The organism is Aeromonas sp. 602658 (assembly GCF_049173005.1).
GTDB classification, from domain to species: domain Bacteria; phylum Pseudomonadota; class Gammaproteobacteria; order Enterobacterales; family Aeromonadaceae; genus Aeromonas; species Aeromonas veronii_A.
In genome coordinates, this window is sequence record NZ_JAAKRF010000018.1 from 1 (window position 1) to 56403 (window position 56403).

Here is a 56403-nt window from a genome sequence, read left to right on the forward strand (position 1 = left end):
TGCCAGTTTAAAAGTCAGCGAGTAATCGCGCTGTGTCCGTTTCACACCTTGTCCCATCGGGTTCTCCATTTATTGGGAGGAAAGGTGTAAACCATATTCAGGACGGGACATGGCGATCAAAAAAGCCCGTCACCAAGGTGACGGGCTTTTCATGGCATAGAACCAGAGCGCAAGGTGATACGATTAAAGCACCTTGGCGATCGCCTCGCACAGGGGATCGATATTGGCGCGGGTAATTCCGGCCACGCTGATCCGGCCTGAGCCGACGATGTAGATGGCAAATTCGCTCTTGAGGCGCTCCACCTGATCCTTGGTGAGACCGGAGAAGGAGAACATGCCGTTCTGCTCGCGGATAAAGCTGAAATCCTGGCTCACGCCGAGGGCAGCCAGCTTCTCTACCAGCAGCTCGCGCATCTCGCGAATACGCACCCGCATGGCGGCCACTTCTTCGACCCACTCGGCATAGAGAGCCGGATCGCTCACCACGGCGGTGACCACAGCGGCGCCGTGTGACGGCGGGTTGGAGTAGTTGGCACGGATCACGGTCTTGACCTGAGTGAAGGCCACATCGGCAATCTCCTTGGTCGCGCTCACCAGCGTGAAGGCGCCGACCCGCTCGTTATAGAGGCCGAAGTTCTTGGAGAAGGAGCTCGCCACCAGCAGCTCGTCATGGCACTCGGCGAAGATACGCAGGCCTTCGGCATCCTCTTCGATACCACGGGCAAAACCCTGATAGGCGAAGTCAAACAGCGGCAACCAGCCGGCAGCAGCACTCTGCTTGGCCAGCGCGCGCCACTGATCGCTAGTGGGGTCGATACCGGTCGGGTTGTGGCAGCAACCGTGCAGCAGCACCAGCTCACCCGGCTGCACTTCGGCCAGCGAGGCCTGCATAGCGGCAAAGTCGAGTCCCTTGGTGGCGGCGTCGTAGTACTTGTACCACTTGACGGTCAGGCCCGCGGCCTGGAATACGCTTACGTGGTTGGCCCAGGTGGGATCGGAGATCCAGATGGTCTTGGCCAGACCGTTGCGCACCACGAATTCGGCCGCGATACGCAGGGCACCGGTACCGCCCGGCGCTTGCGCGGTCTTGGCGCGACCGCTGGCAACCAGCGCAGAGTGCTGCCCGAACAGCAGTTGCTGCACGATGCGGCCATATTCGATATTGCCTTCAATACCGAGGTAGTTCTTGGTCTTCTCGTCGGTCAGCAGCTTCTGCTCGGCTTTCTTGACACAGTGAAGAATGGGGGTGGCACCGGACTCGTCCTTGTAGATCCCTACGCCCAGATTGATCTTGTGGCTGCGAGAGTCAGCACGGAAGGCTTCGGTCAGGCCCAGGATCGGATCCGCTGGGGCGGCAACAACCTTTTCAAACATGGTATTCCCTGTATTCCGTTGAGTTCGTTGGGTGGCAAAGCGGCTTGATAAACAAAAGCGCTCATCTGGCGAGCGCTTCGTCAACTCTTTATATCACCGCGTTCAATGGGGGAAAACCGCTTTTTGGCTTGCTTTCAGGCCAATTTCAACCAACGGCATGCCATGCTGGCGCCAGCGCACACACCTCGGCCGACAAGCCACCATTGGACTCAACCAAACCGCTACAAACTGCTAACAATGGCTTGGGGATCCGGCTCGGCTCCCAGTGCCTAGCCTCAGTCAAAGGTTGGGCATACGCGCTGAGAATGGGGGCCAGATCACGGGGCAACCACCAGCTGGCCGGACGCCCCAGCCGCTGGGCCAGCGCCTGCAGCCGATCCACCCCGGCAGGATCGAGGGAGGTGAGATGACTCCACAGCACATTGGGGGGCAAGGCGGCCACTACCTGCTGCAAGGCGAGAGGAGCCGATGGTGGGGCCCACACCAGCAAGGTGCCAATATCAAGGGACATCTCGGCAAAGGCGCCGACGCTATCGGTGGTGATCACCCGCTCGATACTCCCCTCCCCCCACAGGATCTTGCCAAGACCCGCCAGTGTGCGCTCGGGTAGGGCCACCTCCCCCAGCGCCTGCAACCAGGGGGCAGCATCGATCAGGGTGCCGCCACTGAAAAAGAGGCTGAACGGCTGGGCGGCGCGCAAGCGCAACAGCTGATCGGCACAGAGCCGGATCCCCTTGTCCTCGAAATCGATCTGCTCGTTGGGGGTGAAGTTCACCTCGCTCTTGCGATAGAGCGCCGCCAGCACCCGCTCGTTGACCTGCTCCCCCAATTGCCAGCCCTGAGCATGCAACCACTCCTCTGGCTCGGGGGGAGCGGTGGCGATCTCGGCCAGCATCAGCTCGCGGGTGAGGTAGCGCCGCCCGGCCGGGGTGAGCTCATAGCTGTGGTTGCCATGGGCGAGCAGCAGCTGGTTATCCTTGAGCAGGCCCACCAGCGGTTGCCACTGGCGGCCACGGATCACCACAGGTGAGTGGCTCAACAACTGCTGCGCCAGTGCCCGCCATTCGGGGTGACTAAAGTCGATCAATTACAATCCATCCCTGTCAGTGCTCAATCGGATAAACAGCCTGAAAAGGTACCGTTACAGGCCGATGACGCCAAGCCTCCCGCGCCAATTACGTGACCTCGCTCCCTGCAATGTTCCCCAAACAGAAGAGCCCACCGTGGGGTGGGCTCTTCCTTGGATAACACTCGATACTTATTCGACGTTGAGGCGCAACTCGGCATCGTGCCAACCCAGTGGCAGGGTCAGCAGCTGATCGATCAGCTCCCGGCGATCGGATTTCTCCAGATAGGCGAGATAGAGCGGACGGCTCAGCGGCTGGCCCCCCTCCACCAGATGGAGCGCCCCCTTCTCGAGGAAGGGGCTGACCATCCGCCGTGGCAGGTAGGCAGCACCACCGTTGGCCAGCACGAACTGCAACGCCATGCTGGCGGAGCTGGAGTGCAGCACCGGGGTCTTTTGCAGGCTCTGCAAGCGGCTGGGTTGCGGCTCGAAGCTGGTGCCCCAGTCGAGGTGGATGTGCGGCATCTGCATCAGGTTGTCGGCATTGGCGGCCGGATCCCGGCTCACCAGCTCGAACACCAGCTCACCGATGGGATGCAGGGCAATCTCGTCGATCTTGGTGGGCTCGGAGAGCAGGGCCAGATCGAGGGAGCGCTCCAGCAACTGGCGGCAGAGGTGCTCGCGGGAAGCCGTTTCCAGCCGCACCGCCAAACCGGGCGCCAGCGCATAGATGTGATTGAGCCAGTCGTTGAAATCAAGCTCCCAGAACACCGCGGGCGCGCCGATAGCCAACTGCTGGCTGAATCCTGGCGAGAGCGCAACATCCTGCTTGGCGCGACCAAGGGTGTGCAAGATGGCGTCTGCGTAGGGCAGCAGACGCTCACCGGAGGCGGTCAGGCGGATGTTGTTGCGATGACGGGCAAACAGACTGACACCCAGTTGCTGCTCTAGCTGGCGGATCCGGAAACTCACCGCCGACTGGGTCAGGTAGAGATTTTCAGCAGCCCGGCCAAAGTGCCGGGTCTTGCTCACCTCGATAAAGGTCCGAAGCAGCTCGGTATCCATTAATCGATGGACTCGTCACTGCCACCACCGCTGCCACCACCGACATCAAAGCTGCCGCCACCGCTGCTCTCTTCGCTGGCGCCGCCAACGACGGTGCAGAGGCGATGAACGCGCTTGGGACCGATCACCTTGAGGTATTTGAACCACACCTTGGCATGGGGGTTGGCACCGGCCGCGCCGGATTTGACCTGCTCGACGAAGGCGGACTCGACATCGTCACGGGGTGCAAGGTTGCCCTGGTAGAGTGCCAGCATGGCGGTACCATACTTTTCCAGACTGTCCGCTTCGGCCACAGTGAATTCGCCACTGCGACGCAGGCCACGGGGAAAATGTTTGAAGTCGTTGAAACGCTTGTCTGATTCGAAGCTCATAGTGCTCTTTTTTCTGGTTAGTTTGACCTTTGCGGGCAAGTATCATCAGGCCATCGCCGAGTGCAAAATCAATTTTCTCACTATGTTAATAAATATCTTTTATCGAAGTCACTTTGCCCCATCGCTGACGCCGATTTTGTGGCATAACACACAAAAAACGTTGATAAATAATAAACTTATGTAAACGTGCAGCCAATTTGCACGTCACTTTTTGGACTGTGCAGGCAAAAATAAAGCGCCATACGGCGCTTTATTTATCACATCAGGTGAACCAGCTGAACCTTTGGTTCAAACATGCTTACTCAATCATGGCCGGTTGGGCCAGGTTGTCGGCACGCCACAGACGGTAGCGCACTTCATACTCCTGCGGCACGTAGATCACGAACGGCAGTTTTGAGTTGTAGTTCACGAAGAAGCCCTGACCGTAGATCTGGACGAAGGTCTCTTTCTGCTGGTTATCCGGGCACATCATCAGGGTGCTGATGGGGTCGGAGACTTTGCCCAGTTTCAGGTAGTTGTAGCCCCAGCCTTTGACGCTGTGCTGTTCCAGGTTGCCTGCAAAACGCGGTACGTTGCAATCAACCATCATCTTTTTGCCGACCTGCAGCTCGACCATCATGTCGGCTTCTTTCTCGACTTCAGGCAGGCGGATCACCACACGTTCCTGATTCACGTCAGCGGCTGGGAACATGCTGATATCAAATTTTTTCGGCTCGGCGGCGAAGGCATGGCCACCCAGCAACAAGGCGCCCAGCAGGCTAAAACGCAATACGGTTTTCATCTGTACCTCATGGGGTTGGTTCAACGCCGCTAGACTAACCGCTCTGCCGATTTCATGCCAGCGATCTGCTACGTAAAAACTGCGTAAAATGATGCAGATCCGGCACACCATGACGTGATCTGGCTATTTTCTGACAGGGCGCACACTCCCGTTGCGGGAACCTGAAACAAAAAGCGAGGCCAATTGGCCTCGCTTTGCATTCAAATGGCGCCAGAGTGCTATTTGGCCGCCTCTTGATGGGCCTTGATGACGGCCACCGCCTTGTCGGGGAAGTCACTGAACACCCCGTCCACATCGGCCTGATAGAGGAAGATGTTAAGGAGATCGGTGAAGTCCTTGGCATAGGCCGGGATCTGCCCCTCATCCTGACGGAAGGTATAGGGGTGAACTTTCAGGCCCGCAGCGTGGGCTTCTTTTACCATGCCGGTGAAGACCGGTTTGCCCAAAGTGCCCGGTTCGGTGACGATCATCGGCTTCCACGGGCCAATCCCTTCGGCATAGCTGGCGATGGTTTTCATCGCCCCCGGCTTGAACATCCAGTCATAGTTGTAGGGGGTCGCCTTGCCCTTGGCATCGTAAACCATGGTCTCGTTCCAGTCGGTCTCGGCCATCAGCTGCACCAGTTTCAGATCCATACCCATGGCGGGCATCAGTTCGCTGTTGATGCGCTTGAGTTCATCGGCATCGAAGCACTGCAGATAGACCTTGTCATCCTTCCCGGTGTAGCCGTACTCCTTGAGCACCTTCAGCACTGCTTTGGAGATATCCTTGCCTTCGTGACGGAACAGCCAGGGCGCTTTGATCTCCGGATAGATCCCGATGTTCTTGCCGGTGCTCTTGTTGAGCCCCTGGATCATCTCGATCTCCTCCTGGAAGGTGTGGATCTTGAAGTCTGACTTCCAGAGCGGGAAGCGGGCCGGATAGACCGGCACCTGCTTGCCATCCACCAGCTGGAATGGCTCGGTCATACGCAGGGAACGCACCTCATCCAGGGTGAAATCCACTACATAGTAACGACCGTCCGGACGGGCACGACCAGGGAAGCGCGCTGCCACATCGGTGATGCCATCGAGGAAGTGATCGTGCATCACCACCAGCTGGTCATCCTTGGTCATCACCAGATCCTGCTCCAGATAGTCGGCCCCCATGCCATAGGCCAATGCCTTGGACTCTAAAGTATGCTCGGGCAGGTAGCCGGAAGCGCCACGGTGGGCGATCACCACCTTGCCTTCATCGGCAGCCAACACGGGTAATGAGAGGGATGCCCCAAGGCTCAAGGCGATGAGGGAAACGGCGAGTTTTTTCATATGTGATGCTCTTTATTATTGTGTAGGTAATTGTTCTATCAGAGGTTTGTTGCATATTTACGGTGAAAAGCGGTGGGCAGCAGCGTACTGCCCACCGTCACACATCAGCTCGCCTTGCGCAGAGCCTGATGGTATTGGTCGAGCCAGATCTGCAGCATCTGCTGCTCTGACTCGTTCAGGCGCAGCCCAAGCTTGCTGCGACGCCAGAGGATATCGTCCAGTGAACAGGCCCACTCCCGCTCGATGAGATAGCGCACTTCCGACTCGTAGAGGCCGCCACCGAAGTGAATGCCGCGATCCTCTTTTAGCCAGAGACGGGCATGGGCGCCATAGGCCTCGGCAATGCGCAGGGCGCTGCGATCATCGAGCCAGTCAAACTCCAGCGCAAAGGCGCGGGCCAGCTCGCGTACCGAGCAGTCAAACTCGCCGCCGGGCAGACGGCTGGTCGCCGTCCAGTCATCCCCCATCTGGCTGAACCAGGGCTTGAGCTTGTTGCAGGCGGCCTGCGCCAGCTTGCGATAGGTGGTGAGTTTGCCGCCAAACACCGACAAGAGCGGCGCACCATCCGATTCGCCAGAGAGCTCGAGGGTGTAGTCGCGGGTCACCGCCTGCGGCGAGTCTGACTCGTCATCACAGAGCGGGCGCACCCCGGCGTAAGTCCAGATCACATCTTTCGGCGCAATCTGGCGAGTGAAGTGGGCGTTGACCACCTTGCACAGGTAGGTAATTTCGGCCTCGCTGATCTTCGCTTCCCGCGGGCTGCCGTGGTGCTCCACATCGGTGGTGCCGATGAGTGAGTAGTCCTGCTGATAAGGGATGACGAAGACGATGCGGTTGTCTTCGTTTTGCAGGATATAGGCCTCTTCGCGCTCATGGATGCGCGGCACTATCATGTGGCTGCCTTTAATAAGGCGAATGCCGCGGGGGGATTTCTCGTGCAGGCTCTCGTCGTAGAAGGTCTTGACCCAGGGGCCCGCCGCATTGACCAGACCACGGCAGGTGACGGTGAACTGCTCGCCCCCTTCCCGCTCCAAAGTGAGCGTCCAGTGTTTGGAACCGCGCACCGCCTTGATGCAACGGGTGCGGGTCTGCACGTCGGCCCCCTTGTCACGGGCCATCATGGCATTGAGTACCACCAGCCGGGCGTCATCGACCCAGGCGTCCGAGTATTCAAACCCCTTGTTGATCCCCGCGGTCAAGCCATCTTGCGGCAGAAAGCGCACACCGCAGCTCCCCTTGAGCTTGTCGCGCTTGGCCAGATTGTCATAGAGGAACAGACCGGCGCGGATCATCCAGGCCGGACGCAGGTGCGGGCGGTGCGGCAGGCGAAAACGCATGGGACGAGCAATGTGAGGCGCCATACCGAGCAGCACCTCACGCTCCGCCAACGCCTCTTTCACCAGCCGGAATTCGTAATGTTCGAGATAGCGCAAACCGCCGTGGATCAGCTTGCTGGAGTTGGACGAGGTGGCAGAGGCGAGATCTTGCGCCTCAAACAGGGCAACCTTCAGACCCCGTCCTGCCGCATCGGCTGCGATGCCGACCCCGTTGATGCCGCCACCGACGACGACCAGATCATAATGTTCGCTCATGTTCACCTACTTTCATTTTTATGATTGCTATAACAGCAATGTTTGATTTCGCTCATTTTAGAACATGAAAATACAACAAACGAACATTTTATGGTGAAAGTGTGATCGCCACAGCCCGCCAGAGGTGGCAAAAAGGACAGGTCAGCTGAGCAAATGGCGTCGGGCCGAAATCAGCGGGTTACTAGCCAAAAAAACCAGATTGAATAGTGGTTTTGGCAATACCCATAAAGGGGTGAGATGAGTGCAGGAATGGGAGACAAAAAAAGAAAGGAGGCCGCCCTGACGGGCGACCGGCACAGCCTTGGTGTGTTTCGCCGTCAGCAGATGTGGCAGGCGATCTGGTGTTGCGCCATCAATCGCGTCAGCTTTTCCGGTGGCTCCTGATCGGTAAAGAGGGCGTGGATCTGGCTGAGATTGCCCAGATTGACCATGGCATTGCGACCGAACTTGGTGTGGTCGGCGGCCAGGAACACCTGACGGGAGTGAGCGATGATGGCCTGGGCAATCTTCACCTCGTGATAGTCGAAATCGAGCAGGGAGCCGTCGTTGTCGATCCCCGAAATCCCGATGACACCATAGTCCATGCGAAACTGACCGATAAAGTCGCGGGTCGCCTCCCCCACGATGCCGCCATCGCGGTTGCGGATCTCGCCACCGGCGATGATGACGGTGAAGTCATCCTTGGCCGTCAGAATGCTGGCCACGTTGAGGTTGTTGGTGACGATGCGCAGCTCGCGGTGATCGAGCAGAGCGCGGGCAATGGCTTCGGTGGTGGTGCCTATGTCGATAAAGAGCGATGAGCCGTCGGGAATATTGGCCGCGACCTCGCGGGCGATGCGCTCTTTCTCCTTGAGTTGCATCACTTTACGGGCGCTGTAGGCGGTATTGACGGTACTCGAATGCAGGGAGGCACCGCCATGATGGCGCCGGATCTTGTTCTGTTCGGCGAGATCGTTCAGATCCCGGCGAATGGTCTGGGGGCTGACGTCAAAGTGGGTCACCAGATCGTCGGTCGAGACAAATCCCTGCCGCGTCAGGACGTCCAGGATCTCCAGATGTCGTTGGGTTTGCTTCACGCTTGCACTCCGATGATGAGACAAAAAAAGGCCCCGGCAGATGCGGGGCCTTTTGGCAGTTTACCTGATCCCCTTTGGGATCAATAAGCTGAGGATCACGTTTTATGCCTTATGGGCAGCCGCTTTCTTGGCCGCAACGGCAATGTTCTCATGCTTGAGGGTCATCGCCAGCAGGATGATGGAGAGCACGCAGGAGACAGTCAGCACCATGAAGCCGCCATCCCAACCGAAATGGTCAACGGTATAACCCAGCATGGCGTTGGCTGCCACGGCGCCGCCCAGATAACCGAACAGACCGGTGAAACCTGCCGCAGTACCAGCAGCTTTCTTCGGTGCCAGCTCAAGAGCATAGAGGCCGATCAGCATGACAGGGCCGTAGATCAGGAAGCCGATAGCCACCAGCGCCATCATGTCGATGGTCGGGTTGCCGGCCGGGTTGAACCAGTAAACCAGCACAGCCAGGGTCACCAGCACCATGAACAGGATACCGGCCGGTGCACGGCGGCCCTGGAACATCTTGTCAGAGATCCAGCCACACAGCAGGGTGCCAGGAATACCGGCCCACTCGTAGAGGAAGTAAGCCCAGGAGGAGTTGTCGACGGTGAAGTGCTTGGCCTCTTTCAGGTAGGTTGGCGCCCAGTCCAGCACACCGTAACGAATGAGGTAAACGAAAGCGTTGGCGATCGCGATGTACCACAGCAGTTTGTTGTGCAGCACGTACTTGACGAAGATCTCCTTGGCGGAGAACTCCTGCTCGTGGCTCTCGTTGTAATCCTTCGGATAGTCGTTCTTGTACTCCTCGATAGGAGGCAGACCGACCGATTGCGGGGTATCACGCATCACGAAGAAGGCGATCACCGCGATGGCGGCCGCCGCTGCCGCAGGCACATAGAAGGCACTGCGCCAGTCGTTGAACCAGCCCATCCCGAGGATAAACAGCGGGCCAATCATGCCGCCGCCCACGTTGTGCGCCACGTTCCAGACCGCAACCACTTCACCGCGCTCTTTCTGTGACCACCAGTGCACCATGGTGCGACCGCAGGGCGGCCAGCCCATGCCCTGTGCCCAACCGTTCAGGAACAACAGCACAAACATGATGGCAATGCTGGAGGTGGCCCAGTGCATGGTACCCATCATGAACATGATGGCAGCCGAGAGCAGCAGACCAGCGGAGAGGAAGTAACGGGCGTTGGAACGGTCAGAGACGTTCCCCATCAGAAACTTGGACAAACCGTAAGCGATGGAGACCCCGGAGAGCGCGAAACCGAGATCACCACGGGAGAAGCCCTGCTCGATCAGATAGGGCATCGCCAGACTGAAGTTTTTCCGTACCAGATAGTAGCCGGCGTAACCGAAGAAGATCCCGAAAAACACCTGCCAACGCATGCGTTTGTAGAAGGGGTCGACCTTGTCAGCCGGGAGCCTGTCGATATGCGCCGCAGGCCTGAAGAGACTAAGCATGTTCTGCTTCCTTATTGTTGTTATGGGCGGTTGAGGATGCCCTGACCATTCCAACGAATCATGTGAGTCCACTGATTCGTAAGCGAGCCTATTGTGCTCATATGCGCTCATTTAATCTGTGATGCATGCTCAAATATTGCAGTTTTATTACAAATAAAAGCTCCAAATGAGAAGTCACTCAGCAAGCGCCAGCCCTTGTGTAGCAAGGGTTGCAGGCTACCCCCTAAGTGGTAACTAGCGGTTATCAAGATGCTTTACGTCACATTTTCTTAGCAATGAGTGGGATCTTGTCCACATTTCCTATGGAGGGGGGATGGTGAAATTATTGGGAAGGGTTATTTTCTGTCACGACCGATAACGAGCGCAAACGAGCATAACGTTTGCGCAACACGCAAAAACAACAAGGAAACGTTTTCGGCAGCAACGGATAGACACAAAAAGATAAAACGGAACATCAAACCTCTACGGGTGGATATAAGGAACAAAAGTATGAGCATACAAAGACCCAATACCCTGCTTGGTGAGTGCATCGCCGAGTTTATCGGAACCGGCCTGCTGATATTTTTCGGCGTCGGATGTGTGGCGGCACTGGTGCTGGCAGGCGCCAACTTCGGGCAGTGGGAAATCTCCATTACCTGGGGTCTGGGTGTGGCCATCGCCATCTATGTGACCGGCGGCATTTCAGGTGCTCACCTGAACCCGGCTGTAACCCTGGCGCTGATGACCTTCTGCGGTTTCGACAAGCGCAAGGTGGTGCCCTACATCATCGCCCAGATGGCCGGTGCCTTCTGCTTCGCCGCCCTTGTCTACTTCCTTTATGGTAACCTTTTCACCCAGTGGGAAGTGACCCATAACGTGGTGCGCGGCAGCGTCGAGAGCCTCGGCACCGCCGGGATCTTCTCCACCTACCCCAATGCCCTACTGACCAATATGCAAGCTTTTGCCGTCGAGCTGGTGATCACCGCTGTCCTGATGCTGGGCATCATGGCGCTGGGTGACAACAACAACGGCGCCCCCAAGGGTTTCGCTGCCGCCCTGCTGATCGGTATCCTGATCGCGGTGATCGGTGCCTCCCTTGGCCCGTTAACCGGTTTTGCCATGAACCCGGCCCGTGACTTTGGTCCGAAACTGTTCGCGTTCTTTGCTGGCTGGGGTGATGTTGCCCTGACCGGTGGTCGTGACAACCCCTACTTCTGGGTTCCGATCCTTGGCCCCATCGTTGGCGCCCAGATTGGTACCGCTCTGTATGTCAAAGTGCTGGCTCCCTGCGTCCCGGGCAACCGTGTCGTCACCACCGAGCAAGCTACCCAAACCGCCAAAGAAGAGGCTGCCGCATAAGAGCGGCCCCCTCCAACGTATAAAAACGTGGAAAATAGAAACGTGGAGAACATCATGTCTGCTGAAAAGAAATATGTCGTCGCTCTGGACCAGGGAACCACCTCTTCCCGCGCCATCGTGTTTGATCAGGATGCCAATATTGTCGGTACCTCCCAGCGCGAATTCACCCAGCACTACCCGAAAGCGGGCTGGGTAGAGCACGACCCGATGGAGATCTGGGCGACCCAATCCTCCGTCTTTACCGAAGTGCTGGCCAAGACTGGCCTGCGCAGCGAAGAGATCGCCGCCATCGGTATCACCAACCAGCGTGAAACCACAGTGGTATGGGAAAAGGCCACCGGCAAGCCCATCTACAACGCCATCGTCTGGCAGTGCCGCCGCACCGCCGCCATCTGCGAAGAGCTCAAAGCTCGCGGTCTGGAAGAGTATGTTCGCGAGAACACCGGCCTGGTGCTGGATGCCTACTTCTCCGGTACCAAGGTGAAGTGGATCCTCGACAACGTGGAAGGTGCCCGCGAGAAGGCGATGAACGGCGAGCTGCTGTTTGGCACCATCGACACCTGGCTGGTCTGGAAGATGACCAATGGCGAAGTGCACGTCACCGACCCGACCAACGCCTCCCGTACCATGCTCTACAACATCCGCGAGCTGAAGTGGGATCAGAAGATGCTGGACGAGCTGGGCATCCCCATGTCCATGCTGCCGGAAGTGAAACCCTCTTCCGAAGTGTACGGCTACACCACCCGTGGTGGCGGCTCCCGCATCCCCATCGCCGGTATCGCCGGTGACCAGCAGTCTGCCCTGTTTGGCCAGCTCTGCTTTGAAAAAGGGATGGCCAAGAACACCTACGGCACCGGCTGCTTCATGCTGATGAACACCGGCACCGAGCCGGTTCGCTCCAGCAACGGCCTGCTGACTACCGTTGCCATCGGCCCGAAAGGGGAAGTGAACTACGCGCTGGAAGGTGCGGTGTTTATGGGCGGCGCCACCATCCAGTGGCTGCGTGACGAGCTGAAGATCATTCACGATGCCCGCGATACCGACTACTTCGCCTCCAAGGTGGGTGACACCAACGGCGTCTATCTGGTACCGGCCTTCGTCGGCCTAGGCGCGCCCTACTGGGATCCCTATGCTCGCGGCACCATGGTCGGCCTGACCCGTGGCGCCAACCGCAACCACATCATCCGTGCCGCGCTGGAATCCATCGCCTATCAGAGCCGCGATGTGCTGGATGCCATGCAGCAAGACTCCGGCATCAAGCTGGCTGCGCTGAAAGTAGACGGCGGCGCCGTGGCCAACGACTTCCTGATGCAGTTCCAGGCTGACATGATGCACACCCCTGTGGTGCGTCCGACCCGCATCGAGACCACCGCCATGGGCGCCGCCTTCCTAGCGGGTCTGGCAGTCGGCTTCTGGAAGAGCTCCGACGAGCTGGAAGACAAGTTCAGCGTGGACCGCGAGTTCATCCCGCAGATGGACAGAGACGATCGCGCCAAGCGCTACAACGGCTGGAAAAAAGCGGTTGAGCGTTCACGCCGTTGGGCTGAAGAGGATTGATCGGGCTCCCGACATTCCGTTGAGATAAACACCAAGGAGGCCGACCATCACGTCGGCCTCTTTTTGTCTACCCCTTGCCGGCCCTCCCCTCCCGTTGCTCCCCCTGTTTTTATCTGGTGAATCTTGTTCTCACCAACCGTCACAACACAATTGAGTTCTCTATCTATAATCATCATCTGGGTCGCATATGCGGCCTTTCTTTATGGAGGAGAGAAATATGGAGAGGGCGATACACCGTTTTACACTGCACTCACTCTGGTCAGGGCTCGGGATCCGCACCCGGATCCTCTCCGGCGTAGCGATACTGATGGTTATCGCCATCAGTTGCATCACCCTGATCCTCGAGCAGATATCCCACACGCAGGCACAGCAGCGGGTCGAACGCTATGAGCTGCCAAGCAGTGTGGACCGCATTGCCAACCAGCTGACCGCCCAGCTGACCCAGCACCTGACCGAGGCGCAAGCGCTCGCCAGCAACAGCTTCGTCATCGACTGGCTGACCGCTGGCATGCCAGAAGCTGAGTGGCCCGAGATGGAGCGCTACTTTCAGGCTCTGCAACGACGTCTCGGCGGTAACGTCTTTATTGCCCCTCGCCAGACCAACACCTTGCTCAACTTCAGTGACGGCCCCACCGCCCAGAAAGCGCTGAGCGAGTCAGACCCGAAAGATGAGTGGTTTTACGGTTTTCTCCAGCGCAATCAACCTTACGAACTGAACCTCGACATCTCCGATTTCAACCAGCGAGCCTCCCTCTATATCAACACCGCCGTCACCCACGAGGGCAATACCCTGGCGGTGGCCGGTACCTCCATCGACATGAGCACCCTGAGCAAGCTCATCAGCAGCTATCGGATCGGCAAGAGCGGTCAGGTCTATCTGGCGGACATGGAAGGCAATATCGAGATCCACCCCGCACTGGAGCAAAAAGATGCCGCTCACCATCAACAATCCTTTCTCGATACCGTCAAACGGCTTATCCCCAAGGCTGGGGAACAGGTGGCAGTTGAGGCACTGACGCTGGAGGGAGAAACCTACCTTCTTGCTGTACGCTACATCCCCACCCTCAACCGGCTGCTGATTGGCGAGATCAACAGCGCCGAGTTGGAAGAGGGATTACATGAGTCACGCCAGCTCATCATCATGGTGTCGCTCGCCATCGGCACTCTGGCGATGCTGGCCTCCGCCTGGTTGGCTCACTCCATCAGTCGCCCGATTCGTCAGGCTGCCGATGGCATGCACCACATCACCGCCGATCGGGATCTGGCGACCCGCCTCGACTTCTCCGACGAGTCGGAGCTGGGCCAGATGGCCCAGAGCTTCAACCGGCTGATCCAGAGTCTTAACCAGAGCTTCTCCCGCTTCCAACAATCGGGGAGTGCCCTCTCCGCCCAATCCTCGCAAACCCTTCATCAGGCGCAGGCACTGGCGGGAGAAGCGTGCCAGCAGGCAAGGAGCATCCAAGAACTGACCAATGTAGTCGCTGCCATCGGCAGCAATGCCGAGCAGATCGCCAGCCGTTCCGAGGGGGTCAGCGACGTGACCCGGCGCATCGCTGACCACATGCTCAGTGTCGAACAGGATGTGATCCAGAGTGCCGATCGTCTCGATACTTTGCGCAGCAGCATCGGCACCTCGTCCGCGCTGCTTGAAGAGGTGGTCAAGGACAGCAACAACATCACCCAGATCATGAACCTCATCCGCGATGTCTCGAACCAGACCAACCTGCTGGCCCTCAATGCCGCTATCGAGGCTGCCCGGGCAGGGGATATGGGGCGGGGCTTTGCGGTGGTGGCCGACGAGGTGCGCCAACTGGCGGTGCGCACCCAGACCGCCACCAAGGATGTGCAGGATCTTATCTTGCGTCTGCAGGAGGGTACTCGGCAGGCCAGCAGCTCGATGGCAGGCTCCCACACCCTGAGCGAAGAGGGCTATAGCCGGATGCATCAAGCCAGAGAGGTGCTGGTCGATGCCACCAGCCAAATTAACCAGACAGCAAGGGAACTCAACGAAATCAGCGCGCTGGCACAAGCTCAGGATCAACAGATGGGGCAAGCCAGAGCTGCGCTTGACGAGCTGGCCATGGTGGCCGAGCATCAGCGTGAACACGCAGAGGAGAGCAATGCCGCCAGCCGCGAACTGTTCGAACTGGCCAAAGCCATCGACGAGCAGATCCGCCAATACCGGATTGGCTAGACCCGGCGCTTCCCCCTCTCCCTCTCAATAACCAAGACGCCACCGCAGGGTGGCGTTTTCATTTTGCAAATCATTTTGCCTGCGCTCTCGAAACGGGAATGACGACAAGACTTGCAAGCCATTGATAATTAACATTAAAAAATGTGGAACGGCCATTGCTTAGTGATATCAGACTCAACAGAGGGATATCGCCATGAAACCCACCACCAATCAAGCGCCCGTAGCCCACGTCGCCACTCAAAAAGAGACCCTGACCCCCCGCGAAGGCACCTTCCTGATGATGGTGGCCCAACTGGTGGTGCTCACCTGCATCGTACTGGCCGCCACCGTCGGCGGCCTCTCCTGGCAGTGGACCCTGCTGCTGGCCATTCCGCCGGTGATCGGCGGCGCCCTGCTCAGCCGGGTATGGGGCAAACTGCCCCGCTAACTGTGCTTCAGCTCACACACCTTCCCGAACCGGCGGCCGACCCTCAAGTCGGCCGTCTGTTTATCTGCCACCAGGCTAATGCTGATTGGCCGCAACGAAGGCGCGGCTTGTTCTTCGCCAAGCAAACCGCAGCAACGAACCGTTCAAACAAACCGCACAAACCAACCTGCGCTAAAGGGTATGGCTGCCAAGCTGCTCTTTAAGAAAATCGAGCCAGACCCGTAGCCGGATATCCCGCTGGGCATCGGAGTAGAAGACTGCATTGATGGGGCGCGAGGCGCCGCTGTTACTGCGCGCCAACACCTCCACCAGCGCGCCGCTCTCCCGATCCGGCCCGGTCATGAAATCCGACAGACAGACGATCCCCTGCCCCGCCAGCGCCAGCTGACGCAAGGTTTCGCCGCTGCTGGCTCGCAGGCTGGGGGTAATGGCAAAGCGATCCCCCTGCTCGGCACTGAGCAGCGGCCAGTGGTTGAGGTGATCGGGATGCAAAAAGCCGAGCAGCTCGTGACCGCTCAGCAGATCCGCCGGTTGGCGCGGGGTGCCGCGCTCGCTCAAATAGCCAGGGGAAGCCAGCAGCCGCAACCGCGAACGGCCCAGTGGCAGTGCGCGCAGTGAGGAGTCGGTCAGCTCGCCGATGCGGATGGCCATGTCCACCCGCCGCTCCATCAGATTGATAAAGCCCTCCGAACTGTGCAGCTGCAACTCGATGGCAGGGTAGCGGCGGCGAAACTCGCCGATGATCGGCACCAGCCGGTGCAGAATAAAGGGGGTAGCGGCATCTACCCGCAAGATCCCCTCTGGTTGCTCCCGGCGCATCAGCAGATGCCCCTCCGCCTCGCTCATCTCGGTCAGGATCTTCACCGCCCGCTGATAGAACCAACTCCCCTCCTCGGTCAGACTGACCCGGCGGGTGGTGCGATTGAGCAAAACGGTTGAGAGCTTCTCCTCCAGCCGCTTGATGCCACGGCTCACCACCGAGTTGTCCATGCCGAGGTTCTCCGCCGCCTGGCGAAAACTGCCCGCCTCCACCACCGCCACAAACAGGGTCAGTTCATCAGAATGGGTCTTCATTGCTGTTATCCGGACAAGAGTAATGGGCCTTTATAGGCGCAGCCGCTGTGGATTGGCAAGCGTGCGGTGAGGCCAGTTCTTTTTTCTACAGAAAAAGAACGTGACCGCGAGCCCACATCATGCCCGCGATTTGTCAGTACAATGCAGCCTGAAAAGCACCGTATGACACCACTTATTTCACAAGGATGAATACCATGACATTTGAAGAGCGGCTGGCCGCCGCCCATCAGGAGCTGGCTAACAAAGGGGTATGGCAGTCCAACTACAATCCCCCCTTGTTCTGGTTGTTGCGCCAACTGGGTTGGTCTGTCAAACCGCCACATTACGAGAGCTGGCTTACCAACTTTCTGGTATTTGGCATCGGCCTTGGACTGATCTGGAGCATACTGTTGTGGTTTTTCAGCTGGCAACCCATGGGAATGGATCTGCTATTTGCTCTACGTCAAACCGCATTTTTTGCGGGATTTATCGGCCTCATTATGGCCAGTGTCCTCAGGTTACGGCATAAGCAACTTAAACTGACCCCGTGGGAACAACTTGCTGAGCCCAGCGATGCTGATGATGAGGGAGACGAACTGAATGAAAGCCCATGAAAAACTGGACTATGTGGAGTTTGCTGCGCGAGATCTTGCCGCTACCAAGGCATTCTTTCAGGCCGTATTTGGCTGGCAATTTGTCGATTACGGCCCCGACTACTGCGCCTTTGCCGATGAGGAGCTGGATGGCGGCTTCTATCGGGCGGATCAGTGCAACCTGACAGATCAGGGCGGCGCCCTGCTGGTCTTCTACAGCGCAGATATTGAAGCGACCCAAGCCAAGGTGAGCCAACACGGAGGCATCATCAACCGCCCTCTTTTCGATTTTCCCGGTGGCCGTCGTTTCCACTTCGTTGAGCCCAGCGGCAATGAGTTTGCCGTCTGGGCTGAACCGGCTTGTGCGTGATGGGTTAGTGGGAGAAGCATCCACACGATGCGCCCCAACAATATCCATAATCAGCCGTGATCTCTTACAAATATCTAAAAATACTAATTAATAACTTGTTTTGTGATCTTGCCGATGCAATTCTTTGGAAACAATGAAGTATCATCGACATTCAATGCTAATGTTTGTTATTAGCATGATGCTGCTCTTGTATATATGTTTTTCATATCCATACATTGAATACCAACCATACAATATTTAAATACCGTTTTATCTGGAAGGGATTATGTCAAAAGCAATTCAAGGATTTGAATACGCAATAAAGGATGCTGAAGAGTTATTAGCCCATTTTGATAGTGTAAATGCAAACCCACCTCCACCAAACAGCGAAGTACTAAAACGAGCAGGACTTGTAATGGCACTCACTGCATGGGAAACCTATGTAGAAGATCGTGTTGTCGAAGAAATGCATAAAAAGCTTGCGATTGTTCAAGGTAGCTATCTTGGTGATTTTATATTAAAAAAACTTCATGCAGATTTGAAAACATTCCACAACCCTAGCTCCGATAAAACAAAACGAATTTTTCAAGACTATTTAGGGTTTGATGTCACTGAAGGGTGGCGGTGGTCAAATTACGAGCCAGATAAAGCCAGATCAACATTGAATCAATGGATTAAGAAGCGTGGGGATGCAGCCCATCGATCAAAACCTATAAACTCAGGAATTCCATCAGCTCATTTGATTAAACGTGACGAACTTGAAAAAGTAATCAGATTTATAAAAGACTTGGTGAAGGCCACCGACAACTATGTCAATGAAAAGATAGATCAGCACCATGCTTCTGTTTTTGAGAGACAGCATCAGATATCAAGCTAAACAACTGAAAAAAAGTGCTGTATCTTGGCGATTCCATAATAACTACGCAAGTCTATACAGCTCTAACTATCACTTGACACCGACTTTGTCGGTGTCATTTATCGGATCCCATTGCTGCTCTCCCCTCAATACTGTTTTGCGACCAGCGCCCTGTTTCCAGCAAGTCACGACAAGCATACTGACCCTTCGTTTTTGCCAAGGAGGTTCAGATGTCATCACCCGTGATTGTGATTGCCCAGCTTGAAGCCAAACCCGAATTCGCCGCCCAGTTTCGCGCCGCCCTTGAGCCGCTGATTGCGGCCACGCTGCAAGAGGCGGGCTGCCAGCGCTATCAGTTGCACCAAGACTTGGACAATCCCCACAGCTGGATGCTCTACGAAGTGTGGGAGAGCGAAGCGGCCCTCACCGCCCATCAGGGCCAACCCCACTTTACCGAATTTGTCGCCAAGGCCGAGCCCTGGTTTGCCAGCAGCACCATTCGCCGCTATCAGCCACTGGGCGCCTGACTGGCCCTAGAGCCTGTTTCTGTTCAGCCCATCAAGGGCCAACCACCACCCCATTGAGGAATAAGATGATCAATATGCCACCCATGGGTCTGGGCACCTTCCGCCTGAAGGGCGAGCCGCTGCTTGCCACCCTGACCAACGGTCTGGAGCTGGGCTATCGCCATATCGATACCGCCCAGATCTATGACAACGAAGCCGAAGTCGGCGCCGTGCTGACCCGCAGCACTGTTGCCCGCCACGAGATCTACCTGACCACCAAGGTGTGGACCAGCGAGTTTGGCCCGGGCAAGGTGCTCCCGAGCCTGGAGGTAAGCCTGGAAAAACTGGGCACTGACTATCTGGATCTGGCGCTGATCCACTGGCCCTCCCCCAAGGATGAGGTGCCGATGGCAGTCTATCTGGAGCAGTTGACCGAGGCCAAGGCCCGGGGCCTGACCCGGGAGATCGGGGTCTCCAACTTCACCGTGGCCCAGCTCAAACAGGCTATCGAGATTTTGGGGCCTGGGGCCATCGCCCACCAGCAGATCGAGGTTCATCCCCTGCTGCAAAACCGCAAGGTGGTCGAGTTCTGCAAAGCTAACGGTATCGCCGTCACCGCCTATATGCCGCTCGCCTATGGCAAGGTGCTGAGCGAGCCGCTGCTGATGGAGATTGGCAAACGCCACGGGGTATCGGCTGCACAGGTGTCGCTGGCCTGGCTGCTGGCGCAGGACATGACAGTGATCCCGAGCTCCACCAAGCGGGAGAATCAGGCTGCCAATCTGGCCGCTCTCGATATCGCCTTGAGCAGCGAGGAGATGGCCGCCATCGCCACGCTGGATCGGGGTGAGCGCTGCGCCAACCCGGACTTTGCACCAGATTGGGATTAAACGGGAAGGGAGACATGGGCTCTCTTGCTTCGACGGCGGATACCGGCAACTCTCACGAGCCTATTGCAACTGCGAACTATCCCCTCTCCCGACGGGAGAAGGGTGCAAATAACGCTCAACGACATTTTTCAGCAAAATCGGGAGGTATCATGCCTCCCGCTTTTTTTGCCCTTTCATCTCACTCGTTGCTCATTCCCCCACGCACAGCAGGTTCAGCCAACCCTGTCTCCTTCCATTACCCCCGCCCCCGTTTCCTCTTTATACCCTACTCGCTCAACACGCTTTGTCTCTGCTTTCCAGTCACTTCGATCTCATCTCTCTTCCCCCCTCTTTGCGGCCACTCTTGTCTCTCCCATTCCCCTCCTACTCATCGCCATTGCTGCTGATTTGGCAAAAGTAATTTGATGTCACCGTCATTTTTGCCAACAAAACCCATCGGCATACTGGCGCCATTCTCCCGTCGGGAGTCCCTAACCAAGGAGTTGTTATGCCACTGGCGTTATTTGCCCTTACCCTGAGTGCCTTTGCGATAGGCACCACCGAATTTGTGATCGTGGGGCTTATCCCCACCATTGCCGAGCAGCTCAATGTCTCGCTTCCCTCGGCGGGCCTTCTGGTCAGCCTCTATGCCCTTGGCGTAGCCATCGGCGCCCCCGTGCTCACAGCGCTGACCGGCAAGGTGCCGCGCAAGTGGCTGCTGGTAGGGCTGATGGCGCTCTTTACCGCCGGCAACCTGCTGGCCTGGCAGGCCCCCGGTTACGAGAGCCTGATTGTGGCCCGCATCCTGACCGGATTGGCGCACGGGGTCTTCTTTTCGGTAGGCAGCACCATCGCCACGGGTCTTGTGGCCAAAGAGAAGGCAGCGAGCGCCATCGCCATCATGTTCAGCGGCCTTACCGTGGCGCTGGTGACAGGCGTACCGCTCGGCACCTGGATTGGTCAGGTCTTTGGCTGGCGTGAAACCTTTCTGGTGGTAAGCCTGCTGGGCCTCATCGCCATGGTGGGTAGCCTGCTGCTGATCCCGGGCAACCTGCCCAAGGGAGCAGCCTCGACCATCCGCGAGCAACTCTCGGTACTGACCAAGAAGCCGCTGCTGCTGGTCTACGCCAAGACCGCCCTCGGTTATGGCGGCGCCTTCACCGCTTTCACCTTCCTCGCCCCCATCCTGCAGCAGGTGAGCGGCTTTAGCGCCGGTGCGGTGAGCCTGATCCTGCTGGTGTACGGGGTATCGGTCGCCATCGGCAATATCTGGGGTGGCAAGCTGGCCGACAAGATGGGTCCCCTGCCGGCGCTCAAGCTGCTGTTTGCCGGTCTGGCGCTGGTGCTGCTGGCCCTCACCTTCACCTCCCCCCATCCGGTGCTGGCCGTGCTGACCGTGCTGGTGTGGGGCGCCTTTGCCTTCGGCAACGTGCCGGGTCTGCAGGTGCTGGTGGTCAAACAGGCCGAGCTGCACACCCCCAAGGCGGTGGATGTGGCCTCCGGCCTCAATATCGCCGCCTTCAACGTTGGCATCGCGCTGGGCTCCGTCGTCGGTGGCCTGGTGGTGGAGCACCTCGGCCTGATGCACACCCCCTGGATCGGCGCCCTTATCGTACTGCTGGCCTACGGACTGACCCATGTCAGCGAGCGCCGCGAAGCCGTCCGGCTCGCCGCCTGTCAGGCATAAGCTGCGCCAGCAGGCGTCACGCAAGGGCGTGGCGCCTGCTGCAATCGGTGCGGCAGGCTTCTATGCTGTGACACAGCGTCAACCCGGCAACTATTTCAGCAACTGTTTCAGTCACTTTTTCAGTAACCAAGCCTGTCACCCTCGCATCATTTGCCACGGAGTCTGTTATGAAGGTGCTTATCGTCTATGCCCATCCCGAACCCAAAAGTTTCAACGCTGCCCTCTTCTGCCACGCCATCAGGGCGCTGGAGCAGGCGGGCCACACGGTGATGACCAGCGATCTCTATGCCATGGGCTTTGATCCCGTCTCGGATCGGCGCAACTTCACCGCCGCCAGCGATCCCGATTTTCTCAAGCTGCAGCTTGAAGAGCTGGCTGCCACCGAGCAGGGCAGCTTCGCCCCGCTGCTGGAGCAGGAGATGCAAAAGCTGGAGGCGGCCGATCTGCTGATCTTCCAGTTCCCGCTCTGGTGGTTTGGTCTGCCCGCCATCCTCAAGGGGTGGGTGGATAGAGTCTTTGCCATGGGGCGGGTCTACGGTCAGGGTCATATCTACGAGAGCGGCAAGTTTCGCGGCAAGCGGGCGTTGCTGAGCCTCACCACCGGCGGCCCTACCGAGACCTATCTGCCCGACGGCTTCAACGGCGATATCGACGGGGTGCTGCGCCCCATCCAGCGCGGGATCCTGCAATTTGTCGGCTTCGATGTGCTGCGCCCCCATATCTGTTATGCACCGGTGCGGGTCTCGCAAGAAGAGCGGGAAGCCTGGCTCGCTCAGTGGGCCGAGCGCCTTGGCCAGATTGAGCAGGAGTCCCCCATCGCAGTCGGCCGCTACCAGTAGCGGCTGACGCAGCTGACACTCTCCCCACACAGCACAAAAACAGCGAGCGGCCCTCGGCCGCTCGCTGTTTTTCACGCTCTGTCGTTATGGTTTTTGTTATCCGTGGGCAAGCCTTATGCCGCCTGTTGCACGCCTGCTTTGCCGGTCACGGCACGTTTGAGCCAGTAGTCGAGGCTGACGTAGCGGCCCCCGCCGTAAACCAGCAGCACCAGCAGCATCACGAAGTAGGTGGCGGCAAACTCCATCCCGTTGTTGAGCATCACGGGATCCCCGAGCTCCGTGATGTAGTTGTAACGACCGGGGAAGTTCGCCGCCAGCCACTCGATAAAGCCGTTGAGGCGCAAGGTGGCCTCCATGCTGCCGGTGGCGATGGCATCCCAGCCGTGCTTCCAGTGCACCATGGCACTCGCCACGCTCATCAGAAAGATGGTGGGAATGGCCATGATGCGGGTAAAGAGGCCAAGGGCGATGCAGATGCAACCCAGCACCTCGGTGCCCGCCGCCAGAAAGGCGAGCAGGGTCGGGAACGGCAGGTTGAGCCCTCCTTCCGAGACCGGGGCACCAAACCAGGCGACCGTGCCGGCAAACCCCATCACCTTGGAGTGGGCCCCCACATAGATGACCGGAATGAGATAGAGGCGAATGGCCAGCAGGGCCAGAAAATCGAGCCGCTTGCACTGGGCTACCGCCCGCTCGTACCACTGGATCAGGGTGTTGTTCATGGGAATTCTCCTTGGTGTTTGCTAAATGAGGGCAAGGGAGTGCCAGTCTGGCGCTCACCGACGGGCAAGGTCAGCAGACCCAGCCGGTGAAAATGGCGTGCCCACTCGCTCAGATCAAAGTCGCTGCGAACCTGTTGTACCTGTTGCAGGAACGCGGCTTGGGTGATCCCCGGTTGCTGTTGCAGCAACTGGATCAGCGCCACGTCCCATTCGCGCAACCGCTGGGTCACCACCTGATGCTCCGGGCTGCGAAACAGGCCATAGAAGTGGTTGCCCTGCCGGGTCGGCACCACGCCGCTGCGACGAATGGCAAAGGGGAGCTCAAGCAGTTGCAGGGTGGGATTGAGCACAAGCGGACTCTCCGCCGTCACCTCAACCCCCGATATAACTTGCGGCACCACCCCTTCATCAATCTCGACACAGAGGCAGGCCCACTCGTACTCCAGCAGCGCCAGCCGCTGCTTGGGCCAGTTGAGAGAGCCCTCACTGTGGCGATGCTGCACATAGCGGACAAACTCGGTGGCGATATGGTGAAACTCGGGGGTCTCGGCGCCGTGCTGGATAACAAAGCCCTCCACCAGCAGCCACCTGTCCACCGGCGCCCAATGAGCGTGGGTGAGCACAAAGGCACTCTCCAGCACCGACTCCACATTGGCACGCACGCTGCGGGCATAGTGGCTGGCGATGCCATCCTGCGGCAGCCGCACCCGGCTCGCCAGCCAGGCGGTCTGCAGCTGCATCCGCTGCGGCGCCGTTTTGGGCGCAGTGATCAGAGATAACCGTCTACCCATAACGCACCTCCCGCACCTGACTGTCGATCGCCTCGCAACAGGCGCCGTGCACCCGCGCCAGCTCGGCCTCCAGCTCTGCCAGCGGTGGCAGATGGTGATCCCGCTCCAGCAGCAGGGGGCGCAGGCCGTGGGTCTGCACCGTATAACGGGCCAGCGCTACCACCGCCTCGCACACCGGTTTGCCATGGGTATCCAGCAAGGTGCCATCCGCCTCTTCCAGATGACCGGCGATATGAAAATAGCTGATCGCACTGCTCGGCAGCCCGGCAATCATCCGCTTGGGGCAGTAACCGTGGTTGCGGCTGTTCACAAAGACGTTGTTGATATCGAGCAACAGCTCGCAGCCGCTGCGCGCCACCAGCTCGGCGAGAAAATCCTCCTCCGGCATCTCGTGGTCATAGCCGTGGTAGTAGGAGATATTTTCCAGCACCAGCGGGCGGGCCAGCGCCTCCTGCACCTGCGCGATCCGCTCGGCCAGATAGGGGATGTTCTCCCACTGGCGCGGCACCGGTAGCAGTTCGTAGAGATAACCCTGCTGGTCGCGGGAAAAGCTCAGGTGCTCGCTGTAGATCTCGATGCCGAACTCGTCCAGAAAGGTGCGGATCTGGCTGAGCAGGGTGCGATTGAGGGGCTGGCAATCGCCGAGGGAGAGGCTGAGGCCGTGGGCCACCAGCGGGTACCGCTCGGCGATCCGGTGCAACTGCTCGCGCCTGGCGCCGCCGATGGCCATCCAGTTCTCCGGCGCCAGCTCGAGAAAGTCGATGCCGGGGCGGACGGGGCCGGAGCAGAGCGCATCCAGATGCTCCTGACGCAGCCCGATCCCCCGACTGCGGGAGCTTATTGGCCGCATACCCCCTCCGTCATCTTGCTGCCCTGGCTGGATGTATTGCCATCAATCCCCTCTCCCACCACGCCACACTTGCCATCGCGAGCGCGCACCAGCCGCCCCTGCGGATCACTGTCGAGGGCCTGCTTCTCGAAGCGCTTCTCGGTGCCGCACTTGCCCGCCGCACACTTGCCGCCGTGCTGTTCGCTGGGGGCGGCCTTGACCGGCGCATCGCTCGGGGTGGCCGCCAGCGCCAGCCCCGGAGTGAGGGCAATCAGGCTGGTCATGGCGATGGAGAGGGTCAGTTTGCCGGTGGTTTTGTTGCTGCTTGAGTTACTCATGGGCGGACTCCTTGACGGATGAAACGGGGTAGCTGGAGAGATCGCGGGCGGCCACGATCTGGCCGTGGAACTGCTGTTTGACGATGGCCATCGCCTCTTTCTTGTGATTGAGGCCGACCCCCATCCAGTGGTTGAGCACCAGCAGCTTGGGGTTCACCTCGGCGGCAATCTTGGCCACCACCGACGGCTTGGCGTGAAGCGAGGCGGAGACAGGGTCGGCCCCTTCGTGGATGGCGAGCGGCATTACCAGAATGTCGGCCCCCTTGGCAAACGGCACAAAGGCCGGGTTGCTGCCGTTCTGATCTGCAGAGATAACGATGGTTCCCTCGGCGCTCTCGATGCGATAGGCCAGACAGGGCACGTCACCGTGAGGGATGCCGAGGGCGGTGATGGTCAGCCCATCCTGCTGATAGACGGTGTGGGGCTGCGGGCTCTGGTAGGGCACATCGTGCAAGGTGATGGGGAAGAGGCCATCGGTGCCATCCTTGAAGCCGCTCAGGTAGGCATAAGCGCCCTTGTCCTTGTTGAAGAGGGCATCAAAGTAGCCGCTCATGCTGGGGAAGGCCGAGCCGGCCTCTGGCCCCGCCAGATCCAGCGGATCGCTGCGCTCGAAGAAGTAGGCCCCCTTGAGCAGGGCGGGCAGGTCGGTCACATGATCGGTGTGAAAGTGGGTGATGCCGATAAAATCGACCTCTTCGAGCTTGGCCCCCGCCTGGCCGAAGCGCAGGTAGACGCCGCCACCGGCATCGATCAGGATGCGGGATTTCCCCTTCCACCAGATCACCTCGCAGGAGGAGGCACGCAGGTCGTCGGAGATGGGGCCGCCACTGCCGAGCACCTGCAGGGTGAAGGTTTTATCCAGTGGTGTCAGTTGTACCGGTTCGGCACAGGCCGGGGCGACGGTGAGCGCGCACCCGATGGCCAGCGCCACCGCTTTCAATCTCTGTTTCATCACAATTACCTGTCGGTTGGTTGTCGGTTGAAAGTGTGTCGTTTGTGTCGTTTAAAGAGGGGGAGAGAGGGGCCGATGGCGACGTGTGAACGCCAACCACCGGCCGTGGCGGGGCGCGAGCCCCGCCGTCAGTTACCGTCCCGTTCGTCCGCCTGCCAGCGCGCTTCCAGCCAGAGCAGGTTGCACAGGCCCAGCAGCAGGGCGAATCCGAGGCCCAAAATCCAGGTGAAGTACCACATAGCAGATCCCTTGAGGTCAGTAGAGTTGATGGCTGTCGCGCTTGATGCGGGCACGGTCGAGCTTGCCGCGCACCACCCGATAGACCCAGCCGGTGTAGCCCAGGTTGACCGGCATCAGCACCAGCACGAGGCCGAACATGATGGCCAGGGTCTTGTAGCTGGAGGTGCTGTCCCACAGGGTCAGGCTGCTGACCGCATCGAGGGATGAGGGCAGCACGAAGGGGAACAGGGCGATGGCCACCGAGCAGAGCATGGCGGCGCAGGCAATGGCGCTGGCCAGCAGCGCAATTCGGCCCCGCTCCAGCCAGGAGGCAATCCCGCTCACCAGCGGCGCCAGCGTCCCGATGATCGGCACCAGCCACAGCAGCGGATAGTCAAAGTAGTTGCGCAGCCAGCCTCCGGCGTGGGGGATCACCCCCTTCATCAGCGGGCTGATGGCGGCATTCGGGTCAAAGGGTTGTGTGCCGACACCGGTCAGCTGAAACCCTTGCAGATCCACCAGATGCCAGCCGGCCAGCAGATAGCAGAGGCTCACCAGCGGGGCCAGCAGGATGGCGATCCCCCGTGCGCGTAGCGCAGGGGTGCCGGTCACCTTGGCTTGTAGAAAACCGGCGCCGTGCAGCAGCAACAGGCTGATGGCAGTGGCCAGCACCGAGAGCAGCCAGCCCCAGTGGAAGTCGAACGCGCCATAGTGCAGACGCAGCGCCGTGTCAAAGCGAAACGGCAGCCCCTCCATCACCAGACCGATAGCCGCACCGAGGATGAGCGCCGGTATCAGGCCGCCGGCCACCAGCGCCCGATCCCACCAGCGGCGCCACACCGGATCGGCCAGCTTGCTGCGATAGTCAAAGCCGACCGGACGCAGAAAGAGCCCAAGCAGCAGCACCACCATGGGGATGTAGAGCCCCGAGAAGGCGGCGGCATAAACCAGCGGCCAGGCGGCGAACAGGGCACCGGCACCGGCAATCAGCCACACCTGATTACCCTCCCACACCGGCCCCACGCTGTTGATCACCAGACGGCGGTCGTCGTCATCTTTCGACACCACCGGCAGCAGCATGGCGATGCCGAGATCGAAGCCATCCATCACGATAAAACCGACCATCATGAAGAGCACCAGCGCCCACCAGATGAGTTTCAGGGTTGCGTAATCCATCAGGCGATCCTCGCAAGTTCGGGTTGTTCACCGCTGTAGCGGCCGGTATGGAGAATGGCGGGCCCCTTGCGGATCACATGGCGCAACAGGAACAGCTCCACCACTAGCAACAGGGTGTAGATGGAACAGATGGCGATGAGGCTGAACCAGAGTTGGCCCGGCTGAAGCAAAGAGACCGAGGCCGAGACCGGCAGCACATCGCTGATGGTCCAGGGTTGACGGCCGAGTTCGGCCACCAGCCAGCCCGCCTCGATGGCAATCCAGGGCAACGGAATGCTCCAGAGCAGGGTCTTGAGCAGCCGTGGCGAGTCTTGCAGCCGGTTGCGGCAGAGCTGGACAAAGCTCACTACCATCAGCCCCAGCATGGTGACACCAAGCCCCACCATCACCCGAAAGCCCCAGAAGAGCGGTGCCACTGGCGGGATGGAGTCATCGACCGCTTTGGCAATCTCCGCCTCACCGGCCTTGGCAATATTGCTGGCATAGGGGGTCAGCAGCATGCCGTAGCCGAGATCCTTGCCGTGCTGCTCGAAGCGGGCGCGGTTGGCCGGTGTATCAGCGCCCTGCCGAATCTGGTCGAGGGCCTCGGCCGCCACCATGCCGCTGCGAATGCGCGCCTCGTTCTGCACCTTGATATCCTTGAGGCCGGTCACCGCCTCGTCGATGGAGCGGGTGGCGATGATCCCCATCAGATACGGGATCTTGATGGCTGCGTGGGTGGTCTCGGCAGTCTGATCCGGGAAGCCGAACAGGGTAAAGGAAGCTGGCGCTGGCTCGGTCTCCCACTCCGCCTCGATGGCGGCGAGCTTGACCTTCTGCACCTCGCCGGTGCGATAGCCCGACTCATCCCCGAGCACAATGACCGAGAGGATGGCCGCCAGCCCGAAGCCGGAGGCGATGGCGAAGGAGCGCAGGGCAAACTGCACCTCGGTCTTGCGCAGCAGATACCAGCTGCTCACCCCCATCACGAACATGGAGGCGGCCACATAGCCCGCCGCAACGGTGTGAACGAACTTCACCTGCGCCACCGGGTTAAACAGCACGGCGGCGATATCCACCAGCTCCATGCGCTGGGTCAACAGGTTGAACTCGGCCCCCACCGGGTTTTGCATCCAGCCGTTGCCGATCAGGATCCAGAGCGCCGAGAGATTGGAGCCGAGCGCCACCAGCATGGTCACCAGCAGGTGCTTGCCGCGGGAGAGCTTGTCCCAACCGAAGAAGAAGAGCCCCACCAGGGTCGATTCGAGAAAGAAGGCCATCAGCCCCTCGATGGCCAGCGGGGTACCGAAGATGTCCCCCACATAGTGGGAGTAGTAAGCCCAGTTGGTGCCGAACTGAAACTCCATGGTGATCCCCGTGGTGACCCCCATGACGAAGTTGATGCCAAACAGTTTGCCCCAGAAGCGGGTGATGTCCTGATAGATCACCTTGCCGGTCATCACATAAGCCGACTCGGCGATCACCAGGATCCAGGACAGCCCCAGCGTGAGGGGCACAAACAGGAAGTGGAACAGGGCCGTGGCGCCAAATTGCAGGCGAGACAGGCTGACCACGTCATCCGGATTGATCATGCGTCACTCTCTTTTGTTGTATTTGCCTTGCACGTTTCGTGCGTGACAAGTACATCACGGAGCATGACACCTATAACAGATGCAGTTATATTGAATTACACCTATAACAGTTGATCCAGATCATGTCCCTTTACCAGCAGTTGGCCGACCGCCTGCAAAGCCAGATCGACGATGGTATCTGGCAACCGGGGGAGCGCATCCCCTCCATTCGCCAGAGCTGCAAGACCCACGGGCTCAGCCCCATGACGGTGTTGCAGGCCTATCAACTGCTCGAAAGTCAGGGGCGGATCCTCGCCCGCCCCCAGTCTGGTTACTACGTCAAAGCCGCCTCACCACAGGTCGTGCAGCACACGCCGAGCCAGACCCACTACAGCGGCTCGGTGGATATCAACGATCTGGTGTTCGAGGTGTTGCAGGCGAGCAAATCGCGGGATCTGGTGCCCCTTGGCATGTCGGTAGCAGACCCGACTCTGTTCCCCCATCCCCAGCTCGGGCGTGCCCTGGCCAGCTGCATGCGCAAGCTCGATCCCTTCAGCACGGTGGCCGACCTGCCCCCCGGCAACGAGGCGCTGCGCCGCGCCATCGCCCAGCGCTACGCCAGCGACGGGGTGGCGGTCAATCCGCAGGAGATCATCATCACCACCGGCGCCATGGAGGCGCTCTCCCTCAGCCTGCAGGTGCTGACCGAGCCCGGTGACTGGGTGGTGGTGGAGTCCCCCACCTTCTATGGTGCCCTGCAGGCCATCGAGCGGTTGAAGCTCAAGGCGGTGGAGATCCCGGTGATCCCGGGGGTGGGCATCGATCTCGACCTGCTGGCCGACGCCCTCACCCGCATTCCGGTCAAGGCGTGCTGGCTGATGGGCAATGTGCAACACCCGCTGGGCCACACCATGCCGGATGCGCACAAAGAGGGGCTGATGGCACTGCTCAACGCCCACAAGGTGCCGCTGGTGGAGGATGACGTTTATGCGGAGGTCTACTTCGGCCGCGAGCGCCCCAAGCCCATCAAGCACTGGGATCAGCACGGTGACAGCCTGCTCTGCAGCTCCTTTTCCAAGTGTCTGGCGCCGGGCTTTCGGGTCGGCTGGGTGGTGGCGGGGCCCCATGCCGAGCGGATCCAGCGGCTGCAACTGATGTCCACCCTCTCCACCAATGTGCCGAGCCAGCTGGCGCTGGCCGAGATGCTGCGCCAGGGCGGGGTGGATGCCCACTTTCGCCGCCTGCGCCACACTCTGGCCCAGCGCCAGCAGCAGATGCGGGCCGCGCTGCAGCGACTGTTGCCAAGCGAGGTGCGGATCTCCGCCCCCGATGGCGGTTACTTTCTCTGGCTGGAGTTTGCGCCCCGCCTCGACAGCCGTGCCCTCCACGCCATGGCGCTCGACTGCGGCTTCTCCATCGCCCCCGGCGCCCTCTTCTCCAGTCAGGGGCAACACAACCACTGCCTGCGCCTCAACAGCTCCCATCCCTGGAACGAGCAGCTGGAGCAGGCCCTCACCCGGCTGGCTGCGCTGATTGCCGCGCAGCTCGATGAAAAGTAACGAGGCAAAGAGCCGCTGACGAAACGAACAAAGGCCCGTAACGGGCCTGTGTAGTTGGGGAGTGACGCGCCTTGGCTCGCCATCAAAAACGGATCATCTGGCCATGATCTGCGACTGCACCTTGAAGCCCAGCGCCTCGTAGAGGGCTTGGGCGCGCTCGTTGAAGGCCATCACCTCCAGCCGGATTTGCTGAGCATCACGGGCCTTGGCCCACTCATCGCAATGGGCGATCAGCGCCTTGCCAATCCCGCGGGAGCGGTGCTGCTCATCCACCACAACCGAGCCAATGCGGCAGATCGGCGCACGGGTGAGAAAAGGCACGCTCTCATTGATGTCTATCCGCGCCGTCAAAAAGCCCACCACCCTGCCATCCTGCTCGGCAACGCAGAACAGACGCCCTTCGGCGGCAATGGCATCGAGCAAAAATGCCCGCTCCTCTGGCGAAGGGGGGCTGAACACTTCGGGATAGTGCTGATGGTGGATCTCTCCTATCTACCGGTTCAGCTCGACAATGGCATCGATATCCAGTTCGCTTGCCTTGCGTATCTCCAACGGTTGCTCCTTGCAAAAAAGTGATCTCTTTGCGCCATCTTAGGGGCTGTGCCCCGCAATCCAAATAGGCTCATCCGTATCTTTTGGCGGGCAGCAGAAACAACAACGCCCCTTGAGCGGGGCGTTATCGGCAATCCATGGCGATGAGGGCTATCAGGCGGGGGCGTTAAGCTGAGCCACCTGACGCTCGATGCTGCCCTTGAGGTTGTCATCGAGCTTGAGGGCCCGAGCCAGCTCATCGAGATAACCGCGCTCCATAAAGTGATCCACTTCGATGGCGAGCAGGGAGGCGAGATAGACCTCGGTGGCCAGCTCCATGTCGGTCACTTCCCGCGCCAGCGCGTGGGGATCGAGGGGGCGGGCCAGCTCGGCGTCAATCCAGCGGGCGACATCGCTCTGGCCCTGTTCGATCAGATACTCCTGAATTTTCTGGCGCTCGGCACCGTCGATATGGCCATCGGCCCGGGCCGCAGCCACCATGGCGCGCACCAAGAGGGCCGCACGGGCATCCAGCGCATTGCCTTCCAGCCCACTGATGGGATGGGTGGGCTGGGCCGGTGCCGCCTGCTGGGCCTGCCAATCCTGATAGAGCTTGTAGGCCAGCCCGCCAAGGGCCGCAGCGCCCCCCACGGCAGCGGCCTTGCCGCCATATTTGCGCACTTTTTTATTGCCCAGCAACAGACCGAGCGCACCACCGGCCAGCGCCCCCTGCATCTGCCCCTTGCGCTTGTCTCCGCCTTCGTTGAGCCAGCCTTTGCCAGCCCCCAACAACTGTTCCAGCATCTGTTTCATCGTGGCACCTCGCTATTGTTCGGCCCATGCTGGCGCCAGACTGATGAACCAAGAGTGAATGGGCCCCATTATTGCGCCGTCCCCTGTGCATCCTGCCGCAATTCGCGGTATACCTGAAACAGGTCAACAAGGAGCATCAGGATGCGCATCATCACCCCTTTCGTGGTTCTGCTGTTGTGCGGCACTGCCAGTGCCGCCAGCGAGCTGGATCGCTCAGCCCAGCAGGCCAAGCTGGATGCCGCCTGCCAGCAAGCTCAGCAGCAACTGGTCGAGCAGGGCAAGCAACAGCGGATCGACGCCTGCATCAAGGAGGGCGGCAAGGCCGACAAGTGTCAGCAGGAGTTCACCAGCTTCGGCCAGCGCGAGGGCAACAAGCGGCCCGACCTCAACAACCTGCCCCCCTGCCAACAGGCTGACGCCTACCGCAAGAGCTACCGTCAATGACCCCGAACCAAGGAGAGAGCATGATCCCCCCCCGTGAACTGACCCTGCAATTTCTGGCCGAACCCTCCGACGTCAATTTCGGCGGCAAGGTGCATGGCGGCATGGTGATGAAGTGGATCGATCAGGCGGGCTATGCCTGCGCCGCCGGCTGGTGCGGCGGCTATGCGGTGACCGTCTATGTGGGGGGGATCCGCTTTTTGCGCCCCATCCAGATTGGCCAGCTGGTGGAGGTTCACGCCCAGGTGATCCATACCGGCACCACCAGCATGCATCTGGCGGTGGATGTCTACAGCCGCCACCCCACCGAGACCGAGCGCCACAAGACCACCCACTGCATCATCATCTTTGTGGCGATGGATGAGCAGGGCAAACCGACCCCGGTACCTCAGTGGCAACCGGTGAGCGAGAGCGATCTGCAGTTGCAGCAGTACGCCAAAAAGCTGATTGCCCTGCGCGAGGAGATCGACAAGGAGATGCGCCAGCACCTCTGACCTTGGTGATTCCCCTGCCCGATAGAGAGGGCGCTTTCGGCCAACGGCGGCGCCCCTGTATAATCCCCCCTCTTCCCGCAACCGGAACCCTGCCCATGTCACTGGAAACTGCCCCGCCCGAGGTGAAACTCGCGGTGGATCTGATTGAACTGCTGGAAACCAACCAGTTGGCCCCCGAACTGGTGCTGGCGGCGCTGGCCATCGTCAAAAATGACTACGAGCGCAAGCTGGCGGAGGGGAAGGATCACTGATCCCCCGTTTATCTTTCCGACTTCAGTTTTCCCCATACCACAAGTTACTGCGGCCCCATCACCTCGTCACAGAGGGCGATCAGGGCCGTGCTCAAGCGGGTGAGCGGTTCGCTCCCGCTTACCCCGGCATGGAGGGCCAGCTCCACCGGCGCCACCTTGGGCCACTGGGTCAGGGCCAGCTGATCGGCGGGCATCAACCGTTTGGGTAGCAAGCTCACCCCGATCCCCGCGCTCACCGCCCCCTGCAAGCTGGCAAGGCTGGCGCTGACATAGGCGATACGCCAACGCCGACCGAGGCCATCGAGCGCCTCGGTCATCTGCCGCCGATAGAGCCCTTCGCTCGGGAACACCACCAGCGGCAGCGGATCCCGTTCCCGTGCGGGCCAGTCGCGACTGTCGACCCACACCAGCGGCTCGCGCCAACTGGCAAGGGGCGAACCCTGCCCGCGAGTCTGCTTGACCAGCGCCAGATCCAGCTCTCCCGCCTCGAAGCGCTGCCAGATCTCGTGGCTCAGGCCACTTTGCACCTCCAGCCGCACCTCGGGGTAGTCACGGGCAAAGGCGGCCAGCACAGGGGTAATGGCGCCTGCGGCGAAATCCTCCGGCACCCCGAGGCTGAGGGACAAGCTCCCCTCGCTCACCTGCTCCTCGGCCTGCGCCAGCAGCGCCAGAATGCGGCGGGCCAGCCCCAGCAATTTTTCCCCCTCCGCCGTCGCCACCACCTGCCGACCGGAGCGGTCCAGCAGCGGACAGCCAAGCTGCTGCTCAAGGCGGCGGATCTGCTGGCTGATGGTGGATTGGGTCAGATGAACCCGTTCACCGGCGCGGGTAAAACTGCCGGTGTCGATAATGGCGACAAAACTGCGCAGCAACAGGGGATCCAGCATGGGGCACTCCATTTACAAAACCACTGAAACTCATTCTATCATTTAATTTCAAAATGACTTTTTTCGCCGCTAGGCTGGCATTTGTTCTGTCAAATCAGGGTTTTTCATCATGTCACAGCCTCTTGTAGCGTCTACCCCTCTTCGCTCGCTCACCCCATCAACCTCACTCCAGACTCACCGACAATGGCTGGAGCAGGCGGTGCAACTGGCCAGAGCAAATCACCGGCAGGGCGGTCGCCCCTTCGCCGCCCTGCTGGTGCGCGATGACCAGCTGGTAGCGAGCGCGGTCAACGGCATTCATCTGGATGGCGATCCCACCCGTCACGCCGAGCTGGAGGCGCTGCGCAAGGCAAGCCAGAGCGCGCCGCTCGCGGGCAGCATCGTCTATGCCAGCGGTCACCCCTGCCCCATGTGCCTCGGCGCGCTGGTGATGAACGGTATAGCCGCCGTCTATTACGCCTTTGATAACGCCGATGCGGCCCCGTTCGGCTTTGACAGCACTGCCGCCTATCAAACGCTGGGACTGCCGCTGGCACCGCCACCTCTGCCGCTGGTCAAACTGGCCGTCACCATGACGGCGGCGGATCTCTACGGCCACCAGCCGCAACAAGCAGCGCCTGATCATGAGTAAAGGGACTTTCGAACGCCCGGCAGAAGCGCGCCGCCAGCAGTTTGCCCTGCTGGTGCTGGTGATCCTGACTGGCCTGAATCTGCGCCCCTTTCTTACCGCCATCGGCCCGCTGAGCGGCGAGATTGGCCGCGCCCTGTCGCTGGGGATGGACACCCTCGCCTGGCTTACCCTGCTGCCGCTCTGGCTCATCGGGATTGGCGTGCTGCTCACCCCCAGCCTGCGTAGACGCGCCAGTGCGTGCCAACTGCTGGGGCTGGCCCTGCTGCTGCTCGGCATTGGCAGCGCCATGCGCTTCGATGCCCAGAGCGGCGCCCTGCTGATCGCCAGCGCGGCGCTGTGTGGATTGGGGTCGGCACTGGTACAGGGGGTGCTGCCCGCCCTTATCAAGCAGGCCTTCGCCCACAAGGTACCGCTGGTGATGGGGATCTTCTCCGCCTGCATGATGGGGGGCGGGGCATTGGGGGCCAGCCTTACCCCAAGGCTGGCGGCCAGCCTCGACTGGTCGCAGGCGCTGGCGCTCTGGAGCCTGCCGGTGCTGCTGGCCCTCATCTGGCTAGGGTGGAAAGTGCGTCTACCGCGGGCCGCGGCTGTCGCCATTCCCGATGGCGAACAGCGGCTGATCACCCTGCCCCGCAGCTGGTTGCTGATCGTCTGCTTTGGCATCATCAACAGTGGCTACGGCATCGTGGTAGCCTGGCTGGCCCCCGCCTATATGGCGCAAGGGTGGAGCGCCACGCAGGCGGGCGAGCTGGTCGCCTGGCTGGCACTAGCGCAGACCGCCAGCGGCCTCGGCTTGCCGCTGCTGGCGGCACGCAAGATGGACCGGCGGCCGTGGATGGGCCTTGCCATCGCCATGCAGCTGGCGGGATTTGCCGGCCTCTGGCTGGCGCCAGCCAGTGCCCCGATTCTCTGGTGCATGCTGTGCGGCGCCGGTCTTGGCGGCAGCTTTTCGCTGATCATGGTGATTGCGCTCGATCACCTGCCAGACCCACGCCGTGCGGGCACCTTAAGCGCCCTGATGCAGGGCTTCGGCTTTATGCTGGCAGCCACTGGCCCCTGGGTGGCGGCGCGGCTCTATCACTATGTGGGCGACTTTGCGGCCGCCTGGCAGTGGCAACTGGGAGGATTGCTGCTGATGAGCCTGCTGGTGCTGCGCCTCGACCCGCGCCACTACCCTCGCGTTATGGGGTTAACGACCGCCAGCGAGCCAACCCTTTCAGCCCCCCTCCCGGCCAGCGCTGCGGCCCAAAGCAACACACCGGCCTGAGGCCGGTGTGTTGGGGATAACAGTGCTGGGGGTGAAAAGACGAGGCTGACGCCGCTCAGGGGGGCAACTTAGCGCCCCTTCTTCTGCCGTCCGCTGTTAGCGGTGCGCGGCTTGCCTGCGGCCGGTTTGCCGCCCTTGCCGGGAGCCCCTTTGCCAGCGCCGCCCTTGTTGGCAGCACCTTTGCCCGCGCCACCCTTGCCCACCGGCAGTTTCTTCTCGAAGGCTTCCGGGCCCGGCACATTGGGACGACCGCCAATCTCGTGATCGTCATCGCGGCGCGGCTTCTTGCCCTGCCCCGGCTTGGCGGTTTGCGCCGCAGGAGCCTTGGCCGCCTTGGGCTTGTCGCCTTTGGCCGGTTTCACCTCGGAGGAGGAGTCCTCAATCAGCTTGAACAGATCGATCAGCTCGTCGTCGGTGAGATCGCGCCACTCGCCCACCGGCAGCCCCTTGAGGCTGACGTTCATGATGCGAATGCGCTCCAGCTTGGTCACTTCAAAACCGAAGTGCTCGCACATGCGGCGGATCTGGCGATTCAGCCCCTGCACCAGGGTGATGCGAAAGACGAACGGTGCCTCTTTCTTCACCTTGCACTTCTTGGTCACAGTACCAAGGATCGGCACCCCGGCCGCCATGCCGCGCACAAACTCGTCGGTCACCGGCTTGTCGACGGTCACCAGATACTCTTTCTCGTGATCGTTGCCCGCCCGCAGGATCTTGTTGACCAGATCGCCGTGGTTGGTGAGGAAAATCAGCCCCTGCGAATCCTTGTCGAGCCGCCCGATGGGGAAGACCCGGGTGCTGTGGTTGACGAAATCGACGATGTTGTCCTTCTCGCCCGCCTCTGTGGTACTGACGATGCCCACCGGCTTGTTGAGGGCGATCAGCACCAGACTGTCCGCCTCGCGCGGCTCGATCACCTGACCGTTCACCTTGACCAGATCGCCAACCTGCACCTGATCGCCAATCCCGGCCCGCTTGCCGTTGATAAAGACGTGGCCCTGCTCGATAAAGCGGTCGGCCTCGCGGCGCGAGCAGATACCGCTCTCGCTGATGTATTTGTTCAGGCGCATGGATTCGTTAGCCAGCATGGGGCACCTGCCACAGGTTCTGGGCCACGCCCGGTTGTACCATCGCCTGTTCCGGCTGTGCCGGGGAGGCTGTCTGCTGCATCAGCCAATTCACTACGTCAAAGTTCTGCATACCATTCCATCTTCAAAAAAGGCCAATGCCAGCTTATCCATCAAAAAACGCCGCTACAGTAGCATAATTGCCCCCTTTCAGGGGCAGATAGTTGCAAGGTCGCAGCGCCCAAGCAGGCATCCGCGGACAAGTTCACGCCGCCAGATGGCCCGCGATACAACCTTCGAACTGCCAGCCTGATGCCAACGGCGGGATCAGGCGCCCACAGCCAGCACGGCCGAACGCCATCAACTATACATATCACCTTGTTTCCATTAGGCTTTAAGCTGGTTGGCCGCGCCCAATGTGCTGCGCCAAACTCGCCCGCCCAGAGGCGGCCCCCCTATCGCCAAGGATTGCACCATGCTGGCTCACACTCGCCGCCTTGTTCGCCGTGCTCTGCTGACCCTGTTGCTGCTGTTGCTGACCGCGTGGGCGGTGATCGCCTACTTCGCCTGGCAGGCAGCGCCGCTGCAGCTGTGGCACACAGTGGTGCCCCCCGAACTCAGCGCCGATGAGCTCGATCGCAGCGACTGGCAAGCCTATCTGGCCCGCGAAGCAGAGCTGTTCGAGCTGGTAGCCACCGAGGTAGTCGCCAAGACGCCGCCAGCACAGCAACTGGCCAGCAATCGCTACTATCAGGATGCCCCCATCAATCCCGCCCGCTTTCAGCAGAACTGGAACCGCTCCTACCTGCTGCGCCCCGAGGGTGAAGTCAAAGGGGTCGCGGTGCTGCTGCATGGCCTGACCGACTCCCCCTACAGCCTGCGCCATCTGGCCAGACGCTATCAGCAGCAGGGCTTTATCGCGCTGGGGCTGCGGATCCCCGGCCACGGCACCGTGCCCGCTGGCCTCGTGGATGTGGATTGGGAGACCTGGCTGGCCGCTACCCGACTGGCGGTGCGGGAAGCCAGATTGCTGGCACCGGGCAAGCGACCGCTGCATCTGGTGGGCTTTTCCAACGGCGGCGCGCTGGCGGTGAAATATGCGCTCGATGCGCTGGCCAACCCGAGCGGCGCACTGGCAAAACCGGATCGGCTGGTACTGATCTCTCCGATGATCGGGGTGACCCGCTTTGCCCGCTTCGCCGGGCTCAAGGCCGTGCCTGCCCTGCTGCCCGCCTTTGCCAACGCCGCCTGGCTCGATACTATGCCGGAGTTCAACCCGTTCAAGTACAACTCGTTTCCGGTCAACGGCGCGCGCCAGTCCTATCGCCTGACCCACGCCATCCAGCAGCAGGTGCGCCAACTGGCCGCCAGTGGCGAGCTGGCGGCGTTTCCCCCCGCCCTCACCTTCCAGTCGGTGATGGACTACACCGTCAGCACCCGCTCCATCATTGCCGATCTCTACCACTACCTGCCTGCCAACGGCAGCGAACTGGTGCTGTTTGATATCAACCGCAGCACCCTGTTTGGCCCGCTGATGAGCTCGGCCTCCGAGCTGGCGCTGCACCGCTTGCTGCCAAACGCCCCCGGGCACTATCGCCTCACCGTGGTGGGCAATGTCGAGCCAACCGCCCCCGCAACGCAGGCCAGAACGCTGGCCTGCGCCGACCAGCCTGAGCAGGTTCGCCTGCTGGGTATCGACTATCCCAGAGAGATCTACTCCCTCTCCCATGTGGCGCTCCCCTTCCCGATGGACGACCCCCTCTATGGCATGGCAGCGCGCCCGCAGCAGCGGGAGCAATACGGCATCAATCTCGGCGGTCTGGCCCTGCGTGGTGAGCGCGGCGTGCTGATCGTCAACCCCGGTGCCCTCACCCGCACCTCCTCCAACCCCTTCTACCCCTATCTGCAGCAGCGGGTAATGGAGACCCTCACCGCCCCTCCCGTCGCCCCGTCTGCCGCCGTAACCCCAACCAGCAGTGGTCAATATGATGCGGCCTATCAGGCCGAACTGGAGCAGTTTTTACAGGAGAGCGACGAGAGCAGCGTGCCTTTCTAGGGCGTCTCTGGAGTATCGGCAAAGAGCCACTGGCGCTGGGTCGATGGCGATACAAGAAAGGGGCCGTCAATTGACGGCCCCTTTCTATTGATGATGGCGATGGGACTGATGGCTTGGTGGGCTCAGGGATAGATGCTGACTTCTATCAGGTTCTGGTCAGGGTCGAGGAAGTAGACAGATTCTATCGGCCCGCAGGCACCGCTTTTGGTCACCGGCCCCTCGACAATCTCCACCCCGTGGCAGGCAAGCTGGGCCATCACCTGCTCCAGCGGCCAGCGGGTGATAAGGCAGACATCTCCCGACCCCACCTGCGCCCGATTGCGCGGCTCCTGCCCCAGCAGTTGCAGATTGATCTTCTGGTTGCCAAACCCTACCGCCCGGCGCCCCGCACCGAAGGTAATGGCCTCCATATTGAGCACCGAGCTGTAAAATTCCACGGCCCGTTCGATATCACTGACCGTCAATACCAGATGGTCGATATGGCTGATCATGGTTACCTCCTGGTGGTGATCTGGCTGATGTGACCGGCATATACCCGCAAACATCCGGCTGTTGCCGCCACGGCGGGCAACCCCATCATACCCGGCAAGGTGAAGCCCATGTGTGTCGTGACGCGCAAAGCGAGCGCAAATGATCTGGTCAGATAAATTCGCTTTACTGCACCGCTGCGCACGCTTTCTCCCGCTGGGCCAGCAGGGCTTCATCGTCACTGTCCATTGCCGCCAGAATCGCCTGATTGCAGGCGCGCTCCGCCAGCTTGGCAGGACTCTGCTTGGCATCCCCAATCTCTGCAATCATCGGCCGATAACTGATGGCCGCCGAGCAGTACATGGTGCGAAATTTGGGCAGTTGCCAACTGCTGTCATCCTGCCGGGTCAAGTCATCGCACAGCTTGTGAAACAGGGCGGACGCCTTGACCGTGCACTGGCTAAAACGCCGAACATCCTGCTGGTAGGGACGACAAACGCTCGGCTGCTGGATCTGCCACAGCTGAAAAGAGAACGGGACCGACTCCCCCTCATACTGCACCACCAGCGTCTTGGCCTCAGTGCCATAGATATCCGCAACCTGCTGCTGTACCAGATTGAGATAAGCCGAAAAAAGATAGGAAACCGGATCCATCACCACCTCCCTGTGGTTGTCACTGCCGGGCTTTATTACCGAAAACCGGGGCGATTTTCAAACGAGTAACAGGCGACAACAGCTTACTGATTTGGTTGGAAAAAATGATACTCTTCTCGCCACCCTCATGTACAACGTTCAAGGCTAAAGTGCGATGCAACAATGCGGTATTTATGAACAGCTCATTACTCAACTGCTGACATCTCGACTCGACCGCGAGCGCTTTTACGTGGGGGAACGCCAACTTGAGCCTGCCGAAGCGGCAGTTTGGTTATCCAGATTTCTGAGCCGGGTTTTGGAATATGCGGTGGGCTCGGTAACTGGAGAGGAGCAGCTGCAACGGCAGATTGAGCTGGCTAACCAGTTATTGCTTTGGCTAAAGGATCGCACCCAAGACCCAGACTTTATTGGCGAGAACCTCATCGATAGTCAGGGAAAAATTCTGACAGCACTCTACCAGTTGGATAACCCCATCTCCGCCAATTTAAAGCAATATGCCGAGGATATTTTCCCTCTGACAGGTCTCACTCAGAGCGAACTGTTTTGTGGCAGCAATGCGGGTTTGTCGATGGAGTCGGAGATTAAACGGGAAATTTTATCGGCAGATAGCATCTGCTGGCTGGTCTCATTTATCAAATGGGCAGGTATCCGGATTTTCCGTCATGAGCTGGAAGAGTTCACTCACAGCGGCCGCCAATTAAAAGTAATTACTACCTCTTATATGGGGGCGACCGATGCCAAGGCAGTTGAATTTTTAGCCAGCCTCCCAAATACCGAAGTCAAACTCAGCTATAACACCCAGCGCGAGCGGTTGCATGCCAAGAGCTATCTCTTTTGCCGAAATACCGGCTTTCATACCGGCTATATAGGTTCCTCCAATCTCTCTCACTCTGCCCTCACCAGCGGCTTGGAGTGGAACCTAAAAATCACCTCGCAAGAGATCCCTCATATTATCGAGAAATCCCTGAGTACCTTTGAAACCTATTGGGAATCCGATGATTTTGAGCTGTTTGATGGCAAGCTCGAAAGCCGTACAAAATTGCAGCATGCACTGCAAGAGGCCCGTGGGGATGGGGACAAAAATAGCCCTGCCTATTTCTTTGATATCACGCCGTTTCCCCATCAACTGGAGATCCTTGAACAATTGGCGATGGAGCGCGCTTTACACCAGCGCTTCCGTAACTTGGTGGTTGCGGCCACCGGTACAGGGAAAACCCTGATATCCGCCTTTGATTTTGCGCGTTTTCTGAAAACCAAACCCGATGCCAAGTTCCTGTTTGTCGCCCACAAAGAGGAGATCTTGCGCCAAGCATTAGCCTCGTACCGCGGTGTGCTCAAGCAATCCAATTTTGGCGAACTCTTAGTCGGCGGCGCCGTGCCAACCCACTACCGTCAACTATTTGCCTCGGTGCAATCCTTGAATAACCAGCTGGCTAATTTACCTCTTAGCCCAGATTATTTCGATTACATCGTCATTGATGAGGTTCACCATATTGCGGCGGCCAGTTATCGCGGTCTGCTCGCCGCCTTTGAACCTCACATTCTGTTGGGATTAACCGCAACGCCAGAGCGCCATGATGGCGGTGATATTCTTGCCGACTTTTGTGGTGTCATCGCAGCAGAGGTCCGCTTGCCCGAGGCCATCAATCGTCGCCATCTCTGTCCGTTCCAATATTTTGGTATCGATGATGATACTGACTTGCGCCAAGTGGCTTGGAAAAATGGCCGTTATGACATCACTGAACTCACCAATATCTATACCCATAACCAGCAGCGGGTACAGAAAATAGTCCAGAGCCTCAATGAGATCGTCACCGATATTACCAAGATAAAAGCGCTGGCATTTTGTGTGAGCCGTGAACATGCCGATTTTATGCGCAAGGCCTTTTTATTGAAGGGCATCAAGGCTGATATTCTCACCAGCGATAACCGAGAAGAACGGTATAGCAAACAACAAGATTTGCGTACCGGCGTTATCAATATTCTCTGCGTGGTGGATATCTTAAACGAAGGGGTTGATATCCCGGAAGTCGATACCTTGCTATTTTTACGACCAACGGAAAGCCTCACTATCTTCTTGCAGCAATTAGGGCGCGGCCTGCGGCTGGCGAGCGATAAAGAGTGCTGCACCGTGTTGGACTTTGTTGGCAATGCCCGTGCTGAGTATGACTTTGCCCAGAAATTCCGGGCACTGGTGGGTAAAACTAATAAGGCGATCAGCCACGAGATCAAACAGGGCTTCCCTCACGCCCCCTTGGGCTGCCGCATCGAACTCTCAAAACAGACCCAAGAGTTAATTCTGAGCAATATCAAGAAGGCGACCCTCAATACCTCACGCCTCATGGGCCTGATCCGCTGTTTCTCACAGGACTGTGATTTACCACTGACGCTGGCGAACTTTTTGAAGTTCTACCCTCACATCAGCCTTGAGGAGATCTACAAGCGCGGTAACTGGAGCGCCTTGGTCAAACAGGCTAGCAACCATACCATTTCTGAAATGAGCGATGAGAAGCTGTCGACCCTCTACACCCGGGCCATCAAAACCCGGCTATTGGGCTGCGATGCGCTCCATTACTTGAAATTCTTACAAACCTTGGTGGCAGACGCCTTTACCTTAACGGCCGAACACGATGAACGTATGGCCTTGATGTGCCATTACGACTTCTGGCAACAGAGCGGCCCCAATGCAGGCTTTAGCTCCTTGGCGCACAGCCTGAAACAACTCAATCAACCAGAGTTAAGGGCCGAGCTGGCAGATCTGTTGCCCATGCTGCTCAACCGGGTGCAACACGAACAAAGCGCCATGCCAAACCTTCCCGGTAATCCGCTGCAACTGCATGCTCGCTATGCCAGAGAGCAGGTGCTGGTTGGCTTTGGCGCGACCACCTTCGCGCAGCAACCCACGGCCCGCGAAGGGGTCTATGTCATCGCAGAGCAAAATATCGAGTTGCTGTTCGTGACCTTGAACAAAACGGAACAGCACTTCTCCCCCACTACCCGTTATCACGACTACGCCATCAACGAGTCGCTGTTTCATTGGCAGAGCCAAAACAGCGCTCGCCCAGAACGGGGTAAGGGGCTGAGTTACATAAACCACAGAGCAGAAGGTAAGCGCTTGTTTCTGTTCGTTCGTGAGCAGAGCAAAGATGAATTTGGCCGCATCCTTGGCTTTGTGAACTTTGGTGAGGTGGAGTACGTATCCCACACTGGCAGCCAACCGATGAACATTAAATGGCGTCTCACTACTCCGATGCCGCCATTTATGTGGAAAGAGGCCGCCAAACTGGCTGTTGGTTAGTAAGGCTTCTCACCCGGTGGGAAGATGACGCAAAACCCACCGGATTCTTGCCCAAAACCCCGGCTAAATTATCCAGTTGCATAATAACCATGCGGCCTTGCGGTTGTTTAACTGGCCCTAACGTCAGATAATACCGCCCGCCTTCAACCCCCGATAACCCGACTTTCAGTGACGGTAATTGATGACTGAGTACCTGCTTTTATTGATCGGCACCGTGCTGGTTAACAACTTCGTGCTGGTGAAATTCCTCGGCCTCTGCCCCTTTATGGGGGTCTCCGGCAAGCAGGAAACCGCCATCGGCATGGGGCTGGCGACCACCTTCGTGATGACCCTCGCCAGTGCCAGCTCCTATCTGGTGGAGCACTATATCCTGCTGCCGCTGGATATCGCCTATCTGCGCACCCTCGCCTTTATTCTGGTGATCGCCGTGGTGGTGCAGTTTACCGAGATGGTGGTGCGCAAGAGCAGCCCGACCCTCTATCGCCTGCTGGGGATCTTCCTGCCGCTCATCACCACCAACTGCGCGGTGCTCGGGGTGGCGCTGCTCAGCATCAATGAGCGACACGACTTTATCCAGAGCGTGATCTACGGCTTTGGCGCCGCCACCGGCTTCTCGCTGGTGTTGATCCTGTTTGCCGCCATGCGCGAGCGTCTGGTCGCCGCCGATGTGCCCGCACCGTTTCGCGGGGTGTCGATTGCCATGATCACCGCCGGTCTGATGTCGCTGGCCTTTATGGGCTTTACCGGCCTAATCAAGATATAACCATGATCCATATTCTCTTTGCCATTCTGGTGCTCACCCTGCTGGCGCTGGCGTTCGGGATTATCCTGGGCTTTGCCGCCGTCAAGTTTCATGTGGAAGCAGACCCCATCGTCGATCAGCTCGATGCCCTGCTGCCCCAGACCCAGTGTGGCCAGTGCGGCTATCCCGGCTGCAAACCCTACGCCGAGGCGCTCGCCAACGGCGATCAGATCAACAAGTGCGTGCCCGGTGGCGAGGCCACCATGCGCAAGATTGCCGATCTGATGGGGGTCGAGCCCCAGCCGCTGGGGGGCAGTGACGAGGCCGCAGTGCCAGTCAAAAAGGTCGCCTTTATCCACGAAGATCAGTGCATCGGCTGCACCAAGTGCATTCAGGCCTGCCCGGTGGATGCCATTGTCGGCGCCACCAAGGCGATGCATACCGTGATTGCCAACGAGTGCACCGGTTGCGATCTCTGTGTCGATCCCTGCCCGACCGACTGCATCGAGATGATCCCGGTGCCCACCACGGTCGATAACTGGAAGTGGGATCTCAATAACGTGCATGTTCCGGGCAAGATTCCGGTCAAGATAGTGGAATAAACAGCGGAGCAACCATGCATTCCTTACTCGAACGTATCAAAGCCGGCACGCTCTGGGACTTTCACGGTGGCATTCACCCCGCCGACAACAAGCTGCAATCAAGCCAGAGCCCGGTGGTAGACGCCGGTCTGCCGCCACGTCTCATCATTCCGCTGCGCCAGCACGCAGGCCCCGCCGGCGATCTGCTGGTGCAGGTGGGCGACAAGGTCAAAAAAGGGCAGCCGCTGACCCGTTATGCCAAGGGGCGGGTCGTCCCTGTCCATGCCTCCACCTCCGGCACCATCACCGAGATTGGCAACCACACGGTTGCCCACCCCTCCGGGCTCGGCGATCTCTGCGTCATTCTCACCCCGGATGGGGAAGATGATTGGGGCGAGCGCAATGGCAAACCCGATTACTGGAATCTGGAGCGGGGTGAGCTGCTCGAACGCATCCAGCAGGCGGGGGTAGCGGGCCTTGGCGGCGCCGTGTTCCCCACTCACAGCAAGCTCGACGGCCGCGGCCAGCTCACCGAGATCCTGATCGTCAACGGGCTGGAGTGCGAACCCTATATCACCACCGACGATCGGCTGATGCAGCAATACGCCGACGAGATCATGGATGGCATCCGGGTGCTCAAGCACCTGCTCAAACCGAAACTCACCCTGATCGGGGTGGAAGACAACAAGCCCGAGGCGATCGAGCAACTGACCCGCCACGCCACCGATGAAGATGTGCTGGTCAAGACGGTGCCGACCAAGTACCCCTCGGGCGGTGCCAAGCAGACCATCGAGCTGCTCACCGGCCGTCAGGTGCCCAAGGGGGGCCGCGCAGTCGATATCGGCATCATGGTGCTCAACGTCGCCACCGTGTTTGCCATCAAACGCGCCATTATCGACGGCGAACCGCTGATCGAGCGGATCGTCACCCTCACCGGCGACAGCTTCAAGCAGCCCGGCAACGCCTGGGTGCGCCTGGGTACGCCGGTACGCTGGCTGTTGCAGCGTTTCGAGCTGCAACCGGAAGCGGAGCAGCGGGTGATCATGGGTGGCCCCATGATGGGCTTTACCCTGCCCCACGCCATGGTGCCTGTGGTCAAAGCCACCAACTGCCTGCTCGCGCCGACGCAGGCCGAACTGCCTGCCCCCGGCCCGGAGCAGCCCTGCATCCGTTGCAGCGCCTGCGCCGATGCCTGCCCGGCCAGCCTGCTGCCGCAAGAGCTCTACTGGTACAGCCGGGCCAAGGAGTATGACAAGGCCGAGAAGCTCAACCTGATGGACTGCATCGAGTGCGGCGCCTGCGCCTGGGTCTGCCCGAGCGAGATCCCGCTGGTGCAGTACTACAAGATCGCCAAAGACGACATTCGCGAAGCCCGTGCCGAGGCCGAAAAAGCCGAACGCGCCAAGCAGCGTTTCGAGGCCAAGCAGGCCCGTTTCGAGCGGGAGAAAGCGGCCCGCGAAGCGCGCCATGCCGAAGCCGCCGCCCAGCGCCGTCAGACTATGACGGCCGCAGGCGGCGAAGATCCGGTGGCAGCCGCCCTCGCCCGCATCAAGGCCAAGCAGGATGCGCCCATTACCGCCATTGCCGCCACCGCCGAGGGCTTGCCCGACAACAGCGCTGTGATTGCCGCCCGCGAAGCCCGCAAACGGGAAGCGGAGGCGCGCCGCGCCGCCAAGCTGGCAGAGAGCGCAAACAGCGACACTGCCGCTGCGGCGCAACCCGCCGAGGCGGTTGACCCCGCCAGCGATCCCAAGAAAGCAGCCATCGCTGCCGCACTGGCCCGCGCCAAGGCCAAGAAAGCAGCTCAGGCTGGCGAGAGCGCCGAGCCTGTGACTGCCGAAGCCGTTGCTGCGCCTGCGGTAGATGCCGATCAGCAAAAGGCAGAAGTTGACCCGAAAAAGGCAGCAATTGCCGCCGCCATTGCCCGTGCCAAAGCCAAAAAGGCCGAGGCGAATGGTGAACCGGTAAGCGCAGCCAACAGCGCGGTAGCAGACGCAGGCTCGCAAGGCGATGCGCCATCTGCTGCCAGCGAAGCAGTTGATCCCAAGAAAGCGGCTATCGCTGCTGCCATCGCCCGAGCCAAAGCCAAAAAGGCGGCCCAGCAGGCAGCTGAACAAGGTGAGCCAATGCAGGCAGCAGAAGGGACTTGCGGTGAGCAAGCACTCGCCGAGCCGGTGAGCGAGGCCGTTGCCGAGGTGAGCGTTGACCCGAAAAAGGCAGCCATCGCCGCTGCCGTCGCCCGCGCCAAGGCGAAAAAACTGGCTGCCGACGCGGCCAGGGCCAGTGGGGCCACCCCGGATGAGGGATCATCATCCGACGCCGAGCCGCGCTGATGCTCGCTGGCCCATCGTTAAACAACGAGGTAATGCACTAATCCATGTTCAATATCGCGACTGCGCCGTTTGCCCATAACCGCAAACAGACCCGAACCCTGATGCTGCTGGTGATCCTGGCCTGCGTGCCGGGCTTGCTGGCCCAGACCTGGTTCTTCGGCTGGGGCTCCTTTATCCAGATCCTGCTGGCGTTAGTGACCGCGCTGCTGTGTGAGGCGCTGGTGCTCAAGCTCCGTGGCCGCGCCATCAAGCCTGCCCTGATGGATGGCAGTGCGGCGCTCACCGCCGTGCTGATCGGTCTCTCCCTGCCGCCGCTGCTGCCGTGGTGGATGCTGGTGGTGGGCACGGCCTTTGCCATCATTGTTGCCAAACACCTTTACGGCGGACTGGGTCAGAACCTGTTCAACCCGGCCATGGTCGCCTATGTGCTGCTGCTGGTCTCCTTCCCGGTGCAGATGACCAGCTGGCTGCCGCCGGAGAGCGTGCGCGCCTACAGCCTCGGCTTTGGTGATGCGGCGTCGGTGATCTTCACCGGCTTTAGCCTCGACGGCTACAGCATGGCCCAGCTCAAGCAGGGGGTGGATGGTCTCACCATGGCGACTCCGCTCGATACCCTGAAAACCGGCCTGACCCAGGGGCTCACCACAGGCGAGATCCTGAGCGGCCCGCTGTTCGAGGGTTGGGGCGGCATCGGCTGGAGCTGGGTCAACCTCGGCTATCTGCTGGGCGGCCTGTTCCTGCTGCAGCAGAAGGTGATCAACTGGCGCATTCCGACCGCCATTCTCGGTGCCCTGCTGGCGGCCTCCACCATCGGCTATCTGGTGAGCCCGGATGCGACCGCCACGCCCATGTTCCATCTCTTTAGCGGCGCTACCATGCTGGGGGCCTTCTTTATCGCCACCGATCCGGTCAGTGCCTGCACCACACCGCGCGGCCGACTGGTCTATGGTGTGCTGATCGGGGTGCTGGTCTACATCATTCGCCGCTTTGGCGGCTATCCGGATGCGTTCGCCTTCGCCGTGCTGCTGGCCAACCTTTGCGTACCCTTTATTGACAGCCTGACTCGCCCGAAAGTGTATGGAGCCCGTCGCCAATGATGTTTCTGCCCTCTTTCCCCATCACAGCTGACGGAGCCCGGACATGTTAAAGAGCATGCGCAAGAACGGCCTTATTCTGGCGATGTTCGCGCTCGGCTGTACCGCGCTGGTGGTACTGACCAACGAGTTGACCAAGGATAAAATCGCCCACCAGCAACAGCTGGAGAAACAGCAGACTCTCTCGGTATTGCTGCCGGAGGGGAGCTATGACAACGATCTTGTGGCCAGCTGCAAGCAGGTGACCAGCAGGAAGTATCTCGGCAGCGATCAGCCGCAAGCCCTCTATACCGCCAGCAAGAATGGCGTGGTGACCGGCTATGCATTGGAGGCGATCGCGCCGGATGGCTACAGCGGGGCGATCCGCATCGTGGCGGGCTTTGATGCCAAGGGCACCATCACCGCCGTGCGCGTGCTCGCTCACAACGAGACCCCGGGCCTCGGTGACAAGATCGAGCTGAAAAAATCGGACTGGATCAACAGCTTTGCCGGAAAATTCCTGACCCATGACAACGAGCCCCAGTGGGCGGTGAAGAAGGATGGCGGCGAGTTCGATGCCTTTACCGGCGCCACCATCACCCCGCGAGCCGTGGTCAAGGCGGTGAAGAACCTGCTTAAACTGCAGCAGGAGCAACCCGAACTGCTCAGCAACGCCCCGGCTTGTCCGGCGGCGAACTAACGGAGTCGAGCCATCATGAACCAGATGGAACAGATTGAAACGGGCACAACCCCGCTTGCCGAGCTGGAAAGCCGCAAGGGCGAGCTCAAGGAGCTGATGAGTCAGGGGCTGTGGAAGAACAACCCCTCGCTGGTGCAGGTGCTGGGGCTCTGCCCGACCCTCGCCGTCTCCTCCACCTTTACCAATGCGCTGGGGCTGGGCCTTGCCACCATGGCGGTGCTGGTCTGCTCCAACCTCGCCGTCTCGCTGGTGCGCAACTGGGTGCCGAAGGATATTCGCATCCCGGTCTATGTGATGATCATCGCCTCGCTGGTGACCAGTGTGCAGCTGCTGATGAACGCCTACACCTATGGCCTCTATCAGGCGCTCGGCATCTTTATCGCCCTGATCGTCACCAACTGCGTCATCATCGGCCGCGCCGAGGCCTATGCCTCCAAGAACCCGCCGCTGCTGGCGGCCCTCGACGGTCTGATGATGGGCCTTGGCTTTACCCTGGTGCTGCTGGTACTGGGCGGCATGCGCGAGATCATCGGCATGGGCACCCTGTTTGATGGTGCCGAGCTGCTGCTGGGCGAGTGGGCCAAGTCCCTGCGCATCGAGCTGTTCCACGCCGATGCCAGCCTGCTGCTGGCTATTTTGCCGCCGGGCGGCTTTATCGGGTTGGGACTGTTGATCGCCGCCAAGAATGCAATCAACGACTGGCGGGACCGCAAACAGGCCGCTACCGTGGCCCACTGCAACGTTGCCCCGGCCCGCGTCCGGGCGACCGAGCTATGATCGGACGCAAGGCATGAACAATCAGAAACGCAGAGAGATCCTCGAGCGACTGCGGGCAAACAACCCCCACCCCACCACGGAGCTCAACTTCAACTCGCCGTTCGAGCTGTTGATTGCCGTGCTACTCTCGGCACAGGCGACCGATGTCAGCGTCAACAAGGCAACCGACAAGCTCTATCCGGTGGCCAACACCCCACAAGCGATGCTGGATCTCGGGGTGGACGGGCTCAAGGAGTACATCAAGACCATTGGCCTCTTCAACACCAAGGCCGAGAACGTCATCAAGACCTGCGCCATCTTGCTGGAGCGCCACGGCGGCGAAGTGCCGGAGAACCGAGAAGCGCTGGAAGCCCTGCCCGGCGTCGGCCGCAAGACCGCCAACGTGGTGCTCAACACCGCCTTTGGCTGGCCCACCATCGCCGTCGATACCCATATTTTCCGGGTATCTAACCGAACAGGCTTTGCGGTAGGCAAGAATGTGGATCAGGTGGAGGAGAAGCTGCTCAAAGTGGTACCCGCCGAGTTCAAGCTGGATGTCCATCACTGGCTGATCCTGCACGGGCGTTACACCTGTCTGGCTCGCAAGCCCCGTTGTGGTTCCTGTATCATCGAGGACCTCTGCGAGTACAAAGAGAAGGTCTATCCAGAAAGCTGATGGCCTCGCAACCGAGATTGAAAGCAGTACACATCACCAACCCGGAGAACTGAGCAATGAGAATTCTGCATACCATGCTGCGTGTCGGCGATCTGCAACGCTCCATCGACTTCTACACCCGTGTCCTTGGCATGAAGCTGCTGCGCAAGAGCGAGAACAGCGAGTACAAGTACACCCTGGCCTTCGTCGGTTACGGTGACGAGAAGGATGAAGCGGTGATCGAGCTGACCTACAACTGGGGGGTGAGCGAGTACGAACTGGGCTCTGCCTATGGCCACATCGCGCTGGAAGCAGACGACATCTATGCCACCTGCGAAGCGCTGCGCGCCGCCGGTGCCAAGATCACCCGCGAGCCGGGCCCGGTCAAGGGTGGCACCACCGTCATCGCCTTCGTCGAAGATCCGGACGGTTACAAGATTGAACTGATTGCCAAGAAAGATGCCGGTACAGGGCTGGGTGACAGCTTCTAAGCTGCCCTAATCCCACTGCCTAATGGCAGGATCAAAAAAGAGCGCAGATGCGCTCTTTTTTATGCCTCTTTGCCGGGGACAGCACTAGATCTCGCCATTGCGCCCCATACTGATCACCACCCGCCGGTTCTTGGCACGACCCTGCTCCGTTTCGTTGGAGGCAACGTGCTGCTTCTCGCCATGTCCCTCCACCGAGATCTTGCCGGGATCAATCCCCAGATCGACAAACACCTTCTTGATGGCATCGGCCCGCTTCTCGGAGAGTTTCAGGTTCGGCCAGCGGCCGCCATAGCTGTCGCTGTAGGCATCGATCACCACCACGTCGATGCTCTTGTCCGCCTTGATAAACTCGCTGATCATCGCCAGCCGCCGCTTGGAGGGGATGGAGAGCTGATCGCTGTTCTTGTCGTAGGTAAGCACGCTAAAGGCGATGTCGTTGAAGCTGTAGGGCAAGAGCCCGCTCAGGCAGTCGATAAAGGCCTGATATTTGACCCGAAAGTTAACCGACGAAAGCGATACTCGCACCGCACGGTTTTGGCGATACCAGTCCCGATACTGGAAAGTGGGCATTCGTCCCCCCTCCAGCTCATCGAGCATGGTCCAGGCGGTTTGCCCCTCCACCAGCCCATCGAACTGCTGATAGAAGCGCAGTTGACTCACTTCTCGCCCGGCAATCCCTGGGCGCCATACCGGCGGCATGATGCCAAGGCTCACCGTCTGGGTCTGGGCCTGTGGCCGCTTGCCCTTGAGCTCAAAGTCGAGGTTGATCTTGCGCCCGGCGCGGCTGACAAAGGCCCCCGTTCCCCAGTTGGGGATCGGGTGTTCGAGGCGACACTCAATCTGGGTATCGGAGGTCAAACGCCAGACGGATTGATCCAGACCGGCACCGAATTCGGTGACCCCAGCCTGTAACTGCATACTCACGGATATGCTGACCAACCCCAACACCCAAGCGTTCAATTGCTTGCCCTCCACACGATCTCACAAGGGGTATCGGCCAGGGAGGGACAAGCTTTAGCGCAAATGGATCAGTGGGGAGAGGCTCTCTCTATCAACTTGAAGCTGGCAATTCGTCCAGCCAGCTCCCGTGCCAACTGATCCAGTTCGACACTATTCTGCTGCAGGGTGACCGAGTGCTGGCGATGGGCCTCGTACACTTCGCGGATGGTCATTACGTTGTGCTGGATATCGTCCGTTACGTAGCGCTGCTGCTCGGTTGCGGTAGCCACCTGCGCCGTCATGTCACTCACCTTGCGCACCTCATTGACGATGTCGGTCAGCTCGTGACCCGCCCGCTGCGCTTCACTGACGCTGAGGCCCGCCTGCTCGCTGCCCGACTGCATGGCCACCACCGCCTGACGGGCTCCAGCCCGCAAACGGGAGAGCATCTGTTCGATATCATCTGCCGCCTGCTGGGTACGGGCAGCCAGTGAACGTACCTCATCGGCGACCACGGCAAAGCCGCGCCCCGACTCACCGGCACGGGCTGCCTCAATGGCGGCATTGAGGGCCAACAGATTGGTGCGATCGGAGATCTGCTTGATGAGGTTGAGTGCCTCGACGGCGGACTCGGTATCCTGATGCAGGTTGTTGACCAACAGCCGGGTCTCGTCGAGGGTGCCGGCCACCTGCTCGATGGCGGCGATAGTCTGATCCACCTCCTTGTCCCCCTGCCGGGCACGGCCAATGGCCTGCTGGGTCGCCAGTGAGGTCTGGGTCGCATTGCGAGCAATTTCGGCCACCGTCGAAGCCATTTCCGTTGCGGCGGTGGCAACCAGTTCAACCTGACCGACGCCACGCACCACACCTTCATTCACTTCGGCAATCACCTCGCTGGAGTTGCTGGCACTACGGGTCAATATCTCACAGGAGCGGCGCACCTCCAGCAACAAGCCTTCCAGATGCTGCAGAAAGTGGTTGAGATCCCGCGCCAATGCCCCAAGCTCGTCACCCGATTGCCAGTTGACCCTCACCGTCAGATCATTGTCATTGACGAGCCGTGAAAAGGTGCGATGCAGAGCGACGAAGCCCAGATGCACATCCCGCAGCACCTTCCAACTGATGAGGGTAGTCAACAGCAGGCAGCACAGAACCGCCATAGCCCCCCACCAGAAGTTGCGCTGACTCTCTCCCTGCATCTGCTCAACCCGTTCGAACAACTGCTGGAAGAGCTGCTCTTCGCCCTGTTTGAGCTGGTCGATCTTCTCGGTGCTCACGGCAAACCAGCGCTCCGGATCGACGCCAAAGCTCCCCTCGGTCATCTTGCCCAAGGCGAGCTGCTCATATTTCGCGACCTCTGCCATCACCGGACTCTTCTCAATTTGCTCAAGCAGGCGTCGCTGCGGCTCGCTTGCCACGGCGCGAAAACGCTCCAGATAGCTCTGCTGGGCAGCGAGCAGGGACATAAATTGCTGCAAGGTAGCCGGGGTGAAACTCCCTTTGGCAAAGACATTGCTGAGGGTCGCCCGCTCCATCCCCATACGCTCCTTGTTTTGCAAAAATGCGGCGTAGGCATTGGTCTGCAAGGCAATAGCGGCATCCTGGCTACGCAGACTAATCTCATCCACGACCTTGAGCAGAGAAGCAATCAACTGGCTATAAAAGGCGACCTGACGCGGGGCCTCTATGGCCAGTTTGTCCACCTGATTGCGGATCCCCATCAACTCGCGCAAAGCCAGACCCACCTGCTCGTGGGCAACCCCCCTCTCCAACCCCTGAAAGCGATGAATGGCTTCATCAACCTGTTGCCGCTGACGTGGCAGGGCATCTGCAAATTTGCGCCCTTCAGAGCCGATAAACCCCGCCGACATGCCACGCTCCTTTTGCAGCTCGTGCACCAACTGGGCGCTGCGTTCGACCACAGTCAGCTGCTGCAGGGCTTGCGTCATCTCATGGGTCACCCGATATCTGTCGTATGCGTAGTGGCTGGCGAAAAACAGCAGCGCCAATAACGGCAGGCAAATTGCCAGCAACATCTTGCCGGCCAATCCGAGTCTGTTCATCCCGCACTCCTGTCATTTTTATCAACGCGTTGATTATATCCGGCCTGCTCGCTTATGCCGCTGACGACATCTGCCATTGGCCAGAACCATGAGCTGCATCAACCATTTTCTGTAGATGGCCACGCAGCCCCCCCATAGCCCAGCCCAATGGTCAGGTCGAGACAGCCAGAGAGAAACTCGCTACAGTAGATCAGGGCGACAGGAGGTCGCTTGTTTGGGGAATCCAGCCATGAAACACCCGCTCTGCCCGCTTTACCGTCTGGGTTGCGCCCTCTTCGCGGCGACCCTGCCCATGGCGTCACTCGCGGCCAGTAACAACCTTGACGATCAGGAGGAGGACTGGGCGCAAAAACGGGCCAATGCGGTGATCTCGCTGATGACTTTCAGCGTGGTGCCGGACATCACCGCCAGCAACCTGGACATCGGCAGCAGCACTGGCCAATCTTCTGCGCTCAACATGGGGCAACTGGGAGGCGGCGCAACCCTGAGCGAAGCCGTGCCCATCTATCTGGAGGGGGCGCTGGGCTACAGCCGCTACGACCCCCAGTTTGTGATAAGCAATGGTACCGAAAGTCGCACCATACCGACCAAGTGGAATAGCCTGACCGCCTCGGGCGGGATCGGCTGGGATGTCACCCTTCACAAAGATCCGCGTGGCGGCCACTGGGTGCTGCGCCCCATAGCCAACGTCTCGCTCGGTACCATGGCCAGTGACCTGCGGATCGGCAACTGGCTGCTGGATCGTACCAAGGGCTACTCGCTGGACTTTCTCGATGGGGGTCAGCTCAATATGTACGGGCTGGGTGGCTCGCTGATGCTCGATTACGAACTCTTTTCACCGGCCCAGGACATAGATGCCGAACTGCGCTACTCCTATCAGCACCTGCAGAGCTTTGGCGGCACCTCGACCAGCGTCCGTGGTCACGCCGAGGCGGAGAACCTCGGCCTCTATCTGCGCCGCCGCGCCCCGCTGTTCCACTGGACCCTGCTCGACAGACCGGTGCGCTATGTACTGGAGGGGGCTCATACCGCATATCTGGGGGAGCAACGGGGGTTGCTTGGCTTTGACTCCCTCAACTCCATCGGCGCCGGTCTGGAGCTGGACAGCAGCAAGTACGACATCATTGTCACCCGTACCCGGCTGGTTGCCCGCTACATGTTCAGCCACAACACCAGCGGTTATTCCATCGGGCTGGCCATGAGCTTCTAACCCGGGCTGCCAGAGGGCCACCCTCCGAGTCGCATCATGCAGCTATCACCGCCACCATAAAAAACGCCAGCCTTGCGGCTGGCGTTCTCATTCAAGTTGAAGTGACTTATTTCAGATCGAAACGGTCATTGTTCATCACCTTGACCCAGGCCTTGACGAAGTCTCGGACGAACTTCTCCTTGCCATCTTGCTGGGCATAGACCTCGGCGTAGGCACGCAGCACCGAGTTGGAGCCAAACACCAGATCAACCCGGGTAGCAGTCCACTTCACCGCACCGCTCTGGCGATCCACGATCTGGTAACTGTTGCGGCCAGTCGGCTGCCAGCTATAGGCCATGTCGGTCAGGTTGACGAAGAAGTCGTTGCTGAGCACACCGACCCGGTCGGTAAAGACGCCGTGGGCCGACCCGCCATGGTTGGTGCCAAGCACCCGCATACCGCCGACCAGCACAGTCATCTCGCGGGCGGTAAGCCCCAGCAACTGGGCACGGTCGAGCAGCATCTCCTCCGGCTGCACCTTGTAGTGCCCCTTCTGCCAGTTGCGGAAACCGTCGTGCACCGGCTCGAGGAAGGCGAACGACTCGGCATCGGTCTGTTCGGCGCTGGCATCGCCGCGGCCCGGCGCAAAGGGAACGACGATATCGACGCCGGCCAGCTTGGCCGCCTGCTCTACCGCTGCGCTACCGCCCAGCACAATCAGGTCGGCGATGCTGACCGGCTTGCTCAGGGTGGCCTGCAGGGCGATCAGGGCGTTGAGCACCTTCTCGAGGCGAGCGGGCTCGTTGCCTTCCCACTCTTTCATCGGCGCGAGGCGGATGCGAGCACCGTTGGCTCCGCCGCGATAATCGGAGCCGCGGAAGGTGCGGGCACTGTCCCATGCGGTGGCGATCAAATCGGCTGGCGCCACGCCGCAGGCCAGCAGTTTGGCCTTGATCTCACTCACCTCTTTGTCAGAGAGCTGGTAATCCACCGCCGGAACCGGATCCTGCCACACCATGACTTCGCTCGGCACTTCCGGCCCCAGATAGCGGCTGCGCGGCCCCATGTCGCGGTGAGTCAGCTTGAACCAGGCGCGGGCAAAGGCGTCGGAGAAGAGCGCCTGATCCGCGGCAAAGCGCTCGGAGATCTCCCGGTATACGGGGTCAAAGCGCAGCGCCATGTCCGCATCGGTCATGATGGGGTTGCAGCGGATGGAGGGGTCTTCCACGTCCACCGGACGATCTTCCTCCTTGATGGCGACGGGCTCCCACTGCCAGGCACCGGCCGGGCTCTTCTTGATCCACCAGTCGTGGCCCAGCAGCATCTTGAAGTAGCCGTTGTCCCAGCGGGTCGGGTTGCTGGTCCAGGCCCCTTCAAGGCCGCTGGTCACCGTATCACGACCGATGCCGCGGCTCTCGTGGTTGATCCAGCCCAGCCCCTGCTCGTGCACATCGGCCCCTTCGGGAGCGGGCCCCAGTTTGGCAGCGCTGCCGTTGCCGTGGGCCTTGCCGACGGTGTGGCCACCG

General features: G+C 59.9%; 56 protein-coding genes (1 of these 56 only partly in view). 28 read left to right on the forward strand and 28 right to left on the reverse strand.

Features of this window, described 5'->3' with window-relative positions; genetic code table 11:
* Window positions 1–183 precede the first annotated feature (183 nt).
* The 9 genes from G5253_RS13325 to glpT all read right to left on the reverse strand — a co-directional run bounded on the left by G5253_RS13325 (window position 184) and on the right by glpT (window position 10093).
* A complete protein-coding gene (locus tag G5253_RS13325) occupies window positions 184–1374 on the reverse strand; it encodes an amino acid aminotransferase (protein ID WP_005350888.1) in 1191 nt (396 codons plus the stop codon).
* A gap of 145 nt (window positions 1375–1519) precedes the next feature.
* Window positions 1520–2461, reverse strand: a complete 942-nt coding sequence (locus G5253_RS13330) for a hypothetical protein (RefSeq protein ID WP_213387004.1) — start codon at window positions 2459–2461, stop codon at window positions 1520–1522.
* A gap of 171 nt (window positions 2462–2632) precedes the next feature.
* The gene (gene hdfR, locus G5253_RS13335) at window positions 2633–3505 is read right to left on the reverse strand and encodes an HTH-type transcriptional regulator HdfR (RefSeq protein WP_005337525.1); all 873 of its coding nucleotides are present in this window, start codon (window positions 3503–3505) and stop codon (window positions 2633–2635) included.
* The gene (gene maoP / locus G5253_RS13340; RefSeq protein WP_005337527.1) at window positions 3505–3876 is read right to left on the reverse strand and encodes a DUF413 domain-containing protein; all 372 of its coding nucleotides are present in this window, start codon (window positions 3874–3876) and stop codon (window positions 3505–3507) included. Before maoP ends, hdfR begins: the two co-directional genes overlap by 1 nt.
* A gap of 298 nt (window positions 3877–4174) precedes the next feature.
* Window positions 4175–4657, reverse strand: a complete 483-nt coding sequence (gene eco, locus G5253_RS13345) for a serine protease inhibitor ecotin (protein ID WP_005337529.1) — start codon at window positions 4655–4657, stop codon at window positions 4175–4177.
* A 218-nt stretch (window positions 4658–4875) separates the two neighbouring features.
* A complete protein-coding gene (glpQ, locus tag G5253_RS13350; RefSeq protein WP_005337531.1) occupies window positions 4876–5964 on the reverse strand; it encodes a glycerophosphodiester phosphodiesterase in 1089 nt (362 codons plus the stop codon).
* Window positions 5965–6068: 104 nt separating this feature from the next.
* Window positions 6069–7556, reverse strand: a complete 1488-nt coding sequence (gene glpD, locus G5253_RS13355) for a glycerol-3-phosphate dehydrogenase (protein ID WP_005350869.1) — start codon at window positions 7554–7556, stop codon at window positions 6069–6071.
* 317 nt (window positions 7557–7873) lie between these two features.
* A complete protein-coding gene (locus tag G5253_RS13360; RefSeq protein WP_005347045.1) occupies window positions 7874–8632 on the reverse strand; it encodes a DeoR/GlpR family transcriptional regulator in 759 nt (252 codons plus the stop codon).
* Window positions 8633–8734: 102 nt separating this feature from the next.
* Entirely contained in the window at window positions 8735–10093 is a 1359-nt protein-coding gene (glpT, locus tag G5253_RS13365) for a glycerol-3-phosphate transporter (protein WP_005337540.1), read from the reverse strand.
* 489 nt (window positions 10094–10582) lie between these two features.
* On the opposite strand from glpT, the gene G5253_RS13370 reads away from it, so the two are divergent.
* From G5253_RS13370 to G5253_RS13385, 4 genes are all read left to right on the forward strand, one after another.
* Window positions 10583–11431 carry an MIP/aquaporin family protein gene (locus G5253_RS13370; protein ID WP_005350866.1) on the forward strand — a complete coding sequence of 283 codons (849 nt, stop codon included), beginning with the start codon at window positions 10583–10585 and terminating at the stop codon, window positions 11429–11431.
* A 54-nt stretch (window positions 11432–11485) separates the two neighbouring features.
* Window positions 11486–12988: a glycerol kinase GlpK gene (gene glpK / locus G5253_RS13375; RefSeq protein WP_266135069.1), complete on the forward strand. Its 1503-nt coding sequence runs from the start codon at window positions 11486–11488 to the stop codon at window positions 12986–12988.
* Between the two features lie 217 nt (window positions 12989–13205).
* The gene (locus tag G5253_RS13380; protein ID WP_227342410.1) at window positions 13206–15182 is read left to right on the forward strand and encodes a methyl-accepting chemotaxis protein; all 1977 of its coding nucleotides are present in this window, start codon (window positions 13206–13208) and stop codon (window positions 15180–15182) included.
* A gap of 193 nt (window positions 15183–15375) precedes the next feature.
* Window positions 15376–15609 (forward strand): hypothetical protein, encoded by a 234-nt coding sequence (locus G5253_RS13385; RefSeq protein ID WP_019446771.1) that lies wholly within the window; start codon window positions 15376–15378, stop codon window positions 15607–15609.
* A gap of 171 nt (window positions 15610–15780) precedes the next feature.
* Here the strand turns inward: G5253_RS13385 and G5253_RS13390 are convergent, their stop codons facing one another.
* Entirely contained in the window at window positions 15781–16683 is a 903-nt protein-coding gene (locus tag G5253_RS13390; protein WP_266135070.1) for a LysR substrate-binding domain-containing protein, read from the reverse strand.
* Window positions 16684–16877: 194 nt separating this feature from the next.
* On the opposite strand from G5253_RS13390, the gene G5253_RS13395 reads away from it, so the two are divergent.
* From G5253_RS13395 to G5253_RS13425, 7 genes are all read left to right on the forward strand, one after another.
* Window positions 16878–17276 carry a DUF6404 family protein gene (locus G5253_RS13395; RefSeq protein ID WP_266135071.1) on the forward strand — a complete coding sequence of 133 codons (399 nt, stop codon included), beginning with the start codon at window positions 16878–16880 and terminating at the stop codon, window positions 17274–17276.
* Window positions 17263–17625: a VOC family protein gene (locus G5253_RS13400; protein WP_266135072.1), complete on the forward strand. Its 363-nt coding sequence runs from the start codon at window positions 17263–17265 to the stop codon at window positions 17623–17625. Before G5253_RS13395 ends, G5253_RS13400 begins: the two co-directional genes overlap by 14 nt.
* Before the next feature lie 265 nt (window positions 17626–17890).
* Complete coding sequence (locus G5253_RS13405) at window positions 17891–18481, forward strand: HEPN domain-containing protein (RefSeq protein WP_266135073.1); 591 nt, start codon at window positions 17891–17893, stop codon at window positions 18479–18481.
* Between the two features lie 209 nt (window positions 18482–18690).
* Complete coding sequence (locus tag G5253_RS13410; protein WP_064336428.1) at window positions 18691–18987, forward strand: putative quinol monooxygenase; 297 nt, start codon at window positions 18691–18693, stop codon at window positions 18985–18987.
* 65 nt (window positions 18988–19052) lie between these two features.
* Window positions 19053–19856: a 2,5-didehydrogluconate reductase DkgB gene (gene dkgB, locus G5253_RS13415; protein ID WP_216953294.1), complete on the forward strand. Its 804-nt coding sequence runs from the start codon at window positions 19053–19055 to the stop codon at window positions 19854–19856.
* A 487-nt stretch (window positions 19857–20343) separates the two neighbouring features.
* Window positions 20344–21522 carry an MFS transporter gene (locus tag G5253_RS13420; protein WP_266135074.1) on the forward strand — a complete coding sequence of 393 codons (1179 nt, stop codon included), beginning with the start codon at window positions 20344–20346 and terminating at the stop codon, window positions 21520–21522.
* Between the two features lie 167 nt (window positions 21523–21689).
* Window positions 21690–22361: an NAD(P)H-dependent oxidoreductase gene (locus G5253_RS13425; protein WP_266135075.1), complete on the forward strand. Its 672-nt coding sequence runs from the start codon at window positions 21690–21692 to the stop codon at window positions 22359–22361.
* Window positions 22362–22474: 113 nt separating this feature from the next.
* Here G5253_RS13425 and G5253_RS13430 read toward each other — a convergent pair whose 3' ends face one another.
* The 8 genes from G5253_RS13430 to G5253_RS13465 form a co-directional block, all read right to left on the reverse strand.
* On the reverse strand, window positions 22475–23083 hold the full coding sequence (locus tag G5253_RS13430) for a DoxX family protein (protein WP_064338242.1): 609 nt from the start codon (window positions 23081–23083) through the stop codon (window positions 22475–22477).
* The gene (locus G5253_RS13435; protein ID WP_266135076.1) at window positions 23080–23874 is read right to left on the reverse strand and encodes a putative DNA-binding domain-containing protein; all 795 of its coding nucleotides are present in this window, start codon (window positions 23872–23874) and stop codon (window positions 23080–23082) included. The genes G5253_RS13430 and G5253_RS13435 overlap by 4 nt, the downstream gene beginning before the upstream one ends.
* Complete coding sequence (locus G5253_RS13440; RefSeq protein WP_201995465.1) at window positions 23867–24724, reverse strand: DUF692 domain-containing protein; 858 nt, start codon at window positions 24722–24724, stop codon at window positions 23867–23869. Before G5253_RS13440 ends, G5253_RS13435 begins: the two co-directional genes overlap by 8 nt.
* Window positions 24712–25041 carry a hypothetical protein gene (locus G5253_RS13445; protein WP_201995464.1) on the reverse strand — a complete coding sequence of 110 codons (330 nt, stop codon included), beginning with the start codon at window positions 25039–25041 and terminating at the stop codon, window positions 24712–24714. Before G5253_RS13445 ends, G5253_RS13440 begins: the two co-directional genes overlap by 13 nt.
* A complete protein-coding gene (locus G5253_RS13450) occupies window positions 25034–25993 on the reverse strand; it encodes an MBL fold metallo-hydrolase (RefSeq protein WP_421203509.1) in 960 nt (319 codons plus the stop codon). Before G5253_RS13450 ends, G5253_RS13445 begins: the two co-directional genes overlap by 8 nt.
* 128 nt (window positions 25994–26121) lie before the next feature.
* A complete protein-coding gene (cydX, locus tag G5253_RS13455; protein WP_005337572.1) occupies window positions 26122–26232 on the reverse strand; it encodes a cytochrome bd-I oxidase subunit CydX in 111 nt (36 codons plus the stop codon).
* A 16-nt stretch (window positions 26233–26248) separates the two neighbouring features.
* Entirely contained in the window at window positions 26249–27388 is a 1140-nt protein-coding gene (gene cydB / locus G5253_RS13460) for a cytochrome d ubiquinol oxidase subunit II (protein WP_106843987.1), read from the reverse strand.
* Entirely contained in the window at window positions 27388–28959 is a 1572-nt protein-coding gene (locus G5253_RS13465; RefSeq protein ID WP_201990334.1) for a cytochrome ubiquinol oxidase subunit I, read from the reverse strand. Before G5253_RS13465 ends, cydB begins: the two co-directional genes overlap by 1 nt.
* Window positions 28960–29081: 122 nt before the next feature.
* Here G5253_RS13465 and G5253_RS13470 point away from each other — a divergent pair, with 122 nt between their 5' ends.
* Window positions 29082–30497: a PLP-dependent aminotransferase family protein gene (locus G5253_RS13470; protein WP_266135077.1), complete on the forward strand. Its 1416-nt coding sequence runs from the start codon at window positions 29082–29084 to the stop codon at window positions 30495–30497.
* Between the two features lie 93 nt (window positions 30498–30590).
* Here G5253_RS13470 and G5253_RS13475 read toward each other — a convergent pair whose 3' ends face one another.
* Entirely contained in the window at window positions 30591–30989 is a 399-nt protein-coding gene (locus G5253_RS13475; RefSeq protein ID WP_266135124.1) for a GNAT family N-acetyltransferase, read from the reverse strand.
* A gap of 213 nt (window positions 30990–31202) precedes the next feature.
* Window positions 31203–31841, reverse strand: coding sequence for a tellurite resistance TerB family protein (locus G5253_RS13480; RefSeq protein ID WP_266135078.1), 639 nt, complete (start codon window positions 31839–31841; stop codon window positions 31203–31205).
* 141 nt (window positions 31842–31982) lie between these two features.
* On the opposite strand from G5253_RS13480, the gene G5253_RS13485 reads away from it, so the two are divergent.
* The 3 genes from G5253_RS13485 to rsmS all read left to right on the forward strand — a co-directional run bounded on the left by G5253_RS13485 (window position 31983) and on the right by rsmS (window position 33027).
* On the forward strand, window positions 31983–32285 hold the full coding sequence (locus G5253_RS13485; protein ID WP_227342393.1) for a hypothetical protein: 303 nt from the start codon (window positions 31983–31985) through the stop codon (window positions 32283–32285).
* 20 nt (window positions 32286–32305) lie between these two features.
* Entirely contained in the window at window positions 32306–32776 is a 471-nt protein-coding gene (locus tag G5253_RS13490; protein ID WP_216953284.1) for an acyl-CoA thioesterase, read from the forward strand.
* Between the two features lie 95 nt (window positions 32777–32871).
* Window positions 32872–33027: a pleiotropic regulatory protein RsmS gene (rsmS, locus tag G5253_RS13495; protein WP_005359642.1), complete on the forward strand. Its 156-nt coding sequence runs from the start codon at window positions 32872–32874 to the stop codon at window positions 33025–33027.
* Window positions 33028–33071: 44 nt separating this feature from the next.
* Here rsmS and G5253_RS13500 read toward each other — a convergent pair whose 3' ends face one another.
* Entirely contained in the window at window positions 33072–33914 is an 843-nt protein-coding gene (locus G5253_RS13500) for a LysR family transcriptional regulator (RefSeq protein WP_266135079.1), read from the reverse strand.
* A gap of 109 nt (window positions 33915–34023) precedes the next feature.
* On the opposite strand from G5253_RS13500, the gene G5253_RS13505 reads away from it, so the two are divergent.
* Both G5253_RS13505 and G5253_RS13510 read left to right on the forward strand, forming a co-directional pair.
* The gene (locus tag G5253_RS13505; protein WP_216978455.1) at window positions 34024–34545 is read left to right on the forward strand and encodes a nucleoside deaminase; all 522 of its coding nucleotides are present in this window, start codon (window positions 34024–34026) and stop codon (window positions 34543–34545) included.
* A complete protein-coding gene (locus G5253_RS13510) occupies window positions 34538–35812 on the forward strand; it encodes a cyanate transporter (RefSeq protein ID WP_266135080.1) in 1275 nt (424 codons plus the stop codon). The genes G5253_RS13505 and G5253_RS13510 overlap by 8 nt, the downstream gene beginning before the upstream one ends.
* Before the next feature lie 68 nt (window positions 35813–35880).
* Here G5253_RS13510 and rluF read toward each other — a convergent pair whose 3' ends face one another.
* Both rluF and G5253_RS13520 read right to left on the reverse strand, forming a co-directional pair.
* Entirely contained in the window at window positions 35881–36900 is a 1020-nt protein-coding gene (rluF, locus tag G5253_RS13515) for a 23S rRNA pseudouridine(2604) synthase RluF (RefSeq protein WP_266135081.1), read from the reverse strand.
* Window positions 36890–37012, reverse strand: coding sequence for a hypothetical protein (locus tag G5253_RS13520; RefSeq protein WP_266135082.1), 123 nt, complete (start codon window positions 37010–37012; stop codon window positions 36890–36892). The genes rluF and G5253_RS13520 overlap by 11 nt, the downstream gene beginning before the upstream one ends.
* A 342-nt stretch (window positions 37013–37354) precedes the next feature.
* Here G5253_RS13520 and G5253_RS13525 point away from each other — a divergent pair, with 342 nt between their 5' ends.
* Window positions 37355–38935: an alpha/beta hydrolase gene (locus tag G5253_RS13525; RefSeq protein WP_266135083.1), complete on the forward strand. Its 1581-nt coding sequence runs from the start codon at window positions 37355–37357 to the stop codon at window positions 38933–38935.
* Between the two features lie 122 nt (window positions 38936–39057).
* On the opposite strand, the gene G5253_RS13530 is transcribed toward G5253_RS13525, so the two are convergent.
* Window positions 39058–39426: a VOC family protein gene (locus G5253_RS13530; RefSeq protein ID WP_076493698.1), complete on the reverse strand. Its 369-nt coding sequence runs from the start codon at window positions 39424–39426 to the stop codon at window positions 39058–39060.
* A gap of 163 nt (window positions 39427–39589) precedes the next feature.
* A complete protein-coding gene (locus G5253_RS13535) occupies window positions 39590–40057 on the reverse strand; it encodes a hypothetical protein (protein WP_107682341.1) in 468 nt (155 codons plus the stop codon).
* A gap of 154 nt (window positions 40058–40211) precedes the next feature.
* On the opposite strand from G5253_RS13535, the gene G5253_RS13540 reads away from it, so the two are divergent.
* The 9 genes from G5253_RS13540 to gloA all read left to right on the forward strand — a co-directional run bounded on the left by G5253_RS13540 (window position 40212) and on the right by gloA (window position 50686).
* Window positions 40212–43355 (forward strand): DUF3427 domain-containing protein, encoded by a 3144-nt coding sequence (locus tag G5253_RS13540; RefSeq protein ID WP_266135084.1) that lies wholly within the window; start codon window positions 40212–40214, stop codon window positions 43353–43355.
* Between the two features lie 181 nt (window positions 43356–43536).
* Window positions 43537–44118, forward strand: a complete 582-nt coding sequence (gene rsxA, locus G5253_RS13545; RefSeq protein WP_266135085.1) for an electron transport complex subunit RsxA — start codon at window positions 43537–43539, stop codon at window positions 44116–44118.
* 2 nt (window positions 44119–44120) lie between these two features.
* Entirely contained in the window at window positions 44121–44699 is a 579-nt protein-coding gene (rsxB, locus tag G5253_RS13550) for an electron transport complex subunit RsxB (protein ID WP_005350799.1), read from the forward strand.
* Window positions 44700–44713: 14 nt separating this feature from the next.
* Complete coding sequence (gene rsxC, locus G5253_RS13555; protein ID WP_266135086.1) at window positions 44714–47011, forward strand: electron transport complex subunit RsxC; 2298 nt, start codon at window positions 44714–44716, stop codon at window positions 47009–47011.
* A gap of 44 nt (window positions 47012–47055) precedes the next feature.
* On the forward strand, window positions 47056–48108 hold the full coding sequence (gene rsxD / locus G5253_RS13560) for an electron transport complex subunit RsxD (RefSeq protein ID WP_005337606.1): 1053 nt from the start codon (window positions 47056–47058) through the stop codon (window positions 48106–48108).
* A gap of 43 nt (window positions 48109–48151) precedes the next feature.
* Window positions 48152–48784, forward strand: coding sequence for an electron transport complex subunit RsxG (gene rsxG, locus G5253_RS13565; protein ID WP_005359614.1), 633 nt, complete (start codon window positions 48152–48154; stop codon window positions 48782–48784).
* A gap of 15 nt (window positions 48785–48799) precedes the next feature.
* A complete protein-coding gene (locus tag G5253_RS13570) occupies window positions 48800–49561 on the forward strand; it encodes an electron transport complex subunit E (RefSeq protein WP_410170585.1) in 762 nt (253 codons plus the stop codon).
* A gap of 13 nt (window positions 49562–49574) precedes the next feature.
* A complete protein-coding gene (gene nth, locus G5253_RS13575; protein WP_005350790.1) occupies window positions 49575–50216 on the forward strand; it encodes an endonuclease III in 642 nt (213 codons plus the stop codon).
* A 56-nt stretch (window positions 50217–50272) separates the two neighbouring features.
* Entirely contained in the window at window positions 50273–50686 is a 414-nt protein-coding gene (gene gloA, locus G5253_RS13580; protein ID WP_005337610.1) for a lactoylglutathione lyase, read from the forward strand.
* 84 nt (window positions 50687–50770) lie between these two features.
* Here the strand turns inward: gloA and G5253_RS13585 are convergent, their stop codons facing one another.
* Window positions 50771–51646 carry a flagellar protein MotY gene (locus tag G5253_RS13585; RefSeq protein ID WP_005337611.1) on the reverse strand — a complete coding sequence of 292 codons (876 nt, stop codon included), beginning with the start codon at window positions 51644–51646 and terminating at the stop codon, window positions 50771–50773.
* A 68-nt stretch (window positions 51647–51714) separates the two neighbouring features.
* The gene (locus tag G5253_RS13590; protein WP_266135087.1) at window positions 51715–53688 is read right to left on the reverse strand and encodes a methyl-accepting chemotaxis protein; all 1974 of its coding nucleotides are present in this window, start codon (window positions 53686–53688) and stop codon (window positions 51715–51717) included.
* A gap of 292 nt (window positions 53689–53980) precedes the next feature.
* Here G5253_RS13590 and G5253_RS13595 point away from each other — a divergent pair, with 292 nt between their 5' ends.
* Complete coding sequence (locus tag G5253_RS13595; RefSeq protein ID WP_227343024.1) at window positions 53981–54898, forward strand: autotransporter domain-containing protein; 918 nt, start codon at window positions 53981–53983, stop codon at window positions 54896–54898.
* 106 nt (window positions 54899–55004) lie between these two features.
* On the opposite strand, the gene katG is transcribed toward G5253_RS13595, so the two are convergent.
* Window positions 55005–56403 carry the 3' portion of a catalase/peroxidase HPI gene (katG, locus tag G5253_RS13600; RefSeq protein WP_266135088.1) on the reverse strand. Its footprint extends 788 nt past the window's final position, so only the last 1399 of its 2187 coding nucleotides appear in the window; its start codon lies off the right edge, out of view — the gene reads right to left on this strand; it ends in the stop codon at window positions 55005–55007.

Bases quoted from the DNA above. Each gene is read 5' to 3' on its own strand.
- G5253_RS13490 (WP_216953284.1), top strand. From the start codon at position 32,306: ATGATCCCCCCCCGTGAACTGACCCTGCAATTTCTGGCCGAACCCTCC.
- eco (WP_005337529.1), bottom strand. From the start codon at position 4,657: ATGAAAACCGTATTGCGTTTTAGCCTGCTGGGCGCCTTGTTGCTGGGT.
- nth (WP_005350790.1), top strand. From the start codon at position 49,575: ATGAACAATCAGAAACGCAGAGAGATCCTCGAGCGACTGCGGGCAAAC.
- cydX (WP_005337572.1), bottom strand. From the start codon at position 26,232: ATGTGGTACTTCACCTGGATTTTGGGCCTCGGATTCGCCCTGCTGCTG.
- G5253_RS13425 (WP_266135075.1), top strand. From the start codon at position 21,690: ATGAAGGTGCTTATCGTCTATGCCCATCCCGAACCCAAAAGTTTCAAC.
- G5253_RS13400 (WP_266135072.1), top strand. From the start codon at position 17,263: ATGAAAGCCCATGAAAAACTGGACTATGTGGAGTTTGCTGCGCGAGAT.
- G5253_RS13380 (WP_227342410.1), top strand. From the start codon at position 13,206: ATGGAGAGGGCGATACACCGTTTTACACTGCACTCACTCTGGTCAGGG.
- glpD (WP_005350869.1), bottom strand. From the start codon at position 7,556: ATGAGCGAACATTATGATCTGGTCGTCGTCGGTGGCGGCATCAACGGG.
- G5253_RS13485 (WP_227342393.1), top strand. From the start codon at position 31,983: ATGCGCATCATCACCCCTTTCGTGGTTCTGCTGTTGTGCGGCACTGCC.
- G5253_RS13520 (WP_266135082.1), bottom strand. From the start codon at position 37,012: ATGCAGAACTTTGACGTAGTGAATTGGCTGATGCAGCAGACAGCCTCC.
- G5253_RS13405 (WP_266135073.1), top strand. From the start codon at position 17,891: ATGTCAAAAGCAATTCAAGGATTTGAATACGCAATAAAGGATGCTGAA.
- G5253_RS13440 (WP_201995465.1), bottom strand. From the start codon at position 24,724: ATGCGGCCAATAAGCTCCCGCAGTCGGGGGATCGGGCTGCGTCAGGAG.
- G5253_RS13570 (WP_410170585.1), top strand. From the start codon at position 48,800: ATGAACCAGATGGAACAGATTGAAACGGGCACAACCCCGCTTGCCGAG.
- G5253_RS13505 (WP_216978455.1), top strand. From the start codon at position 34,024: ATGTCACAGCCTCTTGTAGCGTCTACCCCTCTTCGCTCGCTCACCCCA.
- rsxB (WP_005350799.1), top strand. From the start codon at position 44,121: ATGATCCATATTCTCTTTGCCATTCTGGTGCTCACCCTGCTGGCGCTG.
- G5253_RS13370 (WP_005350866.1), top strand. From the start codon at position 10,583: ATGAGCATACAAAGACCCAATACCCTGCTTGGTGAGTGCATCGCCGAG.
- G5253_RS13590 (WP_266135087.1), bottom strand. From the start codon at position 53,688: ATGAACAGACTCGGATTGGCCGGCAAGATGTTGCTGGCAATTTGCCTG.
- G5253_RS13410 (WP_064336428.1), top strand. From the start codon at position 18,691: ATGTCATCACCCGTGATTGTGATTGCCCAGCTTGAAGCCAAACCCGAA.
- G5253_RS13595 (WP_227343024.1), top strand. From the start codon at position 53,981: ATGGCGTCACTCGCGGCCAGTAACAACCTTGACGATCAGGAGGAGGAC.
- G5253_RS13445 (WP_201995464.1), bottom strand. From the start codon at position 25,041: ATGAGTAACTCAAGCAGCAACAAAACCACCGGCAAACTGACCCTCTCC.
- rsxA (WP_266135085.1), top strand. From the start codon at position 43,537: ATGACTGAGTACCTGCTTTTATTGATCGGCACCGTGCTGGTTAACAAC.
- cydB (WP_106843987.1), bottom strand. From the start codon at position 27,388: ATGGATTACGCAACCCTGAAACTCATCTGGTGGGCGCTGGTGCTCTTC.
- rsxG (WP_005359614.1), top strand. From the start codon at position 48,152: ATGTTAAAGAGCATGCGCAAGAACGGCCTTATTCTGGCGATGTTCGCG.
- hdfR (WP_005337525.1), bottom strand. From the start codon at position 3,505: ATGGATACCGAGCTGCTTCGGACCTTTATCGAGGTGAGCAAGACCCGG.
- glpT (WP_005337540.1), bottom strand. From the start codon at position 10,093: ATGCTTAGTCTCTTCAGGCCTGCGGCGCATATCGACAGGCTCCCGGCT.
- G5253_RS13480 (WP_266135078.1), bottom strand. From the start codon at position 31,841: ATGAAACAGATGCTGGAACAGTTGTTGGGGGCTGGCAAAGGCTGGCTC.
- glpQ (WP_005337531.1), bottom strand. From the start codon at position 5,964: ATGAAAAAACTCGCCGTTTCCCTCATCGCCTTGAGCCTTGGGGCATCC.
- G5253_RS13385 (WP_019446771.1), top strand. From the start codon at position 15,376: ATGAAACCCACCACCAATCAAGCGCCCGTAGCCCACGTCGCCACTCAA.
- G5253_RS13530 (WP_076493698.1), bottom strand. From the start codon at position 39,426: ATGATCAGCCATATCGACCATCTGGTATTGACGGTCAGTGATATCGAA.
- G5253_RS13390 (WP_266135070.1), bottom strand. From the start codon at position 16,683: ATGAAGACCCATTCTGATGAACTGACCCTGTTTGTGGCGGTGGTGGAG.
- gloA (WP_005337610.1), top strand. From the start codon at position 50,273: ATGAGAATTCTGCATACCATGCTGCGTGTCGGCGATCTGCAACGCTCC.
- G5253_RS13500 (WP_266135079.1), bottom strand. From the start codon at position 33,914: ATGCTGGATCCCCTGTTGCTGCGCAGTTTTGTCGCCATTATCGACACC.
- G5253_RS13435 (WP_266135076.1), bottom strand. From the start codon at position 23,874: ATGGGTAGACGGTTATCTCTGATCACTGCGCCCAAAACGGCGCCGCAG.
- rluF (WP_266135081.1), bottom strand. From the start codon at position 36,900: ATGCTGGCTAACGAATCCATGCGCCTGAACAAATACATCAGCGAGAGC.
- rsxC (WP_266135086.1), top strand. From the start codon at position 44,714: ATGCATTCCTTACTCGAACGTATCAAAGCCGGCACGCTCTGGGACTTT.
- G5253_RS13420 (WP_266135074.1), top strand. From the start codon at position 20,344: ATGCCACTGGCGTTATTTGCCCTTACCCTGAGTGCCTTTGCGATAGGC.
- rsxD (WP_005337606.1), top strand. From the start codon at position 47,056: ATGTTCAATATCGCGACTGCGCCGTTTGCCCATAACCGCAAACAGACC.
- G5253_RS13470 (WP_266135077.1), top strand. From the start codon at position 29,082: ATGTCCCTTTACCAGCAGTTGGCCGACCGCCTGCAAAGCCAGATCGAC.
- G5253_RS13430 (WP_064338242.1), bottom strand. From the start codon at position 23,083: ATGAACAACACCCTGATCCAGTGGTACGAGCGGGCGGTAGCCCAGTGC.
- G5253_RS13540 (WP_266135084.1), top strand. From the start codon at position 40,212: ATGCAACAATGCGGTATTTATGAACAGCTCATTACTCAACTGCTGACA.
- rsmS (WP_005359642.1), top strand. From the start codon at position 32,872: ATGTCACTGGAAACTGCCCCGCCCGAGGTGAAACTCGCGGTGGATCTG.
- dkgB (WP_216953294.1), top strand. From the start codon at position 19,053: ATGATCAATATGCCACCCATGGGTCTGGGCACCTTCCGCCTGAAGGGC.
- G5253_RS13465 (WP_201990334.1), bottom strand. From the start codon at position 28,959: ATGATCAATCCGGATGACGTGGTCAGCCTGTCTCGCCTGCAATTTGGC.
- maoP (WP_005337527.1), bottom strand. From the start codon at position 3,876: ATGAGCTTCGAATCAGACAAGCGTTTCAACGACTTCAAACATTTTCCC.
- G5253_RS13510 (WP_266135080.1), top strand. From the start codon at position 34,538: ATGAGTAAAGGGACTTTCGAACGCCCGGCAGAAGCGCGCCGCCAGCAG.
- G5253_RS13325 (WP_005350888.1), bottom strand. From the start codon at position 1,374: ATGTTTGAAAAGGTTGTTGCCGCCCCAGCGGATCCGATCCTGGGCCTG.
- G5253_RS13535 (WP_107682341.1), bottom strand. From the start codon at position 40,057: ATGGATCCGGTTTCCTATCTTTTTTCGGCTTATCTCAATCTGGTACAG.
- glpK (WP_266135069.1), top strand. From the start codon at position 11,486: ATGTCTGCTGAAAAGAAATATGTCGTCGCTCTGGACCAGGGAACCACC.
- G5253_RS13525 (WP_266135083.1), top strand. From the start codon at position 37,355: ATGCTGGCTCACACTCGCCGCCTTGTTCGCCGTGCTCTGCTGACCCTG.
- G5253_RS13395 (WP_266135071.1), top strand. From the start codon at position 16,878: ATGACATTTGAAGAGCGGCTGGCCGCCGCCCATCAGGAGCTGGCTAAC.
- G5253_RS13450 (WP_421203509.1), bottom strand. From the start codon at position 25,993: ATGAAACAGAGATTGAAAGCGGTGGCGCTGGCCATCGGGTGCGCGCTC.